Below are 55,267 nucleotides of genomic sequence, written 5' to 3' on the forward strand. Positions count from 1 at the left end.
GTCGAGTGAAACGAGGCTGCGACCTCTTGATCTTCCTGTCTATCGAAACACACCGAAAAACATCCTCGCTAACGACGCCCGAAAGCTGACTAACCTTGAAAGCATTCTCCCCGAGCAAGGACGCTCACGATGCTTCGGCGCCTGTTTTTCTGTTTTCTCCTGACCTTTCCTTGCCTGAGCGCAAACGCTATCGAGTGCCCCGACTGGCCACCCGCACGCGCCCTGGACGAAATCACGTCACTGCAGAAACAAATCGACCTCTGGGACGACAGCTATCACCGGCGCGGCCGTTCATTGGTCGCCGACGAACTCTACGATCAGTCCCGTGCTCGGCTGACCGAATGGCGCACCTGTTTCGACCTGGGCCAACCCGCAGAACCGCTACGCACCGCGGGCGGCACGATGCCTCATCCCATCGCCCACACTGGCCTGGAAAAACTCCACGATGGTCGCGCCGTCGAAGCCTGGCTAAAAGGACGGAGCGATGTCTGGATTCAGCCCAAGATCGACGGCGTGGCGGTGACGCTGATCTACCGCAAAGGCCTGCTGACTCAAGCCATCAGCCGCGGTGACGGCGTAAATGGCCAGGACTGGACAGCTTCGGCGCGCCAGATCGCCGCCATCCCCCAACAACTGCAGCAGCCACTGGACCTGCTGCTGCAAGGCGAACTCTATTGGCGCCTGACCGATCACGTACAGGCCCGCGCCGGAAGCCTCAACGCCCGCGCCACAGTGGCCGGCTTGATGGCCCGCAAAAACTTGAGCATGGAGCAAGCCGCGGGGATCGGCCTGTTTGTCTGGGACTGGCCCCAAGGCCCGGCCAGTTTGCCCGCGCGCATCGCAGCCCTGGATGAGCTGGGCTTTCCGAGCACCGCCCCTTACAGCCACTCGATCAAGGAATTTGCCGACGCTGAACGTTGGCGCGATCACTGGTATCGCTCGCCCCTGCCCTTCACCAGTGATGGCATCGTCCTACGCCAGGATCAGCGTCCAGCCGCCGAGCGCTGGCAGGCTAAACCGCCTTATTGGAGCGTCGCCTGGAAATACCCTTTTGCCCAAGCCTTGGCCGAGGTGCGCAAGGTCCACTTCAAGATAGGGCGAACCGGACGAATCACCCCGGTACTGGAGCTGACACCGGTCATGCTCGACGACCGGCAGATCAAGCGAGTCAGTGTGAGCTCACTGCAACGCTGGGAAGCACTGGATATCCGGCCCGGAGACCAGGTTGCCATCAGCTTGGCGGGCCTGACCATTCCAAGGTTAGACAGCGTCATGCTGCGCAGTACCGAACGCGCTGAATTGAGCGTTCCGCTGGCGGAGGACTTTCATCATTTGAGCTGCTGGCAGCCGACGCCAGGGTGCGAAAGCCAATTCCTCGCCCGACTGACCTGGCTCAGTGGCAAGCAGGGCCTCGCGTTGTCGCATGTCGGCCCTGGCACCTGGGAGAAACTTTTCGAAACAGGCCGTCTGAATGGCCTGCTGGATTGGTTGACCCTCGATGCTCAAGAGCTTGCTAACATTGCCGGCTTCGGCGAACGCAGCAGCGCTCGCCTTTTGAACAGTTTCAACAGCGCCCGACAACGTCCTTTTCCGCGCTGGCTCAAGGCCCTGGGTTTACCGCCGACCGGCCAGGCACAGCTTGCCGATTCATGGCCGGAACTGGCACAAAGAGATATCGAACAATGGCAGGCAGAACCCGGCATCGGCCCAGGACGCGCGGCGCAATTGAGTGCATTTTTCCGCGACCCGCAGGTCCTGGCCTTGAGAGAAACATTACGGGTTGCGGGGATTGACGGATTTTAGCCGCCGGCGATGCCCGCCCCCGGGAACCCAATGGTACCGCCGGGCTCAAACACCCCATCGCCATATCGACCCGATCGCTTTTTCACACGGAGCTTTTATGAAATTTCTTTCACCGCTCGCCCTGTTGACCCTTTGCAGCGTGCTGGCCACTCCGCTGATGGCCGCCGAAGAAGCTCCGGGCCTGACCGGCTGCGCCGCAAAGAAGCAGGGCATCATCAATCAGATCGAACTGGCCAAGTCTCACGGTAACGCCGACCAGCAGGCAGGCCTTGAAACAGCCTTGAGCGAAGTCACTGCTCATTGCACCGATGCTTCCCTGAAGAAAGAACGGGAGAACAAGGTGCTCGACGCCAAGCACGAAGTCAGCCAGCGTCAGGCTGACCTGGACAAGGCCATGAAGAAAGGCGACGCCGAGAAGATCAACAAGCGCAAAGACAAACTCGCCGAGTCCCGCAAGGAATTGCAGGAAGCACTCGATGAGCTGGATAAGTAAGGATCAGTTCAGCACTGATCGTTCCCACGCTCTGCGTGGGAATGCAGCCCGTGACGCTCCGCGTCACTGGACGCGGAGCGTCCCTAGAGGCATTCCCACGCAGAGCGTGGGAACGATCGATGAGCTCAGGAATCAATGATCCCGAAATTCTTTATGGCAAGCACTGCACGCATCTTCGACCCTCTGCACCGCTGGCCCAAGGTTACTGGCCTTGTAGGGCTGAACCTTGCTGACAACCACCAATTCACCGGTGGCGGCTTCAAGGGTGCGGGCCATGTCCTGGAACTGTTCCTGTTTCTGCCAGACATCGCTCTTGGCGCTGGTGTGATCTTCTTCGCGCAGCTGCGGAAAATGTTTCCAGGGTTCACGGGACAATGCATCAAGCTTCACGGCACCGTCAGCGAATTTCGGACCGTCAAACGGGATGCGACCACGCAACATGCCGCCCAGGTCTTCGCCGGTCTTGAGCATCTGCTTGAAGATTGCCTTACGCTGACCCAGCGGCGAGTTGGGGTCGACCCCACCACAGGCGGACAACGTCAGGCAGGCCAGCAATACAACAGAAAGTCTTTTAAGAGTCATGGTGGTTTCAGGTCACGGGAACGGCGGCCAGTATCCTCGCGTCATCGGCAAAGACCAATAGCCCTATTATCAATACGGGTTGTTTGAGCGCATGGAGCACTCAGGCAACCGACAAAGGAATTACTCCATGAACAGCCGTTTCAAGGCATGGCGTCACAACCTCGCCTGGACCCTTCCGATGGTGGCCGTGCTTGCGGGCTGCACCGGTGGCGACAACAACACACCGAAAACCCACGCCCTGGCGACTTACTCCAGCGCCACGTGGGAAGCACTTCCGACGGTGTCCGACATCGACCTGGTTGCCGGCTTCGGTTCGTGGCGCAGCGCCTGCACCCGACTCAAGGCCGACCCGGTGTGGGGCTCAACGTGTGCGGCTGCCGCCAACGTACCGCAAACCGCCAATGACATTCGTGGCTTCCTCAAGCAGAACCTCGACGTCTACGGCCTGCGCGCCGCCAATGACAATCCCAACGGCTTAATCACCGGTTATTACGAACCGGTCTACCCCGGCAGCCTGACCCAGACCGAAGTGGCCAACATCCCGGTGTATGGCGTGCCCGAGGACATGATCATCGTCTCTCTGGACAGCATTTATCCGGAACTCAAAGGCAAGCGCCTGCGCGGACGACTCGAAGGTCGCGTGCTCAAGCCTTACGACGATGCGGCCACGATTGAAACCAAAGGGGTCAAGGCACCGGTCGTTGCCTGGCTGACCGATCCGATGAACCTGCAATTCCTGCAAATCCAGGGCTCGGGTCGTATCCAGCTCGATGATGGCCGCCAATTGCGCATTGCATACGCCGACCAGAACGGCCACCCATATCGACCGATCGGCCGCTGGTTGGTAGACCAGGGCGAGCTGAAAAAAGAAGAAGTGACCATGGGCGCCATCAGCGATTGGGCCAAAGCCAATCCGACGCGCATTCCGCAACTGCTGGGCAGCAACCCCAGCTACGTATTCTTCACCCGCAATCCGGACAGCAACGAAGGACCTCGCGGCTCGTTGAACGTACCGCTGACCGCCGGCTACAGCGCGGCGGTGGATCGCAAAGTGATTCCGCTGGGCAGTCTGTTGTGGCTATCGACGACTAAACCGGACGGTACCGCACTGGTTCGCCCGGTTGCCGCTCAGGACACGGGCGGCGCAATTGCCGGCGAAGTCCGTGCAGACCTGTTCTGGGGCACGGGCGAGGCGGCCGGGCAATTGGCCGGCGACATGAAACAGCAGGGGCAGATCTGGATGCTCTGGCCTAAAGGCGCAGCGTTGCCGCAAGTGCCACAGGTGGCTGATGCGGCCAAAGCCAAACCCTGAGATCCGCTGCGACTGATAGATAGCAATCGCGAGCAGGCTCGCTCCCACATTTGGATCTCCAGTGAACACAACATACGTGTACGACCGAGATTCAATGTGGGAGCGAGCCTGCTGGCGATGAGGCCCTCACAAACACCCACGAATTTTCAGACAGAAACCACAAAGAAACTGACGATCAACCCAATCCCCACCAACCACACCAGCGACCGCAACATCGCCCAGTCCGCCAGGTAGCAAATGATGTACAGCAGCCGACTGGTGATGAACAACACCGCCAACACATTGATCGTCACCAGTTCGGCATTGCCGGCCAGGTGCGCAACGATGACTGCCGCCGCGAACGCGGGAATCACTTCCAGACTGTTCAGGTGCGCCGCATAGGCGCGGCGGCCAAAACCATTGAGTGACTCGAGAAAGTCACGGGGGTCATGGTTGTCTTTGGGCCTGAACCCGCCACTCGCCCTGGCGATGCCCGTGCAGATATAGGGCAGGATAATCGCGATCAAAATGCACCACAGAGCAACCGTCATAACGCAATCCCTTCTTCAAGTTTCAAGAGTCGAGCTCCAGTCAAATCTTCATCACCAGCATGCCGATCAATACCAGCCCACAGGCTAAGAGCCGTGGCCTGCCAAAAGGTTCTTTGAGGTAGCGCATGCCAAACAGCACCACCAGGATCACGCTGATCTCGCGCAACGCCGCCGCTTCGGCAATCGAGCCCAACTGCATGGCCCACAGCACCAGAGCGTAGCTGAACAACACGCAAAACCCGACCGCCAGGCCCAGTCGCCACTGTTCACGCCAGAACAACATGAAGGCCGGTCGTTTACGCACCAGCGCCAGCAACGGGAACGGCCAAGCACTGAGCAACGTGACCCACACCAGATAATCCAGCGGATGCGACCAGCGCCGCAACGCCTGGCCATCGATGTAGGTGTAGCAGCCGATGCACAGGCCGATCAACGCCACCACCGGCAGCATCGACCATGGCAATCGCACTCCGCCGCCGCCCTGCCAGAGCAGGCAAAGCATGCCGAACGGGATCAGCAGAATCCCGAAGATCTGCTGGTTCGTCAGCACTTCTCCAGCAAAAATCAGTGTCAGTGCCAGCACCACCAACGGCGACAATCCACGCATCAGCGGGTAGACCAACCCCAGATCGCCCACCCGATAGGCCTGGATCAGCAAATAGCGATAGAGCAATTCAAACGCCGCCGACGCCAGAATCCACGGCCAGATGTCCAGGGGTGGCAACGCCACGAACGGCAGCATCAGCGCGACAAACAGCATTGCCACACTGTCCATGCAAGCCACCACCAACAACCGTTCCGCGCTGAATTTGATCAGGGTATTCCACGCCGCGTGCAACAGCGCCGCGACCAACACCAGTGCTGTTGCAAGCACGGCACACTCCTTTTTGTTGACCGCCCCGGCTCTGTAGGAACAAGGCTTGCCCGCGATAGCGGTCTCAAGAAGGCCATCGCTGGCAAGCCGTGCTCCTACAGGAAGCGGGGGAGATAATTGATTCGCCATATGTCAGCAGCTGTTTATACTGCAAGCGACCACGCCGCACTCAGTTGCGCACAGACTAATTCCAATAATTTCTGCCACCGCCCGCTCTCGTCGAGAACGGGCGTCGGCATGCGTATGCCTGATCAGAGCGTCAAGACTACCGACAGAGACCTTGCGCATGCCACTCGCCTTGCTTGCCCTCGCTGTTGCCGCGTTCGGCATCGGCACCACTGAATTCGTCATCATGGGTTTGTTGCCCGATGTCGCCCGCGACCTCGCCGTGAGCATTCCTGATGCCGGATTGTTGATCACCGGCTACGCCCTCGGCGTGGTGTTCGGTGCGCCGATCCTCGCGGTCGGCACCGCCAACATGCCGCGCAAAGCCACGCTGCTGGGCATGACCCTGATGTTCATCCTCGGCAACATTCTCTGCGCCCTGGCGCCGAACTACGCAACGCTGATGGCCGCACGCGTGGTCACCGCGCTTTGCCACGGCGCGTTCTTCGGCATCGGTTCGGTGGTTGCCGCCGGCTTGGTGGCACCGAACAAGCGCGCCCAGGCGATTGCGATGATGTTCACCGGCCTGACCCTGGCCAACGTGCTGGGCGTGCCGTTGGGCACTGCGCTCGGGCAATACGCCGGCTGGCGCTCGACGTTCTGGGCGGTGTCGGTGATCGGTGTGATCGCGGCTATCGCACAATGGGTCTGGTTGCCGAAGGACATCGCGATGGACAAGGCCAACCTCGCCAGCGAGTTCAAAGTACTGGGCAAGGTCAACGTGTTACTGGCGCTGGGCATGAGCGTGCTGGCGTCGACCAGCCTGTTCAGCGTCTTCACTTACATCGCCCCCATCCTGCAAGACATCACCGGCGTCAGCCCCCATGGCGTGACCATCATGCTGCTGTTATTCGGGGTCGGGTTGACCGCGGGCAGCATGCTCGGCGGCCGTCTGGCTGACAGTCGATTGCTGCCGTCGCTGGTAGGCATGGCGCTGGCCGTGCTGGTCGTGCTGGCCGCGTTTACACAGACCAGCCACTCAATGATTCCAGCCGCAATCACCCTGGTGTTGTGGGGCATCTTCGCCTTTGCCCTGTGCCCGATCTTGCAACTGCTGATCATCGATCAGGCCCATGAAGCGCCGAATCTGGGCTCGACGTTGAACCAGAGCGCGTTCAACCTCGGTAACGCGGCCGGTGCGTGGATTGGCGGGTTGGTGGTTGCCAGCGGTGCGGATCTGGCGGACTTGCCCTGGACCGGCGCGCTGGTCAGTGGCTTGACGGTGCTGACGGCGCTTTTCTACATCTACCTGCAACGTCGCGGTTCTGCTGTGGTCAATGTGCCCGGCTGATTAACTGCATCGCCCATGACATTGCTTTCGCGAGCAGGCTCGCTCCCACATGAACCGCGCCCCCCTGTAGGAGTGAGCCTGCTCGCGATGAAGTTGATACCGTGCACCTGTCTTTACTTCTCTTCGCGCTTGCGTGAATCCGACGCCTGATCCGCACTCTTCTTCGGCGGGCCACTCTCGCTGCGAATTTGCGCATGGCTGATCAGCGCGAAAATGAAGCTGCCGCCGACGATGTTCCCCACCAGCGTCGGCCCGGCGAACACCAGCCAGAAATCCTTCCACGGCAACTCGCCGGCAAACACCAGATACGAAACCTCGGCGGCCCCGACCACGATGTGGGTGAAGTCCCCCAGCGCCATAAGGTAGGTGATGAGGATGATGATCCACATCTTCGCGCTCTCCATGGACGGAATCATCCAGACCATGGTGGCGATCATCCAGCCCGACACAATGCCTTTGGCGAACATCTGGCTGGCGTCGTTCTCCATGATCTTGCGTCCGATATCGAGGAAGGCCAGGTCGGTCTTGCTGTCGAAAATCGGCAGATTCAGCATTACATACGCCACCAGCAACGTGCCGCTGAGGTTACCCACCAGCACCACCGACCACAGGCGTAGCAATCGACCGAAATTGTTCAGTGTGGGCTTGGTCATGACCGGAAGCACCGCCGTCAGGGTGTTCTCGGTGAACAATTGCTGACGGGCGAGGATCACCGCGAGAAAGCCTGCGCAGTAACCGAAACTGGCGATCACCTTGAAGCCTTCGCCGTCCGGCAGACGGGAATTGAGCAGCCCCATGGCCATCAGCGACAGGCCCATGGTCAGGCCGGCGGCCAACGCCGACCACCACAAGGCGGCGACACTGCGCTCGAGTTCGAGATCGCCCTGGGTGCGGATGATTTCATGCAGAACAGCAGCGCGTGGGGGCTGGCTCTTGTCGACGTCGTGCTGTTCTTCAGGGGAGAGGTTCGGGGTCTTGCCGTCTTTTTGCGCGTCCATAAAGCTCCGGAACCAGTGGCGTGTGATGTAGGTACGACACGCAGGGCTCGGAGCTGTTCACTGTCCTAAGCAGATCGCGAGCAAGCTTTGCTCCTACGGGGCGATGTCATCCTTGAACTGGTCTTTGACGTACTTGATCTCGGTTTGGCCGTGTGGCGCGGGCAAGCCGTCTTCTCCCAGATTGACGAAGACAATCTTGTCCACCGTCAGGATGCTTTTGCGGGTGATCTTGTTACGCACTTCGCATTTCAGGGTGATGGAGGTGCGACCGAACTCGGTGGCGGTAATGCCCAGCTCGATGATGTCGCCCTGGCGCGAAGCGCTGACGAAGTTGATCTCGGAAATGTACTTGGTGACCACACGCTGATTGCCCAGCTGGACGATGGCGTAGATCGCCGCTTCTTCGTCGAGCCAGCGCAACAGACTGCCGCCGAACAGCGTGCCGTTGGGGTTGAGGTCTTCGGGTTTTACCCATTTGCGGGTGTGGAAATTCATCTTCACTCCTGAGCGTCTTGCCGAATGATGGGGGGCATCATGGCAGAGCCCGACCTAGAGCTCTATCAAGCATCGACTATGGCCTCGATTACCGTTCAGACATTGACCAACAGAAACGCTTTGGAAGTATCGCTCACACGGCTATAATCGCCACCGTTTCAAAACGGTCATCTTCGGTTGCTACCGTTTTCCCGCCACCTGTCCGAGGGGCGCTGCAGCAGGTTCGACCTGTCAGGCTCGGATGGGGCGTTGCTTGACCGTGATCGGTCAGACACTAAACGCACAACGGCGCCCATTCGCATACATTACGAATGGAGGCTCATCATGAGCGCTGTTATCACGCCTGCAGATTTTAACGATTACAAAGTTGCCGACATGTCCCTGGCTGCCTGGGGCCGTCGCGAAACCATCATCGCCGAATCCGAAATGCCAGCCCTGATGGGTCTGCGCCGCAAGTACGCCGGTGAGCAGCCGCTCAAAGGCGCGAAGATCCTCGGCTGCATCCACATGACCATTCAGACTGCCGTGCTGATCGAAACCCTGGTTGCCCTGGGTGCCGAAGTGCGCTGGTCGTCCTGCAACATTTTCTCGACTCAAGACCAGGCCGCTGCCGCTATCGCCGCTGCCGGCATCCCGGTTTTCGCCTGGAAAGGCGAGACCGAAGAAGAGTACGAGTGGTGCCTGGAGCAAACCATCCTCAAAGATGGCGCGCCTTGGGATGCCAACATGATCCTCGACGACGGCGGCGACCTGACCGAGCTGCTGCACAAGAAATACCCGGCAATCCTGGACCGCGTCCACGGCGTTACCGAAGAAACCACCACCGGCGTTCACCGCCTGCTGGACATGCTGGCCAAGGGCGAGCTGAAAATCCCGGCCATCAACGTCAACGACTCGGTGACCAAGAGCAAGAACGACAACAAGTACGGCTGCCGTCACAGCCTGAACGATGCGATCAAGCGCGGTACCGACCACCTGTTGTCCGGCAAGCAAGCGCTGGTCATCGGTTACGGTGACGTGGGCAAGGGTTCGGCCCAGTCCCTGCGTCAGGAAGGCATGATCGTTAAAGTCTCCGAAGTTGACCCGATCTGCGCCATGCAAGCCTGCATGGACGGCTACGAGCTGGTTTCGCCGTTCATCGACGGTATCAACAACGGCACCGAAGCAAGCATCGACAAAGCGCTGCTGGGCAAGATCGACCTGATCGTGACCACCACCGGTAACGTCAACGTTTGCGACGCGAACATGCTCAAAGCCCTGAAGAAGCGCGCTGTTGTCTGCAACATCGGCCACTTCGACAACGAAATCGACACTGCTTTCATGCGCAAGAACTGGGCATGGGAAGAAGTGAAGCCACAGGTTCACAAGATCCACCGTACCGGCCCTGGCGCATTCGACGCGCAGAACGACGACTACCTGATCCTGCTGGCCGAAGGCCGTCTGGTTAACCTGGGCAACGCCACCGGCCACCCAAGCCGCATCATGGACGGTTCGTTCGCCAACCAGGTTCTGGCGCAGATCTTCCTGTTCGGCCAGAAGTACGCCGACCTGTCGCCAGCCCAGAAAGCCGAGCGCCTGACCGTTGAAGTACTGCCGAAGAAACTCGACGAAGAAGTGGCCCTGGAAATGGTCCGCGGTTTCGGCGGCGTCGTGACTCAACTGACCAAGACCCAGGCCGACTACATCGGCGTGACCGTTGAAGGTCCGTTCAAGCCGCACGCATACCGCTACTGATTGGTTCTGCTGCCTGCTCTCCCTGTGGGAGCGGGCTTGCTCGCGAATGCGGTTTAACATTCAACATTGATGTCGACTGACCCACCGCTTTCGCGAGCAAGCCCGCTCCCACACTGGGATGTGCAAGCCTTCCAGGCTTACGTGTTTCCAAGGATATGACCATGTCCCAAGAACGTCGCTACAGCTTCGAGTTCTTCCCTACGAAGACCGACGCTGGGCATGAAAAACTGATCGCCACTGCCCGTCATCTGGCGACCTACAGTCCCGACTTCTTCTCCTGCACCTATGGCGCTGGCGGTTCGACCCGTGATCGCACCCTCAACACCGTGTTGCAGCTCGAAAGCGAAGTCAAAGTCCCTGCCGCACCGCATTTGTCCTGCGTTGGCGACAGCAAGGACGACTTGCGCGGCCTGCTGACCCAATACAAGGCGGCCGGCATCACCCGTATCGTTGCCCTGCGCGGCGACCTGCCTTCCGGCATGGGCATGGCCAGTGGCGAAATGCGCCACGCCAATGACCTGGTTGAATTCATTCGTGAAGAAACCGGCGATCATTTCCACATCGAAGTCGCCGCCTACCCGGAAATGCACCCGCAAGCGCGCAATTTCGAAGACGACTTGAACAACTTCGTGCGCAAGGCCAACGCTGGTGCCAACAGTGCGATCACCCAGTACTTCTTCAACGCCGACAGCTACTTCTACTTCGTCGAGCGTGTACGGGCGAAGGGCGTGAACATCCCGATCGTTCCGGGGATCATGCCGATCACCAACTACAGCAAGCTGGCGCGCTTCTCCGATGCCTGCGGTGCGGAAATCCCGCGCTGGATCCGCAAACAACTGGAAGCCTACGGCGACGACACCCAGAGCATTCAAGGCTTTGGTGAGCAAGTCATCACCGAGATGTGCGAACGCCTGCTGCAAGGCGGCGCGCCAGGGCTGCACTTCTACACGCTGAACCAGGCCGAACCGAGCCTGGCGGTGTGGAACAATCTGAAGTTGCCGCGCTAATAGTCGTTACCAGCAAGATCAAAAGGTCGCAGCCTGCGACAGCTCCTGCATCGGGCGTGTTTAACCCGTGTAGGAGCTGCCGCAGGTTGCGACCTTTTGCTTTTAACGCCCTTTTATTGTGCAGCACACACAGAGTCAGAGCTTCTGGATCCCGTTTCTGGCTCTTTCCGGTTTCTCGTCGTAATCTCAAGCCATGCCTTTGATCGCGCAGCTACTGACCGTGTTTCTTTTTACTTGCCTGAGCTTCGCCGCTCGGGGCGAGAAGCTGCGCATTGTCACCGAACCCTGGGCGCCGTACGTGTATGAGGAAAACGGCAAATCCCTGGGGCTGGACTACGAAACCACCGCCATCGTCTTCAAACGCCTGGGCATCGAAGTGGAATGGCAGTTCCTGCCATGGAAACGCTGCCTGTCGATGCTCGAAACGGGCCAGGCAGACGGCGCGCTGGACATCTTCCACAGCGATGAGCGCGACGCCACCCTGCTTTACCCCGGTGAGCCACTCTCGGAAGTGGAGTTCGTGATGTTCTACGCAAATGAACGGCCGCACCCTTTTCGCAACCTGACCGACCTGAAGGGGCTGACCATCGGCACGTCCCCAGGCTATCTGTACAGCCAGGATTTCAGCGAATCGACCCTGTTCACTCGCGAACCGGCGCCGACCCATGAAGCCAACTTCGGCAAACTGGTGCGCGGGCGGATCGACCTGCTGATCACTGATCGCCGGGTGGGTCAGCACTTGCTCGACCAATTGGGCATCCGCGACAAGATTACCGAGAACCCCACCGTCATCAGCCACCAGAGCCAGTTTCTGGCAGTACGCCGCAACGCCGGCATGGACTTGTTGGTGCAGCGCTTCGGCGCCGAGCTAAAACGCTTCAAGCGCGAGCCTGCGTACGCTGAATTGAGCGCCCGTTATGGCGCCAATCCGGCGGCCGAAGTAAAAACCCCCGGCACCACCGCCGCCCGGGAAAAAACCGTTGAGCAGCAGGAAAGCGGCGCGCAGTGATTGCTCTGTTATACTCCGGCCTTCCCGCCAGGCTCACGCCCGGACGCTCGGACTTGTTCAAGGCATCTAGACCCCGCTACAGCGCAGCTTTTCAGCCCGCGCGAGCACTCCAGACGAGCTTTCAAGCCCCAGCAGGACCGGACGGGATTGCGTTCCTCATAAACGCCATTCGCGCCAGGCAAGACTCCCATTGGGCCAAGCCCTAACTAAAACAGGATTACTCATGTCCTTTGCTTCCCTCGGTCTCTCCGAGGCTTTAGTCCGCGCCATCGAGGCAGCGGGCTATACCGAGCCTACTCCGGTGCAACAGCGGGCTATTCCCGCCGTGTTGCAAGGTCGCGACCTGATGGTCGCGGCTCAGACAGGTACTGGTAAAACCGGCGGCTTCGCCCTTCCGATTCTGGAGCGGTTGTTCCCCAACGGTCACCCGGACAAATCCCAGCGCCACGGTCCGCGCCAACCGCGCGTACTGGTCCTGACCCCCACCCGCGAACTCGCGGCTCAAGTACACGAGAGCTTCAAGGTTTATGCCCGTGACCTGAAGTTCGTCAGCGCCTGCATCTTCGGCGGCGTCGGCATGAACCCACAGGTTCAGGCCATGTCCCGCGGTGTCGACGTGCTGGTAGCCTGCCCTGGCCGCCTGCTCGACCTTGCCGGCCAAGGCAGTGTCGATTTGTCCCACGTGGAAATCCTCGTGCTGGACGAAGCCGACCGCATGCTCGACATGGGCTTCGTCCATGACGTGAAAAAGGTCCTGGCTCGCCTGCCGAGCAAACGCCAGAACCTGCTGTTCTCGGCGACCTTCTCCAAAGACATCACCGACCTCGCCGGCAAGCTGCTGCACAACCCGGAACGCATCGAAGTCACGCCGCCGAACACCACGGTCGAGCGGATCGAACAGCGGGTATTCCGTCTGCCAGCCAACCACAAGCGTTCGTTGCTGGCGCACCTGATCACCGCTGGCGCCTGGGAACAGGTGCTGGTGTTCACCCGCACCAAGCACGGCGCCAACCGCCTGGCCGAGTACCTGGACAAACACGGCCTCACCGCCGTTGCGATCCACGGTAACAAGAGCCAGAACGCCCGCACCAAAGCCCTGGCCGACTTCAAGGCCGGCGAAGTGCGCATCCTGGTCGCCACCGACATCGCCGCTCGCGGCCTGGACATCGACCAGTTGCCACACGTGGTCAACTTCGAACTGCCGAACGTCGACGAAGATTACGTGCACCGTATCGGTCGTACCGGCCGTGCCGGTCGTTCGGGCGAGGCGATCTCGCTGGTCGCTCCGGACGAAGAAAAGCTGCTCAAAAGCATCGAGCGCATGACCAAGCAGAAGATTGCCGACGGCAACCTGATGGGCTTCGATTCCAGCGCTGTAGAAGCCGAGAAGCCTGAAGTTCGCGAGCGTCCGGATGTGCGTAACCCGCGCAACCCACGTGGCCCGCGCGGCGACGGTCCGAACGGCACCGGCGGTGGCGGTGGTCGTAAAGACAAAGGCAAGGACAAGGGAGGCAAGGAAAAACCTGCAGCCACTGGCCGTGGTGATCGCCCGGCCCGTGAACACAAGCCACGCGAAGGCACTCCAGCTCGCGAGCAACAGCGTCCAGCGCCACGCGCTGCCGCTGCAGACCGTGCTCCGGACGAGTTCCTGGACGACGATATCGATAACTTCGGTAACCGCGTCGACTACGTTCCTCAGGCCAAACCGGCTCAGGGCCGCGGTCGTCGTCCGGGTGCTCCGGCACAAGGTGCGGCAGCCGGCGCAGGCGCTCCGCGCACTGGCGGCAAGCCTCAGGGTCGTCAAAGCGGCCCACGCAGCAGCGATGGCGCCACCACCGGCACGCCGCCGGCCAAGCGCAGCGGCCCACGCAACGGCGCTCCACGTGACGGCCAGGCCCGTCGCGAAGAGTCCCGCAACCGTCGCCCGGCTCGCGCCGACGACCAGCCGCGTTCGGAACCGGCCGTGCAAAACCCGCGCGGCCCGGCACCGAAGATCATCCATAAAGAGTCGAAAACCGATCGGTTCCCGACTCCTGAGCAACTGGATCAACTGCCAGGCCGTCCGCGCGGCGAAAAACCAGCGTTGCTGACTCGCAATCGCTGAGTGTCACTCACAAAAACGCCCCGACTGGTTCGGGGCGTTTTTATTTGTACCGATCATCACGATCGTTTTTGGTCAAACCGCCGCACTCACGCAACGCTTCCTTCTTTATGAAAGAGTTTGGCAACGATCATCCAGCGGCCATCGACTTTCATCACGTTCAGATAATCAACCATGACATTGTCGAACAGTCGCAGACGCACCTTGACCATTGCCATTTCCGGAGACATGACGTCAATCATCAAAATCTCATCCAGGCTCGCAAACCCGCGCTCCTGCGGCGACTGACGTCCTTGTACGATGGCACGATATTCTGCGTAAGGACGCACCGTTACCGCCCCGTCCTGAGCGCTATAGAGGACACAGCCGGGATGGAAAACCTCGTCAAACCGGTTCAAATCCTGGTTTTGCAACACACTGAAGTAGTTCTCCAACATTCTCTGAATTTCATTGATTAGCATGTACGAATCCTTGTCGAGCGGAAATGAAGTCACCAACGCTCACTGAGCGTGAGACGGATTATCCGTAGCCTCGTCAATTCATGTATAGCGGCGATTTCTGCCCGGTTCAGTGAATGGAATTCACCTATTGAAACTACCTCCGCTAGCGGCCCTCCGGGCCTTTGAAGCCTTGGCACGATTGGGCAAGGTCAACCTCGCGGCATTGGAACTGCACGTCACCCACAGCGCTGTCAGCCACCAGATACGCTCGTTGGAGGAATACCTGGACGTTAGACTGACTGAACGTAATGGCCGCGGTGTGGTGCTGACAGAAGAGGGGCGTGTGTACGCCTATCAGATCCGGCAAACCCTGGGTGAAATTGCCGGGGTAACGGAAAGATTCCTGTCCAAAACCCGACACCCGCAACTGACCCTTTCGGTGCTGCCATCCTTTGGAATGTTTTGGCTATTGCCACGCTTGCAAGGGTTTATCGACGCGCAGCCCGGATTGCGCCTCAAGCTGGCAGCCAGTATGGAGTTTTCAAGTTTCGAGGGCGGCCTGATCGATGCGGCGATCCGATTCGGCCACGGAAAATGGCCAGATGTGCACTGTGAGCCGTTGATGCAGGACTCCTTGTTGGTCGTCGCCGCGCCAGGATTCAATCTAGGATGCTTGCCTGTCGATGCCGAGTCCGTTCTGGGACATCCCTTACTCCACGCCAGTGAAAGCTGGTCGACCTGGCTTGCTGCCGCTGGCGTTGAACAGATGCGTCCACTCGCGGCACTAGAGTTCACTGACTCGACTTTGATGCTTGAAGCGGCGCGCCTGGGTTATGGAATCGCGCTAACCCGTCGCTCGATTGCTCACGCCATGATCCAGTGCGGGCAACTGGTTAAACTGACCGACGTTGAACCGCTGCACGCATCCCGTTATTTCATGCTTTGGCCGACCCACACACAACGCTCGGCGCAGTTGGCGAGCCTGCTGACTTGGCTACGCAATGAAATCGCCGACTACCAAAGCAGCCTCTCCTGAACACCAGGCAGCAAAACGCCGACCCTGAGGTCGGCGTTTTGATGACGCAAACAGCTTACTTCGCTTTCACACCTTCAAACGTTACATACAACTCAACCGCGTCGGACTGTGGGCCCAGATCTTTCTGCTTGCCGAAATCGGAACGCTTGATGCTGGTGGTGCCTTCGAAGCCGGCACGGTAGCCGCCCCATGGATCCTTGCCTTCACCCAGGAAAGTGGCCTTGACCACGATTGGCTTGGTCACGCCCATCAAGGTCAGGTCGCCGGTCACGTCCGCAGTGTCTTTGCCATCGGCGTTTTTGCCGGTGGATTTGACGCTGGTGGAAACAAACGTCGCTTTAGCAAATTTGCTCACGTTCAGGAAGTCACCGCTGGCGATGTGCTTGTCGCGCTCGGCATGGTTGGTGAACACGCTAGCGGTGTTCACATTGAACTCGATCTTGCTGGCTTCAGGCTTGGCAGCGTCGAAGCTGAACTTGCCGTCGATGTCCTTGAAGGTACCGGTGATGTAGCTGTAGCCCAGGTGGCTGATCTTGAAGTCAACGAAGGCGTGCTGGCCTTCTTTGTCGACGACGTAGTCGGCCGCCATTACGTTGGCGGACAGCAGAGCAGAACCGATTGCCAGAGCGGCGAGCGTTTTTTTCAACATGCTTTCTATTCCTTTGGAGTCGAGGTTGAACTTCAAGCTTTGCGGCCCAGCATTCGCGTCAGGGTCGCATCACGATCGATAAAGTGGTGTTTCAGTGCTGCCAACGCATGGAGACCGGAAAAAATTACCAGCGCCCACGCCAGGTACAGATGAATCTCACCAGCGGTGTCTGCCTGATCCGGTAGTCCGGAAACCAGTGCAGGAACTTCAAACAGGCCAAACACCGGGATCCCGACACCGTCTGCGGTGGAAATCAGGTAACCGGCAATCATCACGGCAAACAGACTGAGATACAGGAACGCATGGCCGAACGTGGCGCCAATACGCGTCATGCGGCTATAGCTTGCAAGTGCGGGGGGTGGCGGACTGACAAAGCGCCACAGCACTCGTAGCACCATAACGGCTAACAACACCAGGCCAATGCTCTTGTGCAGCTCGGGCGCGTCTTTACGCCAGGTGCTGTAGTAGTCGAGACCGACCATCCACAAGCCCAACGCAAACAGGCCGAAGACTGCCAGCGCCACGCCCCAGTGCATGAAAATGCTGATCCAACCGTAGCGCGAAGAAGAATTACGTAGCTGCATTGCCCAAATCCTGTGAGAACTGCGACCAAGACTATCGAGTTATCTATCGAGATAAAGCGGAAAATTTCGCTTTGAAATATCGAGAAATACGATCAAGAGCCTGAAACAGGCGGGTTAAGGAAAGATTAACGTCGAAAATTGTGAGGAAAAATGAATACACACCAGAGAACACCTGCATCAAAAGGTGTATTTGATGCCTACCTGCGATTTTTTCCAGGCAAAAAAGCACGGTCTTTGAGCCGCGCTGTTTTTTACGCCTGAACGTCACTAACCCCGGTCTCAACATTAGTCGCCAGCGTGTCGCTGGATTATCAACTGGTTCGTTTTTTCGCCTGATCTTTTTAAGCCATGCAATACATATGTATCGCCATTTCCTTATTTCAATTTGATTCAATGAGGATTCAACACTCATTTAGGAAGGAAAAAATATGGCTATTACATACACGCCCTTTCAAGCAAGTGGCTCGCCGGTGCTGCCGCCCAATCAAATGATGTCACCAGGACAGTATCTTATATCCCTGAATGGTCGTTTCCGATTGCTATTGCAGGCAGATGGCAACTTAATCATTACGGATAATGGTGCAGTAGTCTGGATCGCAGATGGAAGTCAGACTTATAGCAGGACCTTGCATCCAAAAAAAATGCGTGAGCCTCTGATGTTTGTGATCAGTAATAACGGCTTTCTTTATGATCCATCCCGGAGACGTTTATGGATTGCCGAGAGCACTCACAGCACTGACAAATCGCTGTGGTACAACACAAGTATGGTTATTCAAGATGACGGCAATCTGGTCATTTACGATCAGCGTACGGGAAATCTGTGCTGGGCTCGCTCTGGATTCGTCCCTGGTCGTATCCCAAAGGCAAAGGAAAGGTTCACCAGAGTGCTAGAAGATGGAACGGAGATTAAGACATGGAAGTTCTCACTAGGCCCTCTCTAATAGTTCCTGGCAACTTAGCGACTTATTAATTTTTGAAGGCTGGAGGTGGATTCAAGCACTCATAATAGTACGGATCAATCTGACATTTATATGCCAGTCGATGACCATAGCCTTTAGGAAAGAACTCACCACTCGCACAGCCAGAAAGTACGATTACTACTATTAATGCTACTAGCGCCTTCATATGTCCTCCATATTTCTTGAAGAGCATAGGTTTGTAGTTCACGCACGATCAATCATTTGCTTCTGATTATCTTGTGAGAAATATCTGACCCACCGCTAAATCCTGTAGGACGGCAATCGGATGAGCAAAAAAAAAGCGCGACCCTCGGGCCGCGCTTTTTTTTACGCCTGAACGTTACTGAGCCTTGGTCTCAGTAGTCGCAGCCGGTTTGCTCGCTGGCTTCTTCGCCAGCTCAGCTTTCTTTGCTGGAGTCTTGGCCGGAGCTTTTTTCGCTTCGGTCTTGGTTACCGGTTTGGCTGGAGTTTTAGCCGGAGCCTTCTTCGCAGGCTCGGCTTTCACCGGTGCCACTGGTTTCGGCGCCTCAACCGGAGCAGGTGCTGCTGCCGGTGCTGGCGTTGGAGCCGGAGCAACCGGAGCCACTGGCTCTGGCGCCTTGACCGGTGCCGTTTTGTCGTCAGAACCACCGAACAGGTTGGTGAAGAAGTTACCTTTCTTCGCCGCTACCGCACCGGCCGCAACAGCGGTCGCCGCCGGAACAACTTTTGCCGGTTCAAACGACTTGCCGGCCATAAGGTCTTCTACCTGACTGGCCGCCCGCTGACCGGTGCGCAATGCGCCTTCCAGGGTGCCTGGGTACAAGGTGTCGGTGTGTTCGCCGGCAAAGACTACACGCTGAATCGGACGCTCCCACAGGCGCCAGTACTTGCTGATCTGGCCAGGACCGAAGGCCAGGTAGGCGCCGCCCATCGATGGGTCGTTGCTGTAACGGCGGATCTCATAACCGGTGAACGCACCGCGTGCCTGTGGATAAAAGGCGTGCAGACGGATCAGCACCTGATCGGCGATCTGCTTGTCGCCGAAGGCTTGCATCACGCGCGCGTTGTCGCCGGACAGGTTGATCACCACATTGGCGCCGCCCTTCATCGCCGGTTCAACCCACAACATGCCCAGGCCGGTGTTGCTGTAGATCTCGCCGGTCATCCGCGCCTTGCTTTCCCACACTGGCGTCTTGAACTTCAGCATGATCTGGTCGCGCCAGCCGTAGTTGGTGCCTTTGATCGCGCCCATGTGCTGGGCATCCAGCGACGGAGTCATCTGGATCTTGTTCAGTGCGCGCAGTGGCACGGCCACGACGACGTAATCAGCTTGATAACCAACGCTGCCGACTTTGACGGTCACGCCGTCCTTGTCCTGGCTGATCGCCGAGACCGGGGAGCTGGTCTTGATGGTTTTCAGTTGCTTGACGAAAGCCTGTGCCAGCACCGGGCTACCGCCGGGCAGGCGTGAAGCGCGCAGGTCACGGTCGGCAACGCCACGGTAAACGCGGCTTTGCTGTGCGAAGTACAGCAGCGACAGGCGCGACGGTTCGTCATAACGGGTACGAATCTGCTGATTCACCAACTGACGTGCCGTGGCCGGCAGATTCAGACGGTCGAGCCAGTTGGACACGCTGATCTGGTCCAAAGCGAACAGTGTGCTGTTGGCCGCCGGGGTCTGCGGGTCTTCGATCGAGCGTGCCAGATCGTCCAGGGTCTTTTCGTAGCGCTTGAGCGCGTCGCTGGTGGCCGGCTGCTTGGTGGCCAGATCGGCGGCGGTGTAATACTCACCGTCAATCAGGTAGCCCGGGGTCCGCACGAACTCTGGGGCTGGCGTGGTGCTCAGCTTGAAGGTCGATACGTACTTGTTCAGAACCGGTTGGGTCTTGTCGTTGCCGATCCACTCACTGGTGGCCATGCCCGAGCGACCGCCCAGGCTCGGTTTGGCTTCCAGCAGGGTGACCTGCCAGCCCTTGTTTTGCAGTTCGTAAGCCGCCGTGAGGCCAGAGAGCCCTCCGCCGATCACGATCGCGGTTTTATCCTTGGCCAGCGCAGACACGCTGAACAGCCCCAACATCACCAGCGCACAGGCGCGCAGCCAACCAGCAGACATTCAGCGAACTCCGGAAATACACGAGGAAATAGCGGTTTTGCGAGCCAGACAGCTCAAAGAACCGCGAAGAATACGTCAGCCATCAAAAGGCCGCCAGCGACGTCTATCCACCTATACAAAGTAGCTCAATCGACACAATGGGTTGTCCCCACGTCACGCATTGCATAGGCTTGCGCGATTGTTTGCCCGCGCACCCAGCGAGCCGCCTCGAGGAGACTGAAAATGGGCCTGAATGATCAGTGGATGCAACGCGACCTCGCGGTGTTGTGGCATCCCTGCACCCAGATGAAAGACCACGAACAGCTGCCGCTGATCCCGATCAAGCGCGGTGAAGGCGTCTGGCTGGAAGACTTCGAAGGCAAACGCTACCTCGATGCCGTCAGCTCCTGGTGGGTCAACGTGTTTGGCCATGCCAACCCGCGGATCAACCAGCGCATCAAGGATCAGGTCGATCAGCTGGAGCACGTGATCCTTGCCGGTTTCAGTCATCAGCCAGTGATCGAGTTGTCCGAGCGTCTGGTGAAGATGACGCCGGAAGGCCTGACCCGGTGTTTCTACGCCGATAACGGTTCGTCCTGCATCGAAGTCGCGCTGAAAATGAGCTTTCACTATTGGCTCAACCGCGGCCAGCCGAACAAGAAGCGCTTCGTCACCCTGACCAACAGCTACCACGGCGAGACCATGGCGGCGATGTCGGTGGGCGACGTGCCACTGTTCACCGAAACCTACAAGGCGCTGCTGCTGGACACCATCAAGGTGCCGAGCCCCGATTGCTACCTGCGCCCGCAAGGCATGAGCGGGGAAGAACATTCGCGCAACATGTTCGCCGCCATGGAACAGACCCTGGCCGAGAACCACGACAGCGTCGCGGCCGTCATCGTCGAGCCGCTGATCCAGGGTGCCGGCGGCATGCGCATGTACCACCCGGTTTATCTGAAACTGCTGCGCGAAGCCTGCGACCGCTATGGCGTACACCTGATCCACGACGAAATCGCCGTCGGCTTCGGCCGCACCGGCACGATGTTCGCCTGTGAACAGGCCGGCATCCGCCCGGACTTCCTCTGCCTGTCCAAGGCCCTGACCGGCGGCTACCTGCCGTTGGCGGCCTGCGTGACCACCGAAGATGTCTACAGCGCTTTCTACGACGACTACCCGACCCTGCGCGCCTTCCTGCATTCCCACAGCTACACCGGCAATCCGCTGGCGTGCGCGGCGGCATTGGCGACGTTGGATATCTTCGAAGAAGACAACGTCATCGAGAACAACAAGGCACTGGCCCAGCGCATGGCCACCGCCACCGCGCACTTGGCCGAGCACCCGAACGTTTCGGAAGTGCGCCAGACGGGCATGGTGCTGGCCATCGAGATGGTCAAGGACAAGGCCACCAAGGAAGCTTATCCGTGGCAGGAACGTCGCGGCTTGAAAGTGTTCCAGCATGCGCTGGAGCGTGGTGCTTTACTTCGACCGTTGGGCAGCGTGGTGTACTTCCTGCCGCCGTACGTGATCACGCCTGAACAAATCGACTTTCTGGCCGAAGTGGCGAGTGAAGGCATCGACATCGCGACTCGTGACAGCGTCAGTGTTTCGGTGCCGAAGGACTTTCACCCGGGCTTCCGCGATCCGGGCTGATTGGCAACGCTCGTTCCCACGCTCTGCGTGGGAATGCAGCCCGGGACGCTCCGCGTCCCAAAAGCGGACGCAGAGCGTCCGGTGAGGCATTCCCACGCAGAGCGTGGGAACGATCAAATTAAAGAGAATCCGCATGAGACTGTCCCGCTTCTTTATCGACGCCCCCTTGAGCACTGGCGAACACGAGTTGCCCGAGGCCCAGGCCCATTACATCAGCCGCGTGTTGCGCATGGCCGAGGGTGATGCGCTGCAACTGTTCGACGGTTCGGGCCATGAGTTCCGCGCCACGCTGGTGGAGGTCGGCAAAAAGCGCGTCGTCGTGCAGATCGATGAAAGCTTCACCGGGCAGGTCGAGTCGCCTTTGCAGATCCATCTCGGCCAGGGCTTGTCCCGTGGCGAGCGGATGGATTGGGCGATTCAGAAAGCCACCGAGTTGGGCGTCACGGAAATCACCCCGATTTTTAGCGACCGCTGTGAAGTCCGGCTGAAGGATGAGCGCGCCGACAAGCGCCTGATGCACTGGCGCCAGGTTGCGATCAGCGCTTGCGAGCAGTGCGGGCGTTCACGGGTGCCAGTGATTCATCCGCCGCTGCTACTGGCGGATTGGTTGAAGCAGACTCAAGCAGAATTGAAGTTGGTGCTGCATCCGGTGGCCGAACCATTGGTGAGTCATGCGAAGCCTGCGACGCTGGCGTTTTTGATCGGCCCGGAAGGCGGGTTGTCCGATGCGGAAGTCGAGCAGGCCAAGGCTGGCGGTTTTCACGCCGCCCGCCTCGGCCCTCGTGTGTTGCGCACCGAAACCGCACCGGTGGTGGCATTGGCGGTTGCCCAACAACTTTGGGGTGACTTTTAGGGCCTCTTCGCGAGCAAGTCGAATCGTCGCACCGCCGCTCCCACAGGAGACCGCGTACTGATCGTTCCCACGCTCTGCGTGGGAATGCAGCCCGTGACGCTCCGCGTCACTGGACGCGGAGCGTCCCTTGAGGCATTCCCACGCAGAGCGTGGGAACGATCTTATTGCACCGGATCACTCACCGGTTTGGCGATGATTGCTTTCAGTTCGCTGGTCATCGGGAATTCCAGGTTCAGGCCTTTGGGCGGAATCGGCTGTTGGAACCAGCGGTTGTAGATGCCGTTGATTTCCCCTGAGCTGTACAGATCGGCAAGTGTCGAGTTCACCAATTCGAGAAACTGCGGGTCACCTTTGCGCACCATGCAGCTGTAGATTTCCCGCGACTGCTCCTCGCCCACCACCACCCAGTTATGCGGATCGCGGGCCTTGGCGCGTTCGCCGTAGAGCAGCGCGTCATCCATATAGAACGCCGCCGCCCGACCCGACTGCAGCATCTGGAACGCTTCGCCGTGGTCCTTGGCGCTGATCACGAACATATCGATCTTGTGATCGACGTTGTAGCTCTTCAGAAACCGTTCGTTGGTGGTGCCGGCGGTGGTCACGACGTTCTTGCCGCGCAGGTCGGCGAAGCTCTTGATGCCGCTGTCCTTCGCCGTGAGCAACTGCCCCTTCACGTAGATAAACCCGTAGGAAAACGCCACTTGCTGCATGCGCTCAGCGGTCACGCCGGTGGAGCCGCATTCAAGGTCGACCGTGCCGTTCTGCACCAGTGGAATGCGCGTTTGCGAGGTCACCAGGTTGTACTTCACCTGCAGATCCGGCAGCTCGAGTTTTTGCTTGATGCGCTCGACAATCTTGCTCGCCAGGTCCACCGAATAGCCCATCGGCTGCCCCGTGTGATCACCCACGTAGGAGAACGGCACCGACGCGTCGCGATAGCCCAGGGTGATGCTCTTGGCATTGGCGACCTTGTTCAGCGTGCCGGTCAGCGGCGCTTCGTTGGCCTGGACCTGACTGGCGAGCAGCAGGCCGAGGGTGCAGCCGATCAACGTGATTTTTTGCATTGTTATTCTCCGTTGTGGGTTTGAACGATTAGCGGCGGGCGGCGATCACGGTGATTTCCACCAGCACCTCTGGGCGGGCCAGTTGCGCCTGCAAAGTAGTCCGGGTCGGCGCTTTGCCCGGTGACAGCCACTGCGACCAGACCTCGTTCATGGCGGCGAAATCGCGGCCGATGTCGTTCAGGTAAATGGTCGCGTTGAGCAGATGATCCTTGTCGCTGCCAGCCTCGGCCAGTAACGCGTCGATCTTCGCCAGCACCTCGGCGGTTTGGCCGGTAACGTCAGTGCTGTCACCCGGCACCTGCCCCGAGAGAAACACCAGATCGCCAAAGGTCACCGCGCCAGAGAGGCGGCTGTTGCTGTTGATACGGTTGATGCTCATCGGTTTTTCCTTTTCAAGTCAGGCGACGCGGGGGGCGAGGCCCTGCATTTCAATCGACGGTGTGCGCCGGGCGATCAACTCGCTGAGCAACCGGGCGCTGCCACAGGCCAGGGTAAAACCCAGGGCGCCATGGCCGAGGTTGAGCCACAGGTTGCGGTACGCCGTGGCCCCGATCAACGGCACGCCGCTGGGGGTGGCCGGGCGCATGCCGGCCCATTCGATGGCGGCGTCGTAATCGCCGGCATTGGGCAAGGTTTCCTGCGCCTGGCGCTTGATCAGCGCCAGGCGTTTGGGGTCGAGCGCCGGGTCGAAGCCGACAATGTCGACCATCGCCGCCACGCGCAATTGGTCACCGAGGCGGGCGTAAACGATCTTGCGGTTGTAATCGGTGATGCTCAGCTCCGGCGCACGATGTTCGGCGCGGATGGGCAAAGTCAGGCTGTAGCCCTTGAGCGGATACAGCGGCAGGTTCATGCCCGGCAATGCCAGCGCCGGGCTGCGATGGCCGGCGGCAATCACCAGTTGCTCGACCGGCAGCACTTGCGAACCCATTTCGACGGCCTGCACCGCGCCGTCCACGTGGCGAATGCCGGTGACCTTGCGGCCGAGCAAAAACTCGCACCGCCCCGAGGCCTGGAGCCGAGCCAGCAGTTGCTGGCAGAAAGCATGGCAATCGGCGACCTCTTCGTCGGGGGTATAAATCGCGCCCACAAACGGCGCCTCAGCGAGTGCGGGCTCCAGTTGTGCGCATTCGGCCTGCGACAGCACGTGTTGCTGTTGCGGATCGGCCAGGCCATGGCGCGCATGCTCGAAACTCGCGGCTTCACGAAACGTCACCAGTTTGCCGTTGCGCCGCCAGTCGAAACCGTCGAGGCGGTCTTCTTCGCGCCAGCCTTGCAGTGTGGACTGGCTCAGCAGCGCCAGACGCAGCAGGTGCGCGCCGTTGCGCTGATTCACCGAACGACGGCAAGCCGCCAGGAAGGACGCCATCCAGCGCCATTGCGCCGGGTCCAGGCGCGGGCGCAGCTTCAACGGCGAGTCACCGCGCAGCATCCAGCCAAGCGCCTGAAGCGGTACGCCGGCATCGGCCAGCGGCGCGACGTAACGGTAGGACAACTGGCCGCCGTTAGCGAAACTGGTCTCGCTGCCCAACGAATCCCGGGCCTCGATCAGCGTCACGTCGATGCCGTCGCGCACCAGTGCGTAAGCCGTCGTCAGCCCGATGACGCCGCCACCGATGATGCAAACCCGCTGAGCCATGTCTGTCCTTAACCGTTGTTGAAACAGGCCTCAGATTAGGACCAGGTGACAGGCGTTGAACAATGCATAAAGATGCTTGACCCATAAACAAAGGTTATGGACTTGCCATGCGACTGCGACACATCGAGATTTTCCAGGCCATTCGCCAGACCGGTTCGGTCAGTGGCGCCGCGCAGTTGCTGCACGTGTCGCAGCCGGCGGTGAGCAAAGTGCTGCAACACGCCGAGCAGCAACTGGGCTTCCCGCTGTTCCTGCGGGTGCGCGGTAAATTGCAGGCCACGCCCGAAGCGCTGGAGCTTGAGCGCGAAGTCGACAAGGTCACCGAAAGCCTGCAAGGCGTGCGACGTCTGGCCCAGAGCCTGCGACGCGAGCCGGGTCACAGCGTACGGATTGGCGCGATTCCGGCGCTGGCCTTGTCGCTGCTGCCGCCGGCCATCAACGAGTGGACGCAACGCTACCCGGACATCGTCTGCGAGCTGTCCAGCGCCCACAGCCGTGAGCTGATGCAGAATTTGTTGATGCGCGAAGTGGATGTCGCACTGACCTTGCAACCGCCGGATCACCCGGGCCTGAAGGCGCAGGTGTTGGCTTGCGGGGTGTTGGTGGCGCTGGCGCCGTTGGGTTATTGGGCCGACGACGCCTTGGGCCAACCGTTGCCATTGAGCGAACTGGCCGGCGCGCCGCTGATCGGCCTGTCCAGCGCCGATCCGCTGGCAGCCAGGCTCGACAGCTACCTTGAGGCGGTCGAGCCGCCACCACGGGTTCGCATCGCCGTGCAGACCTATTCGCTGGCGCGGGCGATGGTTGAATCCGGCGCCGGGCTGGCAGTGATCGACCCGTTTACCGCGCTCGGCGCCTCCCCCGCCGCCACGGCGATTCGACCTCTGGCGCCAGCATTACCGATCACCCTATACGCGGTGACCCGCGCCGACGAACCGCCGCCCCACACACTGAGCGATTTGTTGCAGGTGTTCAGCCGAAGGGCGCAGGCGCAGCTGGATCGTTTGATCCCGTAGAGGTCTCAAAGGACATAAAACATAATCGCCACAAAGTGCAGCAAACTCCCGGCGATCACGAACAAATGCCAGATCCCGTGGGCATGGCGCAAACGACTGTCCAGCGCAAAAAAGACAATGCCCACGGTGTACAGCACGCCGCCCGACGCCAGCCAGGCGAAACCTGTACTGCCCAACGCCGCCAGTAACGGCTTGACCGCCACCAGCACGATCCAGCCCATCACCGCATAGATCACGATCGACAGAATCCGCGCTTCCGAGCGCGGTTTGATTTCTTGCAGGATGCCGATCAGCGCCAACCCCCAGACAATCCCGAATAGAGTCCAGCCCCACGGACCGCGCAATGTCACCAGACAAAAAGGCGTGTAGCTGCCGGCAATCAACAGGTAGATCGAGAAGTGATCGACCTTCTGCATGATCGCTTTCTTGCGTCCACGCACGCTGTGGTAAACGGTCGACGCGCTGTAAAGCACCAACAAGGTGAACCCGTAGATCGCCACGCTGACAATCTTCCACGGGCTACCGTCCATGCTGGCAATCACCAGCATCCACACCACCCCGACAAACGCTGCCACCGCCCCGACCAGATGCGTCCAGGCGTTCAATCTTTCCCCGTGATACATGCGTTGCTCACCTCAAGATTCATTACCGCATCGCGCAAGGCTCAGGCCTTGAGACTAAAAGCGCAATGTTTCAGAACACAATGCCACCTTGTGAGCGCTGTCCGGCAATCACCTCAGGGTGTTGGGTGGAGACGGATCGTTAGGGTCAGGTTAATGGTTGACCATGCCGACGCCATCGCGAGCAGGCTCGCTCCCACAGGGGTTTTGTAGACGACGCCGACCCAATGTGGGAGTGAGCCTGCTCGCGATGAGGCCAGATCAAGCTCCACACTTTTTTGAGATTAACGCGACTTCCGGGGCGGACGATGTGGACGGCTCACGCCGGGTTTAACGCAGAAACCGATGCCATGATCGTTCCCACGCTCTGCGTGGGAACGATCAGTTGGGGGCCAGTCAACGATCAGCTGGCCAAACCGGCCTTTACGAGCAACTCCTCCAACGCCAACAAATTCGGCACCTTCGCCACTTGCTCCCCCACCTGCACCGCCGCCTGTTCCAGCGAGCACAACGGCACATCCACATAGCTCAACTGACTATCAAGCTTGTAAGACCGCGGAATCCCCTGCACCAGCAAGGCAATGAATTTCAAATCGGGCCGCCCGCCGAGCGCATTGAGGATGACGATCCGCGCCCGCTCGCCGATGACGATTTTCTGCCCACATGCCGACTCGAAACTGATCAACGGAATCTGTCGATCCCGCCACTTCACCAACCCCAGGTACCACGGCGGTGTGTCGAGGTCGAAGGCGCTGGGTTGGTAATCGATAAGCTCCGCCACTGCGACGTTGGGCAAGATCAGGTTGCGGTCAGCCAAGGGCAGCAGCAGGCCGGTGAGGTTGCTGGTGCGGTGTTCAAGCATGGGTTTTGCTCCACAGGTGGATGCTGTCGAGCAGCACCGATTCCTGGTATGGCTTGCCGAGGTAGTCGTTGACGCCGATGGCCATGGCGCGGTCGCGGTGTTTCTGCCCGGTGCGGGAGGTGATCATGATGATCGGCAGGTGCTGCAGACGTTCGTCGGCGCGGACCTGGGTCGCGACTTCAAAACCGTCCATGCGCGGCATTTCGATGTCCAGCAGCATCAGGTCAGGCATGTGGTCTTCAAGCAGCAGCATGGCGTCGACCCCGTCCTTGGCGGTCAGCACGTTCATGCCGTGGCGTTCCAGCAGACGGCTGGTGACCTTGCGCACGGTGACCGAGTCATCGACCACCAGCACCAACAGCGGTTTATGGGGTTCGGCCTCCGCGTCCTGAGTCACTGGCTGTTGCGGCAAGCGGGCCTGCATCGCGCGGATCGGCGCCAGCAAATCGAGAATCAGCACCACCCGCCCATCGCCGAGAATCGTCGCCCCGGACAAACCCTGCACCGCCGCAAATTGCGGGCCGAGGCTTTTGACCACGATCTCGCGAGTGCCGGCCATGGCGTCGACTTGCACCGCGATGTGCCGCTCGTTGCACTGCACCAGCAACACCGGCAACGGCAGGCTCTGGCCCAGCAGTTTCGGGCGATGGCTGGTTTTCAGCAGTTCGCCGAGGTAGCACAGTTCATAGTGTTGCCCGGCGTATTGGTAGGTCGGCGGATCGAGCCGGTAGTGCCCTTCAAGTTCGTTGGGCAGCACGCGAACGATGCCGTCGATGGTGTTCAGCGGGATCGCGTACTGATCCTCCCCGCATTGCACCATCAAGGCCCGGTTGACCGACACGGTGAACGGCAGGCGAATGCGGAAGTGCACGCCCTGCCCCGGCACAGAGTCGATGCTCATGCTGCCACCGAGCTGCCGGACCTCTTCATGCACCACGTCCATGCCGACGCCGCGCCCGGAAATCTGGGTGATTTTCTCGGCGGTGGAGAACCCCGGTTGCAGGATGAATTGCAGGACATCGCGGTCGCTGATGTCGCTGTCCGGGGCCAGCAACCCGCGTTTGATCGCCTTGCTCCGCACCGCGTCCAGCGGCACGCCGGCACCGTCGTCGCGGATGTCGAAAATGATGTCGCCGCCCTCTCGCGACAGGTCGAGGGTGATACGACCCTGAGCCGGTTTACCTGCCGCGACACGCACCTCGGCCGATTCCAGGCCATGATCCACGGCGTTGCGCAGCATGTGTTCCAGCGGCGCGGCCATGCGTTCGAGGACGTTGCGGTCCATCTCGCCTTCGGCATTGCCGACAATGAATTCCACGTCCTTGCCCAATTCGCCGGAGACTTGGCGGACGATCCGCTTCAAGCGCGGCAGCATCCGCTCGAACGGCACCATGCGCGTACGCATCAGGCCTTCCTGCAATTCGGTGTTGATGCGGCCCTGTTGTTGCAGCAGGTTTTCCGCGTCCTGATTGCGTCGGTCGAGGGTTTCCTTGAGGTCGAGCAAGTCGGAGGCGGATTCGAACAGCGCGCGCGACAGTTGTTGCAACTGCGAGTGGCGGTCCATTTCCAGCGGATCGAATTCTTCGTAGCCCAGGCGTTCGGCTTCGACTTGCTGACGGCTGAGAATCCGCCCCTGAGTCTCCGTATCGAGCCGGCGCAATTGGTCGCGCATGCGCTCGATGGTGGTTTCCATCTCGCTGAGGGTCACGCGCGCATCGTTGACCTGTTGTTCGATCCGGCCACGGAAAATCGAGGTTTCGCCGGCCAGGTTGACCAGATCGTCGAGCAGTTCTGCCGAGACCTTGACCATGTCCGCGCCGGCATCCGGTTGCTGTGCCGGCGTCTCGATTTTCGGCGTTGCAGGCACCTGGACCGGCGTCGGTGTTTCGGGCACGGCCGGATGACTGAAATTCCTGATCTCATCGATCAGTTGATCGGCGGGCGGCAAAGGCTGACCGGCGCGGGTCGCGTCGAGCATCTGCGCCAGTCGGTCGTGGCTGCTTTGCAATAAGCCGAACAACGCGGCAGTGGGTTGCAACACGCCAGCGGACAGGCCTTCGTAGAGGAATTCCAGCTCATGGGCGAGGTCGCCGATCGGGGCGATTTCCACCATTCGCGCGCCACCCTTGAGGGTGTGCAAATCACGCAGCAGGGTTTCCACTTCCTGACGATTCGACGGCTCGGCCTGCCAGCGCACCAACGCCGCGCCGGAGTTTTCGATGATGTCGAAACCTTCCTCAAGGAAGATCTCCAGCAGCTCTGGATCATGCCCCGGTGAATCCTCGGCCCGTGCCGGTTCGACCGCTTCAACAGCGCTGGCGTTGCCCTGGCGAAACTCGCGAATGGCCTCGATCACCTCACCCGGATCGCCCAATGGCCGCTGGTTCTGCAACTGATCGAGCAGCTGCGCGAGCCGGTCATGACTGTGTTGCAGCAAGTGCGCCAAGGCTTCGCTGTAAGCGTAGCGGCGATCCACCAGGCCTTCGTAAAGGCTTTCCAGTTCATGGGCCAGCTCACCGACCGGCTCGACCTCGGCCATCCGCGCACCACCCTTGAGGGTGTGCAAATCTCGCTGCAACGACAACAGCGGCGCAGCGTTGTCCGGGTCGTCCAGCCAGCGCTGCAACGCCTGACCGGCGCTTTCGAGGATATCCACCGCCTCTTCGAGGAAGATCGAAACGATCTCGTCGTCCAGCTCGACCTGGGTCGCGGTCTGTTCCAGTTCGGCCGTGGCACTACCCAGTTCCCGGATGCTCAGCGTGCGGCTGCCATCGCTGCGAATCAGCCCCATCGCCGACGGATCCAGGCTCTCATCGAGCAAGCCGCGCAAGGCCCGGATGCGTTGCGGTTGCGGGCTGACTTCCTGGCCGGCAGCCAGTTCGTCGAGCATGTTGATCAGAGCTTCATGGGCACTTTGCGCTTCATGGAAAAACGCCTCGCTGACCGCCAGGCTGCTTTCTTCCACCGCGCCGTAGAGGTCGAGCAAGGCTTCGCAGAGCTCATCCACCGGATGCAGATCCGCCAGGTGCGCGCCTTCGCCGAGGGTGGTCAATTCGTCCAGCAACGCGCTGAGTTCCTGACGCTCGCCGGGATGTTGCTGCCAGCGCTGCAACAGGCTTTCGGCGTCCAGCAGGATGTCCATGCCTTGGGCGAGGAAGTTGTTGATCAGTTGCGGATCACGCTTGATGCGCAGCCCGGTATTGGGCGCACTCAGGAGCATTTCCAGTCGCTCGGCCAGCAACGCCTGGGTTCGCTCGATCAATGAGCGGGCGCCGGGAATCTCCGCCAGCGGGTCGGTTTTGAGCTGTCGCAAGCCGAGACGGAACAGCCCTTCGGCTTCGAGCAGCAGTTCGACTTCGTCCAGGTCGAGGGCGAGCAGGTGCGCCTTGTACTCCCGGGCCAGATGATCCAGCGGCTTCGCCAGCTCGGCGATTGGCAATACGCCCGCCATGGAGGCGCTGCCCTTGAGCGTGTGCAGCGCCCGCTGCAACTCGTCGCTGGCCTGCAACGGTACGTGCTCCGCGGCTTTATCGAGGAAGCGGTTGAGGCTGGCGAGATGGGTCTCGGCTTCCTTGCGGAAGATCTCCAGCAACAGCGGATCGAGGGCCGCCACATCCTGGGTATCTTCATCGCTGGCAGGCGTATCGCCCTTGGCAAGGGCGTGGGCGCGTGCGGCCAATTGGTCAACGTCGTTGCGCTGGCGCTGGGCATGGCTGGCAAACTCGGCCACCAGTTCTGGCAGCAGATTCAGCGCATCGCCCAGCAGTTGTTGCACCGCCGGCCCCGGCGCAACGCTACGTTCCAGCACACGGTTGAGCAGGTTTTCCACCGCCCAGGCCAGTTCACCCAACACCAACGCACGGACCATCCGGCCACTGCCTTTCAAGGTGTGGAATGCCCGGCGCAGTTCGCTCAGGGCAGGCTTATCGTCGGGGTTAGCCGTCCAGCGCGGCAGGTACTCCCGGAGGATTTCCAGCACTTCATCGGTTTCTTCGAGGAACACTTCCCGCAGCTCATCGTCCACCGGTTCTTCATCGGTGGGCGGCGGCAACAGGCTTCCCGGGGTTGTCAGGGCGGGCGGATTGACGGAGGACACAGGGCTGGCCAATACATCGGCCAGCGACTTGACGGTCTCAGGGTCGTCCAGTTCCTGCAGATCCTGCATGACCTGCGCTTCACTCGGGCTGAGCACATCTTCAAGCACCGGCACCTGTTGCTCGATGGGGAAAAAGCCGAGTGCGGCCAGGCTCTTTTCCGCGACGTCGAGCAACTTTTCACCCGGCGCTTCGGGGTCGTCGCTGAGGCGCTCCAGGTAGTACTCGATGCTGGTGATGACGTCGGCCAGGCTGTCCAGTTCCTGCCAGCCGGGATGATCCGGATCCTGCAGCAGGTGCTCGCGGATGAAGTGGTTGCACGTTTCGATCAGGCTCGCCGCACGGCTCAACGGAATCATCGCCAATGCACCGCGCACCTGGGTCAGCAAGGCCGGCAGTTGCTGCAAATGCTGGCGGTCCCAGTCGGCGTCGATGTAGTCGACGATCATGTCCTTGGCCTGTTGCAGGCAGATGCGCGCCTCCTTGATCACGATCTGATGGATCTGGGTCAGGTCGGTGGTCGGCAGGCGGCTGTCTTCCTGGCTTTCCGGCTCGACGGTGCCGACCATGCCGGCCAGCGTCGCTTCGACGTAGAGCAAGGCACCGGCGACGTCCATCAGGATCGCGTCGTTGGGCTCACGCTGGCCCTGGGCCAGGCTCAGCACCACCGCCAGTTGATCGATGATGACCTTGCGTGGCTGGCCGAAACCGAGCACCGCCAGGGTGTCGGCGATTTGCCGCAGGGGCGCCAGCAGGCTTTCGAGGTCCGAGGTGTGTTGGCGGTCGCTGCGTACAAACAGATCAAGGCGTTCCTTGACCCGCACCAGCTCTTCACACAAAGCGGCCAACACCGAGCGCATGGCATCGCGGTCGGGACCGGCCAGCCGTACGCGTTCTTCGTCGACCATTGCGCTGTCAGGTAGCGCGTCGTCCAGTCCGTAGCGATCTTTCATGGTCAGCATCTGCCCGGTGGGATGTTCGGCCTTGGCAATGTAGAACAGCAAACTCTTGAGCAACTCTAGCGGCGCCGGCTGATTGATGCCGGGCATGCCCTGTTCGAGCAGGCGCTTGAGTTCTTTGTCGGCCTCCTTGAACAGGCTGCGCAACGCCGGGCTGTTGGCAATCGAGCCGTCGCGCATGCCTTCGACCAGCGCCGAGGCGACTTGCCACAACGGGCTCAAGGGCGCGTTGCCGCACAGCCCTTCGAGGCGCGCAAAAACCTTGGTCAGGTAACCGAGATTGGTTTCGCCATCCTGCTCACGCAATAACCCGACCAGGGCCATCTGCAACATTTGCCGCAACTTGCGCAGCACATTGGGTAAATCCGCCGGCTCCAGCAGCGCCAGCGACGCTTCGTCCAGGGGCGGCAGGTCCGGCAATTGCGGGCTGAACAGGCTGGTTTCCGACAACAGGCTTTCGCCACGGGCGCTGCGCAGATCGTTGATCAGTGGCAGCACCACCAGCGGCAGGTCGCGGCGCGCACCTTGCACCCGATCGAGGTAAATCGGCAGCTGCCCAAGGGCTTGCAGCAACAGGTGGAGCGTCTCATCGCGATGACTGACGCGGTTCTGTTGCAAGGCGGTGACCAGATGTTCCATCTCTTCGGCGAGCAGCGCCGCGCCGTAGAACTCGACCATCTGCAAACTGCCGTGAACCTGATGGACGCACGCCAGGCATTCGCTGAGGGCGTGCGTCGCCTGCGGGTCATCAAGCAACGTTTCAATCGCCTGGTGAGCCACTTTCAGCGTTTCGGCAATCTCGCCTTTGACCCACTCGAGGGCCACATAGTCGTGCCGATCACCCATAACCACTCCAAATCACTGCTCTACTCAAAAAAAGCATTCGCTCGCAGGCGTTTCACACTTTATCCGCAACCTCAGCCTTGGGGGCCGGCAAGGTGAAACCGGACACCGAACGCCGCAGCTGGCTGGCCATTTTCGCCAGGTTGCCAATGCTCTCGGCGGTGGCGGTGGAGCCGGACGAGGTCTGCGTGGTGATCTGCTGGATCACGTTCATCGTCAGGGAAATCTGACCGGCCGAGGACGTCTGTTGCTGCGCGGCGTTGGAAATACTCTGGATCAACGCGGCGAGGGTCTTCGACACGCCTTCGATTTCTTCCAGGGCCACCCCGGCATCCTGCGCCAGACGCGCGCCACGCACCACTTCGGTGGTGGTCTGTTCCATGGAAATCACCGCTTCGTTGGTGTCGGTCTGGATCGCCCGCACCAGCGTTTCGATCTGCCGGGTGGCGGCGGAAGAGCGCTCCGCCAGCCGCTGGACTTCATCGGCGACCACCGCAAAACCGCGCCCGGCATCACCGGCCATCGAAGCCTGGATCGCCGCGTTGAGTGCAAGGATGTTGGTCTGGTCAGCAATGTCATCGATCAGGCTGACAATATCGCCGATTTCCTGAGAAGACTCGCCCAGCCGCTTGATCCGCTTGGCGGTGTCTTGAATCTGCTCGCGAATGTTGTCCATGCCGTGGATGGTGTTGTGCACCACCTCGTTGCCCTTGTTGGCGATTTCCACCGAACGCTCGGCCACCGCCGAGGACTCAGCGGCGTTGGCCGAGACCTGATCGATGGACTGGGCCATGTCATTGATCGCGGTGGACGCTTCGGCAATCTGCTGCGCCTGATGCTCCGAAGCCTGGGCCAGGTGCATGGCGGTGGCCTGGGTTTCCTGCACGGCGGCAGCGACCTGGCCAGCGGTGAGGTTTATGGTCGCCACCAGATCGCGCAGTTGGTCCACGGAGTAGTTGATCGAGTCGGCGATGGTCCCGGTGAAGTCTTCGGTCACCGAGGCGGTCACGGTCAGGTCGCCATCCGCCAGGTCTTCGATCTCGTCGAGCAGGCGCATGATCGCGTTCTGGTTACGCTCGTTCTTCTCGGCCGTTTCGCGCAGCTGACGGTTGGTTTCACGGACCATCACCAGACCAATGAGGATGATCGACATCAGCGCCAACAGGCCCAGCACGTAGCCGCCAATGGTGTCGGTGTTGCGCCCGCCGGCCAGGTTTTCGAAACCGCCGGCCAGGTGCGAGGCTTCCTCGAGCAGGGTCTGCGACAGGGTAAAGATACTGGTGGCCGATTCACGGACCTTGAACAGCTCCGGCGAGGTTTCGAGGATTTCATCCACCGAACCCGAGACGAATTCGAACAGCTCGGAAATCTCGATCAACCGCGCCCGCGCATCGCGGTCTTCGACCTGGCTGACTTTCAGCGACGGATTGCCCTGGAGCATGCCGTTGAGCACCTGGCCGAATCGCGCTGCATCGCGACCGAAGGCGTCAGCGGCCTGCTGCGAATTTTCATCACCGGAGAGCACGGTGTTCACGGCACCGAGAATCCGCTCAGCCAACAGCGACTGGCGCTGGGCCATGGCCACCTGCGCGGCCGGGGCACCGCGCTGAAGGAGCGTTTCGACGACTTTTTCGTACTCGACCTGCAACTGCGGCACGGTTTCGGCCAGGGTCGCGGCGACTTGATGCAGCGACAGCACGGTCTGTTCGCTGGAGAGGATCGCGTCGGTGTTTTTCAGCAAGCGTTCCCAGTCCAGTTGCACGGCGCGCATTTCCGGGCGCACGGCGGACGGCGCCGGCGGCAGGCCGGTGGCGGGGTCGCCTTGCTTCAGATAGCCCCAGCGTTGGGCAAAGTCATTACGCGCATCGCTCAGCAGCTTGAACGCCGCCGCCTTGCCGGCCGCCGCTTCGGTGGCGTTCTTGGCAATGCGCTGGGACAACACGCGCAGCTCACCGGCGTGGCCGATGTACTGTTTGTCGTACGTGGCCTGGGTGTTGAGGTACGCGAAGTTGGCGAACAGCAGCATGATGAAGACGATCAGCGCGATGAACAGCGCGATGATCTGTGACCGGCTGCGCGACCCTTCTGGCTTGCCTGCTTTTGCTTTTATCATCGGTCCTCGCCTGTTAACCAACGTCTGTGAACCTTGCCGAGAACCCTGTAGGAGCGAGCCTGCTCGCGATTCAGGCGCTGCGGTGCATCAGAAAAATCGCGTTATCGTTCAATCGCGAGCAGGCTCGCTCCCACAGGGGATGGTTCGGCGGTCAAATGGCCACGTTCATGAATCCTTGTGACTGCACCAACGCAAACGGGCTGAACACCTGCCAGGTCTGCTCACGCTGGAACCGGCCTTTGATGAACGGTGCAATCGGGCCGCTCAAGGTATCCGGCGGTTCAAGACTGTCCTGGGCAAAGTGCTGGAGGCCGACGACTTCATCGACCATCAACCCGGAAAACACGTCGTTATGCTCCACCACCAAGACCCGACGCTGCTTGCGCATGGCTGACAGCTCATGCCCTGGCTCATTACCAGAAAAGAAGCCGCTCAAGTCGATGATCGGCAACAGACGCCCGCGCAAGTTGGCCACGCCCTTGACCCAAGGCCTGACCCCCGGCAGCTGGGTGAACCGCGGCTCATGCAACACTTCGCTGACCTCGCCCATTGGCGCGACATACCAGTGTTCGCCCAGGCGAAAGCCGATGCCGCTCCAGCTGTCCTGTCGGGTCGGCTGGGACGGCAAGTCCGCCGCCAGCAGACGACAACGCCGGTCGATCTGCAGCAGCAGTTCGAAAGCCGTCAGCGACTCGGTCATGGCCGGACGATCAACCGGCCAGCACGTTGTTCAAGGTCTTGATCAGGGTCTCTTCGTCTACCGGTTTGGTCAGGTAGTCCTTGGCGCCTTGGCGCGTGCCCCAGACCTTGTCGGTTTCCTGATCCTTGGTGGTGATGATGATCACCGGGATGTGTCCGGTTTCCGGGTCTTTGGTCAGCTGGCGGGTTGCCTGGAAACCGTTGAGGCCAGGCATGACGATGTCCATCAGCACGGCGTCGGGTTTTTCCTGACGGGCCAGGGCCACGCCGTCGGCGCCGTTTTCGGCTTTCAACACTTCATGACCGTGCTTTTCCAGCATGCCGGTCAGTTTGTACATTTCGGTCGGCGAATCATCGACGATCAGAATACGTGCCATGGTCTTCCCCATTCTTGTCGACGCCGGGCCCGCTGGCCGAGCGTCACTGTGCGTGTCCTACTGCGGCAAAACGGCGGCGAAGCCCGGAACATGGGCCTGGATCGCGTTGAGCAGTTCTTCCTTGCTGAAAGGCTTGGTCAAAAACTGGTCGGAGCCGACGATGCGCCCCTTGGCCTTGTCGAACAGCCCGTCCTTGGACGACAGCATAATCACTGGCGTGGACTTGAACGCACTGTTGTTCTTGATTAAAGCGCAGGTCTGATAACCATCCAGACGCGGCATCATGATGTCGACAAAGATGATGCCGGGGTGATTGTCGGCAATCTTGGCCAGGGCGTCGAAACCATCGATGGCGGTGATCACTTCGCAACCCACGTTCTTCAACAGCGTTTCGGCGGTGCGGCGAATCGTCTTCGAATCGTCGATCACCATGACCTTCAAGGCGCTGGAATGCTGTTCCATAAATGCTCTGCCGTCGCCTTTGCGAATCAAATTGTCCATTTCCGATAACCGGAGGCTCGAAACCCTTGATGTTTAAGGGCCGGAACGATATGGCAGCCTTTTTAGCACAGTCTCCAAATGCAATCTATCGGGGGACCGGCGCGGTGGTTTTTCCTTGACCGGGAACACACTGAGCGCCAATCTGACGCCACTTTTTCGTGTCCGATCGGACCACCCAAATTCGAGGAAAAACCCATGAGCGTTCGCGTCGGGATTGTCATGGATCCTATTGCCGGCATTTCCTACAAAAAGGATAGCTCGCTGGCCATGCTGCTGGCCGCACAGAAGCGCGGCTGGGAACTGTTCTATATGGAACAGGGGGATTTGTACCAGGCCGAAGGCGAAGCGCGGGCGCGGATGCGTCCGTTGAAAGTCTTCGCCAACCCGGAAAAATGGTTCGAGCTCGAAGCCGAGACCGACGCGCTGCTGAGCGATCTGGACGTGATCCTGATGCGCAAGGATCCGCCGTTCGACATGGAATTCGTCTATTCCACTTACCTGCTGGAGCAAGCCGAACGCGCTGGCGTGCTGGTGGTCAACAAGCCGCAAAGCCTGCGCGACTGCAACGAAAAACTGTTCGCCACGCTGTTCCCGCAGTGCACGCCGCCGACCATCGTCAGCCGTCGCCCGGACGTACTGCGTGAATTCGCCGATCACCACGGCGACGTGATCCTCAAGCCGCTGGATGGCATGGGCGGTTCTTCGATCTTCCGTCACACCGCTGGCCACCCGAACCTGTCGGTAATCCTTGAGACACTGACCCTGCATGGCAAACAGCAGATCATGATCCAGGGTTACCTGCCGGCAATCGTCGATGGCGACAAGCGCATCCTGATGATCGACGGTGAGCCGGTGGATTATTGCCTGGCACGAATTCCGGCCGCTGGCGAAACCCGTGGCAACCTCGCTGCCGGTGGCCGTGGCGAAGCCCGACCGCTGACCGAGAAAGATCGCTGGATCGCCGCACAAGTCGGCCCGACCCTGCGCGAAAAAGGCCTGTTGTTCGTCGGTCTCGACGTGATCGGCGAGCATCTGACGGAAATCAACGTCACCAGCCCGACCTGCATTCGCGAGATCGATAACGCGTTTGGCACCGACATCGGCGGCCTGTTGATGGATGCCATCGATCAGAAGCTCAAGGCCCGTTGATATAGAACAGCCAAGAAACGACCAACATTGCGTTATCATCCGCGGCCTGTGAAAAACGCGATGTTGGTTTTTTTGTCATGACGCTTCCGTCCGATCTACCTGCTGAACTCGCCCATCGTGGCGTGCGCCCGGCTGATCGCCTCGGTTTTACTCTGTTTCTCGCGGCGCTGATTCACCTGGCCTTGCTGTTGGGCGTCGGCTTTACGATGGTCGAACCCCAGCAAATCAGCAAAACCCTGGAAATCACCCTCGCCACCTTCAAAAGCGAAAAGAAGCCTGAAAAAGCCGATTTCCTCGCTCAAGAGAATCAGCAAGGCAGCGGCACCCTGGATAAAAAGGCCATTCCCAAGACCACCGAGGTCGCGCCTTTCCAGGACAACAAGGTGCAGAAAGTCACGCCACCGCCGGCGGCCAAGCCCGAAGTGCGCGAAGCCGCACCGAAAGCAGCCGTGACGACCGTCGCGCCCAAGCCGAAAAAGGCCCCGGCCAAAACCGAAGAACCCAAGCCTGTCACCAAACCCGCAGTCGCCGCGCCGACGTTCGACAGTGAACAGCTGTCCAGCGACATCGCCAGCCTGGAAGCGGAACTGGCCAGCGAACAACAGCTGTATGCCAAGCGCCCGCGGATCCACCGCCTGAGTGCCGCGTCGACCATGCGCGACAAGGGCGCCTGGTATAAGGACGAGTGGCGCAAGAAGGTCGAGCGCATCGGCAACCTGAATTACCCCGACGAAGCGCGACGCAAGCAGATCTACGGCAATTTGCGCCTGATGGTTTCGATCAACCGCGACGGCTCGCTGTTTGAAGTGCTGGTGCTGGAATCCTCCGGGCAACCGCTGCTGGACCAGGCGGCGCAGCGCATCGTGCGGCTGGCCGCGCCGTTTTCACCGTTTACCGGGGATTTGGCGGATATCGATCGCCTGGAAATCATCCGCACCTGGAAGTTTGCCCGCGGGGACAGACTCTCCAGCAACTGACCCCCCACACCCCCCTGTGGAAGCAGGCCTTTGTGGCGAGGGGGCTTGCCCCCGTTGGGTCGCGAAGCGACCCCAAGCTTGCAACCCCGTTATGACCGGCACACCGCATACAATGGTTTTACGACTGCTGCGCAGCCGAACGGGGCGGTGCGACGTTTCGCTAAACCCCCTCGCCACAAAGGCTCGCTCCCACATTTGGTCTGTGCCAACTGCCAAATTGCGCCATCCTCAGCTTGTCAGTTTGCGCCTCCAACGCCACACTAGCGCTCATGAAGAACGTCAGCCCCAGCTACCTCAAGCATCACTTCCTGATCGCCATGCCTCACATGGTCGACCCGAACTTTGCGCACACCTTGACCTACATCGTCGAGCACACGGCCAATGGTGCCATGGGCCTGGTGGTCAATCGTCCGCAAGACCTCAACCTGGCCGATATCCTCGAGCAACTGCGCCCCGAGATCGAACCGCCGGTGCTCTGCCAGCATGTGCCGATCTTCATCGGCGGCCCGGTGCAGACCGACCGCGGTTTTGTCCTGCACCCCTCGGGGCAGAGTTATCAGGCCACCGTCGAGCTCGATGAGAAACTGGCCCTGTCCACCTCCCAGGACGTCCTGTTCGCCATCGCCGACGGCGTCGGTCCGGCAAAAAGCCTGATCGCCCTCGGATACGCCGGCTGGGAAGCCGGGCAGCTGGAAGCCGAACTGGCCCAGAACGCCTGGCTGACCTGCCCGTTCGATGCCGAAATCTTGTTCAACACCAGCAGCGAACTGCGCCTGGAAGCAGCGGCCAAGCACCTGGGCGTCAATCTCAGCCTGCTAACCAGCCAGGCGGGACACGCCTGATGGCCCTGCGCCTGATTTTGGGTTTCGACTACGGCACCAAACAGATCGGCGTTGCGGTCGGCCAGGTGATTACCGGCCAGGCCCGCGAGCTGTGCACCTTGAAGGCACAAAACGGTATTCCCGACTGGAATCAGGTCGAAGCCCTGATCAAAGAGTGGAAACCCGATGCCGTGGTGGTGGGCCTGCCCTTGAACATGGACGGCACGCCGAGTGACATGTGCCTGCGCGCTGAGAAATTCGCCCGCCGCCTCAACGGCCGCTACAACCTGCCCTTCTATACCCACGATGAACGCCTGACCACCTTCGAAGCCAAGGGTGAACGGCGTGATCGTGGCGGACAAAAGGGCAGCTACCGCGACAACCCGGTGGACGCCATCGCCGCCGCCCTGCTGCTGCAAGGCTGGCTCGACGAAAACACCGCATTGTTCGAATCCTGAAGAGCCGCAACACGCGTCTCTACTTAGCGACAACCCGAGCCACCTCTCCAGCAGAACCCGGCTCGGGCCCAAGAAGGAGCAACCATGAGCCTGCCCAATCCCGCCGAACTGATCAGCCAGATGGCGACCCGTCTCAAGGCGCACCTGGAACACCGTGGCATCAGCGAGCCGCGCTACATCGGTATTCGTACCGGTGGCGTCTGGGTCGCCCAGGCGTTGCTCGATGAACTGGGCAGCGACTCGCCCCTCGGCACCCTGGACGTCTCCTTCTACCGCGACGACTTCAGCCAGAACGGCCTGCACCCACAAGTACGCCCGTCTGCCCTGCCGTTCGAGATCGAAGGCCAGCACCTGGTGCTGATCGATGACGTGCTGATGAGCGGCCGGACCATCCGTGCCGCCCTCAATGAGCTGTTCGACTACGGCCGCCCGGCCAGCGTGACATTGGTCTGCCTGCTGGACCTGGACGCCGGCGAGCTGCCGATCCGCCCTAACGTGGTCGGCGCGACTTTGTCGCTGGCCGCCCACGAACGGGTGAAGCTGTCCGGCCCGGAACTCAAGCTCGAACTGCAAGACCTCGCCCTTTAATTCGCCCTATTGAGAGTCCCCCTCGCGATGACGCCTCTAGAAACCAAGCGCCCGCTGCAGCTCAATGATCAGGGCCAGCTGCGCCACTTCCTCTCGCTCGACGGTTTGCGCCGCGAGCTGCTGACGGAAATCCTCGACACCGCCGACTCGTTCCTCGAAGTCGGCGCCCGGGCGGTGAAGAAAGTCCCGTTGCTGCGCGGCAAGACCGTGTGCAACGTGTTCTTCGAGAACTCCACCCGCACCCGCACCACCTTCGAACTGGCCGCCCAGCGGCTGTCGGCGGACGTGATCACCCTGAACGTGTCCACGTCGTCGGCGAGCAAGGGCGAAACCCTGCTCGACACCCTGCGCAACCTGGAAGCCATGGCCGCCGACATGTTCGTCGTGCGTCACGGTGATTCCGGCGCGGCGCACTTCATCGCCGAACATGTCTGCCCGCAAGTGGCGATCATCAACGGCGGTGACGGCCGTCACGCCCACCCGACCCAAGGCATGCTCGACATGCTCACCATCCGTCGGCACAAGGGCGGTTTCGAAAACCTTTCCGTAGCCATCGTCGGCGACATCCTGCACTCGCGGGTGGCGCGCTCGAACATGCTCGCGCTGAAAACCCTTGGCTGCCCGGACATCCGCGTGATCGCGCCGAAAACCCTGCTGCCAATCGGCGTCGAGCAGTATGGCGTGAAGGTCTACACCGACATGACCGAAGGCCTGAAAGACGTCGACGTGGTGATCATGCTGCGCCTGCAACGTGAACGCATGACTGGCGGCTTGCTGCCGAGCGAAGGCGAGTTCTACCGCCTGTTCGGCCTGACCACCGCGCGCCTGGCCGGGGCCAAACCGGATTGCATCGTCATGCACCCGGGGCCGATCAACCGTGGCGTGGAGATTGAGTCGGCGGTGGCCGACGGCCCGCACTCGGTCATCCTCAACCAGGTCACCTACGGCATCGCAATTCGTATGGCTGTGTTGTCCATGGCCATGAGCGGGCAGACTGCCCAGCGCCAATTCGAGCAGGAGAACGCCCAGTGAAGCTCAGCATTCTCGGCGCCCGCGTCATCGATCCGGCCAGCGGCCTGGATCAAGTTACTGATATCCATATTGAAGCCTGCAAGATCATTGCCCTTGGCACCGCACCCGCCGGTTTTGTCGCCGTCGACACCCTCGACGCCAAAGGCCTAGTCGCCGCCCCTGGGCTGGTTGACCTGAACGTCGCCCTGCGCGAGCCGGGCTACAGCCGTAAAGGTTCAATCGTCAGCGAAACCCGCGCTGCCGCGGCCGGTGGTGTCACCAGCCTGTGCTGCCCGCCGAAAACCAAACCGGTGCTGGACACCTCGGCCGTGGCCGAACTGATCCTCGACCGCGCCCGCGAGGCCGGCAACACCAAAGTCTTCCCGATTGGCGCCCTGAGCAAAGGCCTGGACGGTGAACAGCTGGCCGAGTTGATCGCCTTGCGCGATGCCGGTTGCGTGGCCTTCGGCAATGGCCTGGACAGCTTCCGCAACACCCGCACGCTGTGCCGGGCGCTGGAATACGCCGCTACATTCGACCTGACGGTGATTTTCAACTCTCAGGACCATGACCTGGCCGAAGGCGGCCTGGCTCACGAAGGCCCGACCGCCAGCTTCCTCGGTTTGCCGGGCATCCCGGAAACCGCCGAAACCGTGGCGCTGGCCCGGGACCTGCTGTTGGTCGAGCAAAGTGGCGTGCGCGCGCACTTCAGCCAGCTCACCAGCGCCCGTGGCGTGGCCCTGATCGCTCAGGCCCAGGCGCGCGGCCTGCCGGTGACGGCCGATGTCGCCCTGTACCAGCTGATTCTGACCGACGAAGCGCTGATCGATTTCAACAGCCTCTATCACGTCCAGCCGCCGCTGCGCACCCGCGCCGACCGCGATGGCCTGCGTGAAGCGGTGAAATCGGGAGTAGTGTCGGCGATTTCCAGCCATCACCAACCCCACGAGCGAGATGCCAAACTGGCGCCGTTCGGGGCCACCGAGCCGGGTATCAGCAGCGTTGAACTGCTGCTGCCGTTGGCGATGACGCTGGTGGAAGACGGTTTGCTGGACCTGCCGACGCTGCTGGCGCGCTTGAGCACCGGACCTGCCGAGGCATTGCGCCTGCCGGCGGGCAAACTGGCGGTAGGTGGACCGGCGGACATCGTGCTGTTCGACCCGGCGGCTTCGACCGTGGCCGGCGAGACCTGGCTGTCCAAAGGCGAAAACTGCCCGTTCATTGGCCATAGCCTGCCGGGCGTGGTGCGTTACACCCTGGTGGATGGACGCATCAGCCACCAGGCGTAAGACCCTGTGGCAAGGGAGCTTGCTCCCGCTGGGGCTGCGCAGCAGACCTGTTTTGGGGTCGCTTCGCGACCCAGCGGGACGGTGCGGCGTTCCGACAAGCTCCCTCGCCACAACTACTGGAAAGCACCTCGGTTCTGCGCATTGCGAATCGACACCTGGTCATTCAGCGTCCAGAAGTCATACAGCACCCCCAGAAAGAACAACCCGCCCGTCACCAGGTACAGCAATCCGCTGATCCACTTCCCCTGATACATGCGGTGTACGCCAAAAACCCCAAGAAACGTCAGCAGAATCCACGCAACGTTGTACTCAATGGGCCCGGCGGTAAAACGCAGGTCCGCTTCACGATCCATGGCCGGGATCAGAAACAGGTCGATCAACCAACCGATACCCAACAAACCGAAGGTGAAGAACCAGATCGTCCCCGTCACCGGCTTGCCGTAATAGAAGCGGTGAGCGCCGGTAAAACCGAAAATCCACAGCAGGTAACCAATCACCTTGCTGTGCGTGTCTTGTTGCGAGACAGGCTGTTGATAGGTGTTCATGAAGGACCTCGATTCACACGATAGATAAATATTCTTTAAATCTTTGTGACTTTTTTACAGGTGGCCGACGTATGGCAAATGCTACCTTGTGTCCCGTCAAAGCCTTGTAGCACAAGCGTTGTGTCCGACAATCGCGTCTATTTTCAGCTTATTTGGTTCCGTTGACCCCAAGGTTGAATCGACCAACGGCCTCGAAAGGGCCAAAAAAGCTGTTATAAAGTTGCGCGCTAACTTATATGAGCCTTGCCTAATGCGTCCATTTTTCAAGACATGGCTAACCATTTGCCTTTTGATGCCACTGGCCGCCCACGCCACCAATCGTGAGCAACGTCTTCCTAACGTTAATGGTTACACCCCTAAATCCCATGTTTCTGCTCCTTCGAGCAAAAACAAACAGACCGTAAAACGCGCTCCTCAACTGAGCAGCAAAAGCGGCCTTGTTCCGCCAATGGCGAGCAAGGAAAGCAGCGACGTGCTGAGCCGCGCCGTTAACGTCCTCGGTACACCCTACCGTTGGGGCGGCAGCAGCCCAAGTAAAGGGTTCGACTGCAGTGGCCTGGTGAAATACGCGTTCAACGACGCCACGTTTGATCTGCCGCGCACGTCCAATGCGATGGCCAGCGGTCATGGCGACAAAGTCGATCGCAAGGATCTGAAGCCTGGCGACCTGATTTTCTTCAACATCAAGAGTCGTCGGGTCAATCACGTTGCCATCTACCTGGGCAACGACCGCTTCATCCACGCGCCGCGTCGTGGCAAGTCGGTGAGCATCGACACCCTGAAGAAACCGTACTGGGAAAAACACTACGTGGTTGCCAAGCGGGTTATGCCGAAAGAGAAGAACACCCTGCAGGTTGTTCAACGCTAATCCGGCACTGATCGTTCCCACGCTCTGCGTGGGAATGCAGCCCGGGACGCTCCGCGTCCCTGCCGAAGCGGACGCAGAGCGTCCATTGAGGCATTCCCACGCAGAGCGTGGGAACGATCTACTCCCCCTCAAAAACCATCCGGCGTGCGCGCTTTCTCCCGCGCATGCTCGCGGCTGATAAAGCCCTTGCTTACCAGCTCCTTCAAGCACATATCCAGCGTCTGCATCCCCAGGTTGCCCCCGGTCTGAATCGACGAGTACATCTGCGCCACCTTGTCTTCGCGGATCAGGTTACGGATCGCTGACGTGCCGAGCATGATTTCGTGGGCCGCGATCCGCCCGCCGCCGATCTTCTTGATCAACGTCTGCGACACCACCGCCAGTAACGACTCGGACAGCATCGAGCGAACCATCGACTTCTCGTCTCCTGGAAACACGTCCACCACCCGGTCGATGGTTTTCGCCGCCGATGTCGTGTGCAGCGTGCCAAATACCAGGTGGCCGGTTTCGGCGGCGGTCAACGCCAGGCGAATGGTCTCGAGATCGCGCATTTCCCCCACCAGGATCACGTCCGGATCCTCCCGCAGGGCCGAGCGCAGCGCCGTGGCGAAACTGCGCGTATCACGATGGACTTCGCGCTGGTTGATCAAGCATTTGCGCGACTCGTGGACGAACTCGATCGGGTCTTCGATGGTGAGGATGTGCTGATGACGATGGCTGTTCAGATGATCGATCATCGCCGCCAAAGTGGTGGATTTGCCGGAACCGGTCGGCCCGGTCACCAGCACCAGCCCCCGCGGCGCTTCGGTAATCTTGCGAAACACCTCCCCCATACCGAGGTCTTCCATGCTCAGGACCTTGGACGGAATGGTCCGGAACACCGCGCCAGCACCGCGATTGTGGTTGAACGCGTTAACCCGAAAACGCGCCACGCCGGGCACGTCGAAGGAGAAGTCGGTCTCCAGGTGCTTCTCGAAGTCCACGCGCTGCGTGTCGTTCATGATGTCGTAGATCAGCGCCTGCACCTGTTTGTGGTCCAGGGCCGGCAGGTTGATGCGCCGCACATCGCCGTCGACCCGAATCATCGGGGGCAGGCCGGCAGACAGATGCAAGTCGGATGCGCCCTGTTTCGCGCTGAAAGCCAGCAGCTCAGTGATATCCATAGCGTTCCTCAATTCCAGTAGAATGCCGCGAACCTTCAGCCGCCGGCGCCTCTTGATGTCCACGATAGCAGACAACATCGCTCAGGTTAGTTCACGCATCCACGCTGCCGCCCTTGCCGCAAAGCGCGACGCAGACAGCGTCCAGCTATTGGCCGTGAGCAAGACCAAGCCGGCCGAGGCCCTGCGCGAAGCGTATGCCGCCGGCCTCCGCGACTTTGGCGAGAACTACTTGCAGGAAGCCTTGAGCAAACAGCTCGAATTGGCCGACCTGCCCTTGATCTGGCACTTCATCGGCCCCATTCAATCGAACAAGACTCGCGCTATCGCCGAGCACTTCGCCTGGGTGCATTCCGTGGATCGTTTGAAAATCGCACAACGCCTGTCCGAACAACGTCCTGCAGAGTTACCCCCACTGAACATCTGCATCCAGGTCAACGTCAGCGGTGAAGCCAGCAAGTCCGGCTGCACCCCGGCCGACCTGCCGGCCTTGGCCGATGCCATCAGCAAACTGCCGCGCCTCAAGCTGCGCGGGCTGATGGCAATCCCCGAGCCGACCGAAGATCGCGCCGCCCAGGATGCCGCTTTTGCTGCCGTGCAAAGCCTGCAAGCCAGCCTGAACCTGCCGCTCGACACACTTTCCATGGGCATGAGCCACGACCTTGAGTCGGCCATCGCCATGGGCGCCACCTGGGTCCGTATCGGTACGGCCCTGTTTGGCGCCCGCGACTATGGTCAGCCTTGAAATATGGCTGACTCCTCTCTTTATAAGGACCTGACATGAGCAAGACTCGTATTGCCTTTATCGGTGCCGGCAACATGGCCGCCAGTCTGATCGGCGGCCTGCGCGCCAAAGGTCTGGACGCCGCGCAGATCCGCGCCAGCGATCCGGGCGCCGAAACCCGCGCTCGCGTGAACGCTGAACACGGCATCGAGGTATTCGCCGACAACGCCGACGCCATCCAGGGCGCCGATGTCGTCGTACTGGCGGTCAAACCTCAAGCGATGAAAGCCGTCTGCGAAGCGCTTCGCCCAAGCCTCAAGCCCAATCAACTGGTGGTCTCGATTGCCGCCGGCATCACCTGCGCCAGCATGAACAACTGGCTCGGCGCCCAACCGATCGTGCGTTGCATGCCCAACACCCCGGCGCTACTGCGCCAGGGCGTGAGCGGTTTGTTCGCCACGGCTGAAGTGAGCACCGAACAACGCCAACAGGCGCAAGAACTGCTGTCCGCCGTTGGCATCGCCCTGTGGCTGGATGAAGAGCAGCAACTGGACGCGGTCACCGCCGTTTCCGGCTCGGGTCCGGCGTACTTCTTCCTGCTGATCGAAGCCATGACCGCCGCCGGCGTGAAGCTCGGCCTGCCGGCAGACATCGCTGCACAACTGACCCTGCAAACCGCTTTGGGCGCTGCTCACATGGCCGTGGCCAGTGACGTCGACGCTGCGGAACTGCGGCGCCGCGTGACGTCGCCTGCGGGCACCACGGAAGCGGCGATCAAGTCGTTCCAGACCGGTGGCTTCGAAGCCCTGGTAGAAAAAGCACTCGGCGCCGCTGCGCACCGCTCGGCCGAGATGGCCGAGCAACTGGGTCGTTAATCAGCTCTTACAAAGGAATCAATGATGCTCGGACTCAACGACGCTGCCATTTTCATAATCAAAACCTTGGGCAGCCTGTACCTGCTGATCGTGCTTTTGCGTTTCATCCTGCAATTGGTTCGGGCGAATTTCTACAACCCGCTCTGCCAGTTCATCGTGAAAGCCACTCAACCGCTGCTCAAGCCTCTGCGCCGGATCATCCCGAGCATGTTCGGGTTGGACATGTCGTCACTGGTGCTGGCGCTGATCGTGCAGATGCTGCTGATCGCCGTCATCCTGTTGCTCAAGGGCTTCGCGGTCGACTGGCTACTGTTGGTGCCTTGGGCGCTGATCGCGATCTTCTCGCTGTTTTTGAACATTCTGTTCTACGCGATGATCATCAGTGTGATCCTCTCCTGGGTTGCCCCAAGGAGCCACAATCCGGGCGCAGAGCTGGTCGCTCAGATTACTGAACCGGTACTCGCCCCGTTCCGCCGGATCATTCCGAGCCTGGGCGGCCTCGACATCTCGCCGATCTTCGCGTTTATCGTGATCCAGCTGCTGCAAAGCTGGCTGATCCCACGCCTTGCGTACTACGCCCTCATGCCGCAGGGGCTGCTCGGCCTGATCTGATGAGCTACTTTCGCTGGGACGGTGACGACCTGATTCTGGAGTGTCACCTGCAACCGGCGGCCCGCCGCGATGACTTCTGCGGGCTGCACGGGGATCGATTGAAGATTCGCCTGACGGCGCCGCCGGTTGAAGGCAAGGCCAACGCGTATTTGATGGCGTTTCTGGCCAAGGCGTTTGGGGTGTCCAAGAGCCAGGTGAGTCTGATCAGCGGCGAGTTGAACCGGCAAAAGCGAGTGCGGATTTGCTCGCCGAAGAAGCTGCCGGATTTGCCGGATCTGGCGCGCCCGGCAGGCTGACCGCATCATGATCGTTCCCACGCTCCGCGTGGGAATGCAGCCCGGGACGCTCCGCGTCCCAGCCGAAGCGGACGCAGAGCGTCCAGCGAGGCATTCCCACGCAGAGCGTGGGAACGATCGTTAGTGGTGGGGAAGTTAGCTTGCTGCTAGGGTCAGCGGTCTTTAGACTTACGCCTCATTTCAACGAGAGCAGGGTCGATGCCAGCTGCCTTTCCCCCCGATTCTGTTGGTCTGGTGACGCCGCAAGTGGCGCACTTCAGCGAACCCCTGGCTTTGGCCTGCGGCCGTTCGCTCCCAGCTTATGACCTGATCTACGAAACCTACGGCACGCTGAATGCCGCGGCGAGCAACGCCGTGCTGATCTGCCACGCGCTGTCCGGTCATCATCACGCTGCCGGCTTCCACAGCCCCGACGACCGCAAACCCGGTTGGTGGGACAGCTGCATCGGCCCCGGCAAGCCGATTGATACCAACAAATTCTTCGTGGTCAGCCTGAACAACCTCGGCGGTTGCAACGGCTCTACCGGCCCGAGCAGCGTCAATCCGGAAACCGGCAAGCCGTTTGGCGCCGACTTCCCGGTCCTGACCGTGGAAGACTGGGTTCACAGCCAGGCGCGCTTGGCAGACCTGCTCGGCATTGGCCAATGGGCCGCCGTGATTGGCGGCAGTCTCGGTGGCATGCAGGCGATGCAATGGAGCATCACCTACCCGGATCGCATTCGCCACTGCCTGGCTATCGCCTCGGCCCCCAAGTTGTCGGCGCAGAACATCGCGTTCAACGAAGTGGCGCGCCAGGCGATCCTCACTGACCCCGAGTTCCACGGCGGTTCGTTCCAGGAAGCGGGCGTAATTCCCAAGCGTGGCTTGATGCTGGCGCGGATGGTCGGGCACATCACGTACCTCTCCGATGACTCGATGGGTGAGAAATTCGGTCGTGGCCTCAAGAGCGAGAAGCTCAACTACGACTTCCACAGCGTCGAATTCCAGGTCGAAAGCTACCTGCGCTATCAAGGCGAAGAGTTCTCCGGGCGCTTCGACGCCAACACGTACCTGCTGATGACCAAGGCGCTGGACTACTTCGATCCAGCGGCGAACTTCGACGATGACCTGGCGAAAACCTTCGCAAACGCCCAGGCCAAGTTCTGCGTGATGTCTTTCACCACCGACTGGCGCTTCTCCCCTGCCCGCTCGCGGGAGCTGGTGGACGCGCTGATGGCGGCCAAGAAAGACGTCTGCTACCTCGAGATCGACGCTCCGCAAGGCCACGACGCCTTCCTGATTCCGATCCCGCGCTACTTGCAGGCGTTCAGCAACTACATGAACCGAATTACGTTGTGAGAAAGCCATGAGAGCTGATCTGGAAATCATCCAGGAATGGATCCCCGCCGGCAGCCGCGTGCTCGACCTCGGTTGCGGTGATGGCGAATTGCTGACCTGGCTGCGCGATAACAAGCAAGTCACCGGCTATGGCCTGGAAAACGACCCGGACAACATCGCCGAGTGCGTGGCCAAGGGCATCAACGTGATTGAACAGGACCTGGACAAAGGCCTGGGCAACTTTGCCAGCAACAGCTTCGACGTCGTGGTCATGACCCAGGCGCTGCAAGCCGTGCACTACCCGGACAGAATCCTCGACGAAATGCTGCGCGTCGGTCGCCAGTGCATCATCACCTTCCCCAACTTCGGTCACTGGCGCTGCCGCTGGTACCTGGCGAGCAAGGGCCGGATGCCGGTGTCCGATTTCCTGCCGTATACCTGGTACAACACGCCGAACATCCACTTTTGCACCTTCGCAGACTTTGAAGCGTTATGTCGCGAACGTGAAGCCAGGGTCATTGATCGGCTTGCCGTGGATCAACAGCACCGCCACGGGTGGGCCAGTAAGCTATGGCCTAATCTATTAGGTGAAATCGGTATTTACCGCGTCAGCAGCCCCGGGCTGCAAGACCACAAGGTCGCGGTCTGAACAGCGTCACTTCGAGGAGAATGATCATGGGTCGTCTAGCGCTGTTTGTACTTACTGCCTGCCTGAGCGTCACGGCCATGGCCGCTGACACTATAAAAGGTGACCGACAGGAAAAATTTGGCGATGTGACGGTGCATTACAACACCTTCAACTCCACTTTCCTGACACCCGACATTGCCAAGGCCGCGCAGCTCACCCGTAGCAAGAACCAAGGTGTGATCAACGTTTCGGTGCTCAAGGACGGCAAACCGCAGATGGCTCAAGTCAGCGGAACGGTCAAAGACCTCACCAGCCAAAGTGTGAACCTGAAGTTCCGCGAAATCACTGAACAAGGCGCTATCTATTACATCGCCCAGTTCCCGGTGGATCAGCAGGAAACCCGCACCTTCAAGATCGATGTCAAAACCGGCGACAAAACCAACACCATCAATTTCAACCAAGAGCTTTTCCCTGGCCAATGATCAATTTCACGCAACTCGTACTGGCCAGCCACAACGCCGGCAAACTCAAGGAACTCCAGGCCATGCTCGGCGAATCGGTGCACTTGCGCTCGATCGGCGAGTTCAGCAGTGTCGAGCCTGAAGAAACCGGCCTGTCTTTCGTCGAGAACGCCATCCTCAAGGCCCGCAATGCAGCGCGCATCTCCGGCCTGCCAGCACTGGCAGACGATTCGGGGTTGGCAGTGGATTTCCTTGGCGGTGCGCCGGGTATCTACTCGGCTCGTTATGCTGATGGCCAAGGCGATGCGGCGAACAACGCCAAACTGCTCGACGTGTTGAAAGACGTGCCGCAAGCCGAACGCGGCGCCCAGTTCGTCTGCGTGCTGGCGCTGGTGCGTCATGCCGACGATCCGTTGCCGATTATCTGCGAAGGCTTGTGGCACGGGCGAATCCTGCCAGCGGCCAGCGGCGAACACGGTTTTGGTTACGATCCGCTGTTCTGGGTGCCGGAGCGTGAATGTTCCAGCGCCGAACTGAGCCCGAGCGACAAGAACCTCATCAGCCACCGCGCCCGTGCAATGGATCTGCTGCGCCAGCGTCTGGGCCTGAAATGATCCACGACTCATCCGCGTCGCCGCTGATCTTCGGCGGCGCCGCCCAGTCGCCTCGGGCCGCGCTCCCCGTGCTGCCGCCCCTGGCGTTGTACATCCACATTCCGTGGTGTGTGCGCAAATGCCCTTATTGCGACTTCAACTCCCACACCGCCAGCCCGGTGCTGCCGGAAGAAGAGTATGTGGACGCGCTGCTGGCCGACCTCGACCAGGACCTGCATGCGGTCTATGGCCGTGAGCTGAGTTCAATCTTCTTTGGGGGCGGCACGCCGAGCCTGTTCAGCGCTGAAGCCCTGGGCCGTTTGCTCAAAGGCGTGGAGCAGCGCATCCCCTTCGCCAGCGACATCGAAATCACCCTGGAAGCCAACCCCGGGACGTTCGAGCAAGAGAAGTTCGTCGCCTACCGCGCGCTGGGCATCAATCGCCTGTCGATCGGCATCCAGAGCTTTCAGGAAGAAAAACTCAAAGCGCTGGGGCGGATTCACAACGGTGACGAAGCGGTACGTGCCGCCGGCATGGCCCGTCAGGCCGGGTTCGACAACTTTAATATGGACCTGATGCACGGTTTGCCCGATCAGTCCCTGGACGACGCCCTGAGCGACCTGCGCCAGGCCATCGCCTTGAAGCCGACCCACTTGTCCTGGTATCAGCTGACCCTGGAGCCCAACACGGTGTTCTGGAACCAGCCGCCAACGCTGCCGGAAGACGACACGCTGTGGGACATTCAGGAAGCCGGCCAGGCGCTGTTGGCCGAGCACGGTTACGCGCAATACGAAGTCTCGGCGTATGCCCAGCCCGGCCGTCCGGCGCGGCATAACCTCAATTACTGGAGTTTCGGCGACTTTATCGGCATCGGTGCCGGGGCTCACGGCAAGCTCAGCCACCCGGACGGGCGCATTGTCCGCACCTGGAAGACCCGCTTGCCGAAGGACTACCTCAACCCGGCCAAAAGCTTCAAGGCCGGGGAGAAAGCCCTGACCAATGAAGAAATGCCGTTCGAGTTCCTGATGAACGCCTTGCGCCTGACCGAGGGCGTGGAATCGCGACTGTACCCGGAACGCACCGGGATGAGCCTGGAAAGCCTCGCCGAAGGCCGCAAGGTCGCCGAACAAAGTGGCTTGTTGCAGGTCGAACCGTCACGTCTGGCGGCCACCGAGCGCGGACAACTCTTCCTCAATGACTTGCTGCAGACATTTCTGAGCTGATTTCAGCCTTAAGGGAAAACGAATGGATTTGATACTCGACCTGCTCGCCACCGCGTCCCGCTGGAGCCGTAGCAACCTGTCTGAAATCGCTCTGGCCCTGGTGGGCTGTCTGCTGGTGTTGTTTGGCGCCGATATCAAAAGCTGGGTCGACGCACGCCTGGGCAGCATCGCCGGCGCCTTGCGCGTCCCGCTGATGGCCCTGCTGTGCATGATCGGCAGCGGCGTCGCACTGATCTACGCCACGCCATGGATCATCAAAGGCCTGAGCCAGTTCAACAACTACAGCCTGGCACCGGTGTTGTTGGTGGTGCTGGTGCTCATCGGTGTCGTCGCCGACCGCCGCTGATTCCCAGGCACACCCAAAACAACTGTAGAAGTGAGCCTGCTCGCGATAGCGGCCTGACAGTCACCTAAGAGGCTGAATGTCAGACCGCTATCGCGAGCAGGCTCACTCCTACATTTTTACGGCGTGATACTTAAGACTGTTTTTCGAACTTCAGGTCCCACACGCCATGCCCAAGACGTTCGCCGCGGCGTTCGAACTTGGTGATCGGGCGCTCGGTCGGGCGCGGGACGCATTTGCCGTCTTCGGCCAGGTTGCGATAACCCGGCGCAACGTTCATCACTTCCAGCATGTACTCGGCGTACGGTTCCCAGTCGGTGGCCATGTGCAGCACACCGCCGACTTTCAACTTGCTGCGCACCAGCTCAGCGAAAGACGCCTGAACGATACGGCGCTTGTGGTGACGGCTCTTGTGCCACGGGTCCGGGAAAAACAGCATCAGGCGATCGAGGCTGTTGTCGGCGATGCAACGGTTGAGCACTTCGATTGCATCGCAATCGTAGACGCGCAGGTTGGTCAGGCCCTGAGTGAGCACGCCATTGAGCAGCGCACCAACACCCGGACGGTGCACTTCCACGCCGATGAAATCCTGTTCCGGCGAGGCCGCGGCCATTTCCAGCAGCGAATGGCCCATGCCGAAACCGATTTCCAGGGAGCGCGGTGCCGCGCGACCGAACACTTGGTCGAAGTCCATCGGCGCGTCGGCCAGCGGCAGCACGAACAGCGGCGTACCCTGTTCCAGACCGCGTTGCTGGCCTTCGGTCATGCGCCCGGCGCGCATCACGAAACTCTTGATGCGGCGGTGTTGGCGCTCGTCGCCTTCTTCCGTCTGGATTGGCGTGTCGTTTGATTCAGTCATCAATGGCTCTTACTTGATCAGACCATCCAGCGGCGAGGAGGCGCTGGCATAGAGTTTTTTCGGCATGCGGCCGGCGAGGTAGGCCAAGCGACCTGCCACGATGGCGTGTTTCATGGCTTCAGCCATCATGATCGGCTGCTGGGCGTGGGCGATGGCCGAGTTCATCAGCACCGCTTCGCAACCCAGCTCCATGGCAATGGTGGCGTCGGAAGCAGTACCGACACCGGCATCCACCAGCACAGGAATCTTGGCTTCTTCGAGGATGATCTGCAGGTTGTACGGGTTGCAGATCCCCAGGCCTGTACCGATCAGACCGGCCAGCGGCATCACTGCGATAACGCCGATTTCCGCCAATTGACGGGCGATGATCGGGTCATCGCTGGTGTAGACCATCACGTCGAAACCTTCCTTGACCAGCACTTCGGCGGCCTTGAGGGTTTCGATCACGTTGGGGAACAGGGTTTTCTGATCCGCCAGCACTTCCAGCTTCACCAGGTTGTGGCCGCCGAGCAGCTCACGGGCCAGGCGGCAGGTGCGCACAGCCTCGGTAGCGTCGAAGCAACCGGCAGTGTTAGGCAGGAAGGTGTAGCGATCCGGCGACAGGACTTCGAGCAGGTTCGGTTCGCCCGGGTTCTGGCCGAGGTTGGTGCGGCGCACGGCGAAGGTGACGATCTCGGCACCCGAGGCTTCGATGGCCAGGCGGGTTTCTTCCATGTCGCGGTACTTGCCGGTGCCTACCAGCAAACGCGACTGGTAAGTACGACCGGCCAGGACGAAGGGCTTGTCGCTACGAACGATGCTCATGGGAAATCCTCTGTAGGGGTGAGGTTCTTGCAGAATAATTCTGTGGCCTCTTGGGCCAGACGACTAGCCGCCGCCGATGGCGTGCACGACTTCTACGGAGTCACCATCATTTAGGGTGGTTTCTGCGTGCTGGCTGCGCGGGACGATATCCAGATTGAGTTCAACCGCCACCCGGCGTCCGGTCAGTTCCAGACGGGTCAGCAGGGCCGCAACGGTTTCACCGTCGGGCAGTTCAAGGGA

At 60.4% G+C, this 55,267-nt stretch carries 55 protein-coding genes and 1 riboswitch (1 of these 56 cut by a window edge); of the genes, 31 read left to right on the top strand and 24 right to left on the bottom strand.

What is annotated here, in order from left to right; all coding sequences use genetic code 11:
* Positions 1–129: 129 nt before the first annotated feature.
* The gene (gene ligB, locus ACQ4OB_RS23675; protein WP_430956557.1) at positions 130–1,803 is read left to right on the top strand and encodes an NAD-dependent DNA ligase LigB; all 1,674 of its coding nucleotides are present in this window, start codon (positions 130–132) and stop codon (positions 1,801–1,803) included.
* Between the two features lie 97 nt (positions 1,804–1,900).
* Positions 1,901–2,296, top strand: coding sequence for a DUF1090 domain-containing protein (locus ACQ4OB_RS23680; protein WP_074871580.1), 396 nt, complete (start codon positions 1,901–1,903; stop codon positions 2,294–2,296).
* Between the two features lie 132 nt (positions 2,297–2,428).
* Here ACQ4OB_RS23680 and ACQ4OB_RS23685 read toward each other — a convergent pair whose 3' ends face one another.
* On the bottom strand, positions 2,429–2,878 hold the full coding sequence (locus ACQ4OB_RS23685; RefSeq protein WP_102616714.1) for a c-type cytochrome: 450 nt from the start codon (positions 2,876–2,878) through the stop codon (positions 2,429–2,431).
* Between the two features lie 127 nt (positions 2,879–3,005).
* Between ACQ4OB_RS23685 and mltA the strand changes: the two genes are divergently transcribed.
* Positions 3,006–4,190 carry a murein transglycosylase A gene (gene mltA / locus ACQ4OB_RS23690; protein WP_074871583.1) on the top strand — a complete coding sequence of 395 codons (1,185 nt, stop codon included), beginning with the start codon at positions 3,006–3,008 and terminating at the stop codon, positions 4,188–4,190.
* 146 nt (positions 4,191–4,336) lie between these two features.
* Here mltA and ACQ4OB_RS23695 read toward each other — a convergent pair whose 3' ends face one another.
* Both ACQ4OB_RS23695 and ACQ4OB_RS23700 read right to left on the bottom strand, forming a co-directional pair.
* Entirely contained in the window at positions 4,337–4,720 is a 384-nt protein-coding gene (locus tag ACQ4OB_RS23695; protein ID WP_074871585.1) for an MAPEG family protein, read from the bottom strand.
* A 40-nt stretch (positions 4,721–4,760) separates the two neighbouring features.
* Positions 4,761–5,594: an EamA family transporter gene (locus ACQ4OB_RS23700; RefSeq protein ID WP_074871586.1), complete on the bottom strand. Its 834-nt coding sequence runs from the start codon at positions 5,592–5,594 to the stop codon at positions 4,761–4,763.
* Between the two features lie 286 nt (positions 5,595–5,880).
* On the opposite strand from ACQ4OB_RS23700, the gene ACQ4OB_RS23705 reads away from it, so the two are divergent.
* A complete protein-coding gene (locus tag ACQ4OB_RS23705; RefSeq protein WP_074871588.1) occupies positions 5,881–7,050 on the top strand; it encodes an MFS transporter in 1,170 nt (389 codons plus the stop codon).
* Positions 7,051–7,163: 113 nt separating this feature from the next.
* On the opposite strand, the gene ACQ4OB_RS23710 is transcribed toward ACQ4OB_RS23705, so the two are convergent.
* Together ACQ4OB_RS23710 and ACQ4OB_RS23715 are read right to left on the bottom strand one after the other, a co-directional pair.
* Positions 7,164–8,048: a formate/nitrite transporter family protein gene (locus tag ACQ4OB_RS23710; protein ID WP_074871589.1), complete on the bottom strand. Its 885-nt coding sequence runs from the start codon at positions 8,046–8,048 to the stop codon at positions 7,164–7,166.
* Between the two features lie 93 nt (positions 8,049–8,141).
* A complete protein-coding gene (locus ACQ4OB_RS23715) occupies positions 8,142–8,543 on the bottom strand; it encodes an acyl-CoA thioesterase (protein ID WP_074871591.1) in 402 nt (133 codons plus the stop codon).
* Positions 8,544–8,741: 198 nt separating this feature from the next.
* A riboswitch (S-adenosyl-L-homocysteine riboswitch) is annotated at positions 8,742–8,844 on the top strand.
* A gap of 23 nt (positions 8,845–8,867) precedes the next feature.
* Here ACQ4OB_RS23715 and ahcY point away from each other — a divergent pair.
* The 4 genes from ahcY to ACQ4OB_RS23735 all read left to right on the top strand — a co-directional run bounded on the left by ahcY (position 8,868) and on the right by ACQ4OB_RS23735 (position 14,397).
* The gene (gene ahcY, locus ACQ4OB_RS23720; RefSeq protein WP_046045260.1) at positions 8,868–10,277 is read left to right on the top strand and encodes an adenosylhomocysteinase; all 1,410 of its coding nucleotides are present in this window, start codon (positions 8,868–8,870) and stop codon (positions 10,275–10,277) included.
* 161 nt (positions 10,278–10,438) lie between these two features.
* Complete coding sequence (metF, locus tag ACQ4OB_RS23725) at positions 10,439–11,284, top strand: methylenetetrahydrofolate reductase [NAD(P)H] (RefSeq protein WP_074871592.1); 846 nt, start codon at positions 10,439–10,441, stop codon at positions 11,282–11,284.
* Between the two features lie 193 nt (positions 11,285–11,477).
* A complete protein-coding gene (locus ACQ4OB_RS23730; RefSeq protein WP_074871594.1) occupies positions 11,478–12,293 on the top strand; it encodes a substrate-binding periplasmic protein in 816 nt (271 codons plus the stop codon).
* A 223-nt stretch (positions 12,294–12,516) separates the two neighbouring features.
* A complete protein-coding gene (locus ACQ4OB_RS23735) occupies positions 12,517–14,397 on the top strand; it encodes a DEAD/DEAH box helicase (RefSeq protein WP_074871595.1) in 1,881 nt (626 codons plus the stop codon).
* 86 nt (positions 14,398–14,483) lie between these two features.
* Here ACQ4OB_RS23735 and ACQ4OB_RS23740 read toward each other — a convergent pair whose 3' ends face one another.
* Entirely contained in the window at positions 14,484–14,855 is a 372-nt protein-coding gene (locus ACQ4OB_RS23740; RefSeq protein WP_074871597.1) for a nuclear transport factor 2 family protein, read from the bottom strand.
* 127 nt (positions 14,856–14,982) lie between these two features.
* On the opposite strand from ACQ4OB_RS23740, the gene ACQ4OB_RS23745 reads away from it, so the two are divergent.
* A complete protein-coding gene (locus ACQ4OB_RS23745) occupies positions 14,983–15,870 on the top strand; it encodes a LysR substrate-binding domain-containing protein (RefSeq protein WP_074871598.1) in 888 nt (295 codons plus the stop codon).
* Positions 15,871–15,925: 55 nt separating this feature from the next.
* Here the strand turns inward: ACQ4OB_RS23745 and ACQ4OB_RS23750 are convergent, their stop codons facing one another.
* On the bottom strand, positions 15,926–16,519 hold the full coding sequence (locus ACQ4OB_RS23750; RefSeq protein WP_430956559.1) for a YceI family protein: 594 nt from the start codon (positions 16,517–16,519) through the stop codon (positions 15,926–15,928).
* Between the two features lie 32 nt (positions 16,520–16,551).
* Positions 16,552–17,103: a cytochrome b gene (locus ACQ4OB_RS23755; protein ID WP_430956560.1), complete on the bottom strand. Its 552-nt coding sequence runs from the start codon at positions 17,101–17,103 to the stop codon at positions 16,552–16,554.
* 428 nt (positions 17,104–17,531) lie between these two features.
* On the opposite strand from ACQ4OB_RS23755, the gene ACQ4OB_RS23760 reads away from it, so the two are divergent.
* Positions 17,532–18,044 carry a hypothetical protein gene (locus ACQ4OB_RS23760; protein WP_430956561.1) on the top strand — a complete coding sequence of 171 codons (513 nt, stop codon included), beginning with the start codon at positions 17,532–17,534 and terminating at the stop codon, positions 18,042–18,044.
* Positions 18,045–18,402: 358 nt separating this feature from the next.
* Here the strand turns inward: ACQ4OB_RS23760 and ACQ4OB_RS23765 are convergent, their stop codons facing one another.
* A complete protein-coding gene (locus ACQ4OB_RS23765; RefSeq protein ID WP_430956562.1) occupies positions 18,403–20,157 on the bottom strand; it encodes an FAD-dependent oxidoreductase in 1,755 nt (584 codons plus the stop codon).
* Positions 20,158–20,379: 222 nt separating this feature from the next.
* Between ACQ4OB_RS23765 and ACQ4OB_RS23770 the strand changes: the two genes are divergently transcribed.
* The gene (locus tag ACQ4OB_RS23770; RefSeq protein WP_430956563.1) at positions 20,380–21,786 is read left to right on the top strand and encodes an adenosylmethionine--8-amino-7-oxononanoate transaminase; all 1,407 of its coding nucleotides are present in this window, start codon (positions 20,380–20,382) and stop codon (positions 21,784–21,786) included.
* A gap of 133 nt (positions 21,787–21,919) precedes the next feature.
* Positions 21,920–22,639, top strand: a complete 720-nt coding sequence (locus ACQ4OB_RS23775) for a 16S rRNA (uracil(1498)-N(3))-methyltransferase (protein ID WP_074871609.1) — start codon at positions 21,920–21,922, stop codon at positions 22,637–22,639.
* Positions 22,640–22,800: 161 nt separating this feature from the next.
* Here the strand turns inward: ACQ4OB_RS23775 and ACQ4OB_RS23780 are convergent, their stop codons facing one another.
* Genes ACQ4OB_RS23780 through ACQ4OB_RS23790 form a run of 3 tightly spaced genes read right to left on the bottom strand, consistent with a single transcriptional unit; the run spans position 22,801 to position 25,342 of the window.
* On the bottom strand, positions 22,801–23,703 hold the full coding sequence (locus ACQ4OB_RS23780; protein WP_430956564.1) for a transporter substrate-binding domain-containing protein: 903 nt from the start codon (positions 23,701–23,703) through the stop codon (positions 22,801–22,803).
* Between the two features lie 28 nt (positions 23,704–23,731).
* A complete protein-coding gene (locus tag ACQ4OB_RS23785) occupies positions 23,732–24,082 on the bottom strand; it encodes a RidA family protein (protein WP_074871612.1) in 351 nt (116 codons plus the stop codon).
* Positions 24,083–24,100: 18 nt separating this feature from the next.
* Positions 24,101–25,342 (bottom strand): D-amino acid dehydrogenase, encoded by a 1,242-nt coding sequence (locus ACQ4OB_RS23790; protein WP_102616666.1) that lies wholly within the window; start codon positions 25,340–25,342, stop codon positions 24,101–24,103.
* Between the two features lie 107 nt (positions 25,343–25,449).
* Here ACQ4OB_RS23790 and ACQ4OB_RS23795 point away from each other — a divergent pair, with 107 nt between their 5' ends.
* A complete protein-coding gene (locus ACQ4OB_RS23795; RefSeq protein ID WP_430956565.1) occupies positions 25,450–26,358 on the top strand; it encodes a LysR family transcriptional regulator in 909 nt (302 codons plus the stop codon).
* A gap of 5 nt (positions 26,359–26,363) precedes the next feature.
* Here the strand turns inward: ACQ4OB_RS23795 and trhA are convergent, their stop codons facing one another.
* From trhA to pilG, 7 genes are all read right to left on the bottom strand, one after another.
* A complete protein-coding gene (trhA, locus tag ACQ4OB_RS23800) occupies positions 26,364–26,981 on the bottom strand; it encodes a PAQR family membrane homeostasis protein TrhA (RefSeq protein ID WP_074871618.1) in 618 nt (205 codons plus the stop codon).
* A 400-nt stretch (positions 26,982–27,381) separates the two neighbouring features.
* Positions 27,382–27,840: a chemotaxis protein CheW gene (locus tag ACQ4OB_RS23805; protein WP_074871622.1), complete on the bottom strand. Its 459-nt coding sequence runs from the start codon at positions 27,838–27,840 to the stop codon at positions 27,382–27,384.
* On the bottom strand, positions 27,833–33,739 hold the full coding sequence (locus tag ACQ4OB_RS23810) for an Hpt domain-containing protein (protein ID WP_430956566.1): 5,907 nt from the start codon (positions 33,737–33,739) through the stop codon (positions 27,833–27,835). The genes ACQ4OB_RS23805 and ACQ4OB_RS23810 overlap by 8 nt, the downstream gene beginning before the upstream one ends.
* A 52-nt stretch (positions 33,740–33,791) precedes the next feature.
* The gene (locus ACQ4OB_RS23815) at positions 33,792–35,849 is read right to left on the bottom strand and encodes a methyl-accepting chemotaxis protein (RefSeq protein ID WP_430956567.1); all 2,058 of its coding nucleotides are present in this window, start codon (positions 35,847–35,849) and stop codon (positions 33,792–33,794) included.
* A 151-nt stretch (positions 35,850–36,000) separates the two neighbouring features.
* Positions 36,001–36,549, bottom strand: a complete 549-nt coding sequence (locus ACQ4OB_RS23820; protein ID WP_074871631.1) for a chemotaxis protein CheW — start codon at positions 36,547–36,549, stop codon at positions 36,001–36,003.
* A 10-nt stretch (positions 36,550–36,559) separates the two neighbouring features.
* Positions 36,560–36,925 carry a twitching motility response regulator PilH gene (pilH, locus tag ACQ4OB_RS23825; RefSeq protein ID WP_008068134.1) on the bottom strand — a complete coding sequence of 122 codons (366 nt, stop codon included), beginning with the start codon at positions 36,923–36,925 and terminating at the stop codon, positions 36,560–36,562.
* 57 nt (positions 36,926–36,982) lie between these two features.
* Positions 36,983–37,387, bottom strand: a complete 405-nt coding sequence (gene pilG, locus ACQ4OB_RS23830; RefSeq protein WP_008152601.1) for a twitching motility response regulator PilG — start codon at positions 37,385–37,387, stop codon at positions 36,983–36,985.
* A 234-nt stretch (positions 37,388–37,621) separates the two neighbouring features.
* On the opposite strand from pilG, the gene gshB reads away from it, so the two are divergent.
* From gshB to ACQ4OB_RS23865, 7 genes are all read left to right on the top strand, one after another.
* Positions 37,622–38,575: a glutathione synthase gene (gene gshB, locus ACQ4OB_RS23835; protein WP_074871634.1), complete on the top strand. Its 954-nt coding sequence runs from the start codon at positions 37,622–37,624 to the stop codon at positions 38,573–38,575.
* Between the two features lie 77 nt (positions 38,576–38,652).
* The gene (locus ACQ4OB_RS23840; protein WP_074871636.1) at positions 38,653–39,552 is read left to right on the top strand and encodes an energy transducer TonB; all 900 of its coding nucleotides are present in this window, start codon (positions 38,653–38,655) and stop codon (positions 39,550–39,552) included.
* A gap of 269 nt (positions 39,553–39,821) precedes the next feature.
* Positions 39,822–40,394, top strand: coding sequence for a YqgE/AlgH family protein (locus ACQ4OB_RS23845; RefSeq protein ID WP_074871638.1), 573 nt, complete (start codon positions 39,822–39,824; stop codon positions 40,392–40,394).
* A complete protein-coding gene (gene ruvX / locus ACQ4OB_RS23850) occupies positions 40,394–40,831 on the top strand; it encodes a Holliday junction resolvase RuvX (RefSeq protein WP_005792259.1) in 438 nt (145 codons plus the stop codon). The genes ACQ4OB_RS23845 and ruvX overlap by 1 nt, the downstream gene beginning before the upstream one ends.
* A gap of 84 nt (positions 40,832–40,915) precedes the next feature.
* On the top strand, positions 40,916–41,419 hold the full coding sequence (pyrR, locus tag ACQ4OB_RS23855) for a bifunctional pyr operon transcriptional regulator/uracil phosphoribosyltransferase PyrR (protein WP_008152613.1): 504 nt from the start codon (positions 40,916–40,918) through the stop codon (positions 41,417–41,419).
* Positions 41,420–41,446: 27 nt separating this feature from the next.
* The gene (locus tag ACQ4OB_RS23860; RefSeq protein WP_074871640.1) at positions 41,447–42,451 is read left to right on the top strand and encodes an aspartate carbamoyltransferase catalytic subunit; all 1,005 of its coding nucleotides are present in this window, start codon (positions 41,447–41,449) and stop codon (positions 42,449–42,451) included.
* A complete protein-coding gene (locus ACQ4OB_RS23865; RefSeq protein WP_430956568.1) occupies positions 42,448–43,719 on the top strand; it encodes a dihydroorotase in 1,272 nt (423 codons plus the stop codon). The genes ACQ4OB_RS23860 and ACQ4OB_RS23865 overlap by 4 nt, the downstream gene beginning before the upstream one ends.
* Positions 43,720–43,832: 113 nt before the next feature.
* Here the strand turns inward: ACQ4OB_RS23865 and ACQ4OB_RS23870 are convergent, their stop codons facing one another.
* Positions 43,833–44,264, bottom strand: a complete 432-nt coding sequence (locus ACQ4OB_RS23870) for an NINE protein (protein ID WP_076029430.1) — start codon at positions 44,262–44,264, stop codon at positions 43,833–43,835.
* A 250-nt stretch (positions 44,265–44,514) separates the two neighbouring features.
* Here ACQ4OB_RS23870 and ACQ4OB_RS23875 point away from each other — a divergent pair, with 250 nt between their 5' ends.
* The gene (locus tag ACQ4OB_RS23875) at positions 44,515–45,132 is read left to right on the top strand and encodes a C40 family peptidase (RefSeq protein ID WP_074871646.1); all 618 of its coding nucleotides are present in this window, start codon (positions 44,515–44,517) and stop codon (positions 45,130–45,132) included.
* A 128-nt stretch (positions 45,133–45,260) separates the two neighbouring features.
* Here ACQ4OB_RS23875 and ACQ4OB_RS23880 read toward each other — a convergent pair whose 3' ends face one another.
* A complete protein-coding gene (locus ACQ4OB_RS23880) occupies positions 45,261–46,295 on the bottom strand; it encodes a type IV pilus twitching motility protein PilT (protein WP_074871648.1) in 1,035 nt (344 codons plus the stop codon).
* A gap of 55 nt (positions 46,296–46,350) precedes the next feature.
* Here ACQ4OB_RS23880 and ACQ4OB_RS23885 point away from each other — a divergent pair, with 55 nt between their 5' ends.
* The 10 genes from ACQ4OB_RS23885 to ACQ4OB_RS23930 all read left to right on the top strand — a co-directional run bounded on the left by ACQ4OB_RS23885 (position 46,351) and on the right by ACQ4OB_RS23930 (position 53,367).
* Positions 46,351–47,037 (top strand): YggS family pyridoxal phosphate-dependent enzyme, encoded by a 687-nt coding sequence (locus ACQ4OB_RS23885; protein WP_074871650.1) that lies wholly within the window; start codon positions 46,351–46,353, stop codon positions 47,035–47,037.
* 35 nt (positions 47,038–47,072) lie between these two features.
* A complete protein-coding gene (gene proC / locus ACQ4OB_RS23890) occupies positions 47,073–47,891 on the top strand; it encodes a pyrroline-5-carboxylate reductase (RefSeq protein ID WP_430956569.1) in 819 nt (272 codons plus the stop codon).
* Positions 47,892–47,915: 24 nt separating this feature from the next.
* Positions 47,916–48,503, top strand: a complete 588-nt coding sequence (locus tag ACQ4OB_RS23895) for a YggT family protein (RefSeq protein WP_074871653.1) — start codon at positions 47,916–47,918, stop codon at positions 48,501–48,503.
* On the top strand, positions 48,503–48,799 hold the full coding sequence (locus ACQ4OB_RS23900) for a DUF167 domain-containing protein (RefSeq protein WP_430956570.1): 297 nt from the start codon (positions 48,503–48,505) through the stop codon (positions 48,797–48,799). Before ACQ4OB_RS23895 ends, ACQ4OB_RS23900 begins: the two co-directional genes overlap by 1 nt.
* A 198-nt stretch (positions 48,800–48,997) precedes the next feature.
* Positions 48,998–50,137, top strand: coding sequence for a homoserine O-succinyltransferase MetX (gene metX / locus ACQ4OB_RS23905; protein WP_074871658.1), 1,140 nt, complete (start codon positions 48,998–49,000; stop codon positions 50,135–50,137).
* A 7-nt stretch (positions 50,138–50,144) separates the two neighbouring features.
* Complete coding sequence (metW, locus tag ACQ4OB_RS23910) at positions 50,145–50,765, top strand: methionine biosynthesis protein MetW (RefSeq protein WP_074871659.1); 621 nt, start codon at positions 50,145–50,147, stop codon at positions 50,763–50,765.
* Positions 50,766–50,791: 26 nt separating this feature from the next.
* Positions 50,792–51,226, top strand: coding sequence for a DUF4426 domain-containing protein (locus tag ACQ4OB_RS23915; RefSeq protein ID WP_074871661.1), 435 nt, complete (start codon positions 50,792–50,794; stop codon positions 51,224–51,226).
* The gene (gene rdgB, locus ACQ4OB_RS23920) at positions 51,223–51,819 is read left to right on the top strand and encodes an RdgB/HAM1 family non-canonical purine NTP pyrophosphatase (protein ID WP_074871662.1); all 597 of its coding nucleotides are present in this window, start codon (positions 51,223–51,225) and stop codon (positions 51,817–51,819) included. Before ACQ4OB_RS23915 ends, rdgB begins: the two co-directional genes overlap by 4 nt.
* The gene (hemW, locus tag ACQ4OB_RS23925) at positions 51,816–53,021 is read left to right on the top strand and encodes a radical SAM family heme chaperone HemW (RefSeq protein ID WP_430956571.1); all 1,206 of its coding nucleotides are present in this window, start codon (positions 51,816–51,818) and stop codon (positions 53,019–53,021) included. The genes rdgB and hemW overlap by 4 nt, the downstream gene beginning before the upstream one ends.
* A 22-nt stretch (positions 53,022–53,043) precedes the next feature.
* Positions 53,044–53,367, top strand: coding sequence for a DUF3392 domain-containing protein (locus ACQ4OB_RS23930; protein ID WP_074871666.1), 324 nt, complete (start codon positions 53,044–53,046; stop codon positions 53,365–53,367).
* A 130-nt stretch (positions 53,368–53,497) separates the two neighbouring features.
* On the opposite strand, the gene trmB is transcribed toward ACQ4OB_RS23930, so the two are convergent.
* The 3 genes from trmB to thiS all read right to left on the bottom strand — a co-directional run.
* Positions 53,498–54,223 carry a tRNA (guanosine(46)-N7)-methyltransferase TrmB gene (gene trmB / locus ACQ4OB_RS23935; protein ID WP_430956572.1) on the bottom strand — a complete coding sequence of 242 codons (726 nt, stop codon included), beginning with the start codon at positions 54,221–54,223 and terminating at the stop codon, positions 53,498–53,500.
* Positions 54,224–54,232: 9 nt separating this feature from the next.
* A complete protein-coding gene (locus ACQ4OB_RS23940) occupies positions 54,233–55,027 on the bottom strand; it encodes a thiazole synthase (protein WP_008068101.1) in 795 nt (264 codons plus the stop codon).
* Positions 55,028–55,090: 63 nt separating this feature from the next.
* Positions 55,091–55,267: the 3' portion of a sulfur carrier protein ThiS gene (thiS, locus tag ACQ4OB_RS23945; RefSeq protein WP_007897898.1), read on the bottom strand. 24 nt of this gene lie beyond the right edge of the window; 177 of the gene's 201 nt are visible here — the last part of the coding sequence; the start codon falls outside the window, past its right edge; its stop codon occupies positions 55,091–55,093.

Source organism: Pseudomonas sp. ES4, from assembly GCF_050586665.1.
GTDB lineage: Bacteria > Pseudomonadota > Gammaproteobacteria > Pseudomonadales > Pseudomonadaceae > Aquipseudomonas > Aquipseudomonas frederiksbergensis.

Excerpts from the sequence above, each read along its gene's own strand:
- ACQ4OB_RS23705 (WP_074871588.1), top strand. The coding sequence starts at position 5,881 with ATGCCACTCGCCTTGCTTGCCCTCGCTGTTGCCGCGTTCGGCATCGGC.
- ACQ4OB_RS23710 (WP_074871589.1), bottom strand. The coding sequence starts at position 8,048 with ATGGACGCGCAAAAAGACGGCAAGACCCCGAACCTCTCCCCTGAAGAA.
- ACQ4OB_RS23760 (WP_430956561.1), top strand. The coding sequence starts at position 17,532 with ATGGCTATTACATACACGCCCTTTCAAGCAAGTGGCTCGCCGGTGCTG.
- ACQ4OB_RS23940 (WP_008068101.1), bottom strand. The coding sequence starts at position 55,027 with ATGAGCATCGTTCGTAGCGACAAGCCCTTCGTCCTGGCCGGTCGTACT.
- pilH (WP_008068134.1), bottom strand. The coding sequence starts at position 36,925 with ATGGCACGTATTCTGATCGTCGATGATTCGCCGACCGAAATGTACAAA.
- metF (WP_074871592.1), top strand. The coding sequence starts at position 10,439 with ATGTCCCAAGAACGTCGCTACAGCTTCGAGTTCTTCCCTACGAAGACC.
- ACQ4OB_RS23885 (WP_074871650.1), top strand. The coding sequence starts at position 46,351 with ATGTCCACGATAGCAGACAACATCGCTCAGGTTAGTTCACGCATCCAC.
- ACQ4OB_RS23685 (WP_102616714.1), bottom strand. The coding sequence starts at position 2,878 with ATGACTCTTAAAAGACTTTCTGTTGTATTGCTGGCCTGCCTGACGTTG.
- pilG (WP_008152601.1), bottom strand. The coding sequence starts at position 37,387 with ATGGAACAGCATTCCAGCGCCTTGAAGGTCATGGTGATCGACGATTCG.
- metW (WP_074871659.1), top strand. The coding sequence starts at position 50,145 with ATGAGAGCTGATCTGGAAATCATCCAGGAATGGATCCCCGCCGGCAGC.
- ACQ4OB_RS23740 (WP_074871597.1), bottom strand. The coding sequence starts at position 14,855 with ATGCTAATCAATGAAATTCAGAGAATGTTGGAGAACTACTTCAGTGTG.
- mltA (WP_074871583.1), top strand. The coding sequence starts at position 3,006 with ATGAACAGCCGTTTCAAGGCATGGCGTCACAACCTCGCCTGGACCCTT.
- gshB (WP_074871634.1), top strand. The coding sequence starts at position 37,622 with ATGAGCGTTCGCGTCGGGATTGTCATGGATCCTATTGCCGGCATTTCC.
- ACQ4OB_RS23730 (WP_074871594.1), top strand. The coding sequence starts at position 11,478 with ATGCCTTTGATCGCGCAGCTACTGACCGTGTTTCTTTTTACTTGCCTG.
- ahcY (WP_046045260.1), top strand. The coding sequence starts at position 8,868 with ATGAGCGCTGTTATCACGCCTGCAGATTTTAACGATTACAAAGTTGCC.
- ACQ4OB_RS23875 (WP_074871646.1), top strand. The coding sequence starts at position 44,515 with ATGCGTCCATTTTTCAAGACATGGCTAACCATTTGCCTTTTGATGCCA.
- ACQ4OB_RS23860 (WP_074871640.1), top strand. The coding sequence starts at position 41,447 with ATGACGCCTCTAGAAACCAAGCGCCCGCTGCAGCTCAATGATCAGGGC.
- ACQ4OB_RS23805 (WP_074871622.1), bottom strand. The coding sequence starts at position 27,840 with ATGCTTGAACACCGCACCAGCAACCTCACCGGCCTGCTGCTGCCCTTG.
- ACQ4OB_RS23870 (WP_076029430.1), bottom strand. The coding sequence starts at position 44,264 with ATGAACACCTATCAACAGCCTGTCTCGCAACAAGACACGCACAGCAAG.
- ACQ4OB_RS23810 (WP_430956566.1), bottom strand. The coding sequence starts at position 33,739 with ATGGGTGATCGGCACGACTATGTGGCCCTCGAGTGGGTCAAAGGCGAG.
- rdgB (WP_074871662.1), top strand. The coding sequence starts at position 51,223 with ATGATCAATTTCACGCAACTCGTACTGGCCAGCCACAACGCCGGCAAA.
- trmB (WP_430956572.1), bottom strand. The coding sequence starts at position 54,223 with ATGACTGAATCAAACGACACGCCAATCCAGACGGAAGAAGGCGACGAG.
- ACQ4OB_RS23840 (WP_074871636.1), top strand. The coding sequence starts at position 38,653 with ATGACGCTTCCGTCCGATCTACCTGCTGAACTCGCCCATCGTGGCGTG.
- ACQ4OB_RS23880 (WP_074871648.1), bottom strand. The coding sequence starts at position 46,295 with ATGGATATCACTGAGCTGCTGGCTTTCAGCGCGAAACAGGGCGCATCC.
- ACQ4OB_RS23755 (WP_430956560.1), bottom strand. The coding sequence starts at position 17,103 with ATGCAGCTACGTAATTCTTCTTCGCGCTACGGTTGGATCAGCATTTTC.
- ACQ4OB_RS23895 (WP_074871653.1), top strand. The coding sequence starts at position 47,916 with ATGCTCGGACTCAACGACGCTGCCATTTTCATAATCAAAACCTTGGGC.
- metX (WP_074871658.1), top strand. The coding sequence starts at position 48,998 with ATGCCAGCTGCCTTTCCCCCCGATTCTGTTGGTCTGGTGACGCCGCAA.
- ACQ4OB_RS23930 (WP_074871666.1), top strand. The coding sequence starts at position 53,044 with ATGGATTTGATACTCGACCTGCTCGCCACCGCGTCCCGCTGGAGCCGT.
- ACQ4OB_RS23795 (WP_430956565.1), top strand. The coding sequence starts at position 25,450 with ATGCGACTGCGACACATCGAGATTTTCCAGGCCATTCGCCAGACCGGT.
- ACQ4OB_RS23715 (WP_074871591.1), bottom strand. The coding sequence starts at position 8,543 with ATGAATTTCCACACCCGCAAATGGGTAAAACCCGAAGACCTCAACCCC.
- ruvX (WP_005792259.1), top strand. The coding sequence starts at position 40,394 with ATGGCCCTGCGCCTGATTTTGGGTTTCGACTACGGCACCAAACAGATC.
- ligB (WP_430956557.1), top strand. The coding sequence starts at position 130 with ATGCTTCGGCGCCTGTTTTTCTGTTTTCTCCTGACCTTTCCTTGCCTG.
- ACQ4OB_RS23695 (WP_074871585.1), bottom strand. The coding sequence starts at position 4,720 with ATGACGGTTGCTCTGTGGTGCATTTTGATCGCGATTATCCTGCCCTAT.
- ACQ4OB_RS23820 (WP_074871631.1), bottom strand. The coding sequence starts at position 36,549 with ATGACCGAGTCGCTGACGGCTTTCGAACTGCTGCTGCAGATCGACCGG.
- ACQ4OB_RS23815 (WP_430956567.1), bottom strand. The coding sequence starts at position 35,849 with ATGATAAAAGCAAAAGCAGGCAAGCCAGAAGGGTCGCGCAGCCGGTCA.
- ACQ4OB_RS23845 (WP_074871638.1), top strand. The coding sequence starts at position 39,822 with ATGAAGAACGTCAGCCCCAGCTACCTCAAGCATCACTTCCTGATCGCC.
- ACQ4OB_RS23735 (WP_074871595.1), top strand. The coding sequence starts at position 12,517 with ATGTCCTTTGCTTCCCTCGGTCTCTCCGAGGCTTTAGTCCGCGCCATC.
- ACQ4OB_RS23765 (WP_430956562.1), bottom strand. The coding sequence starts at position 20,157 with ATGTCTGCTGGTTGGCTGCGCGCCTGTGCGCTGGTGATGTTGGGGCTG.
- ACQ4OB_RS23915 (WP_074871661.1), top strand. The coding sequence starts at position 50,792 with ATGGGTCGTCTAGCGCTGTTTGTACTTACTGCCTGCCTGAGCGTCACG.
- pyrR (WP_008152613.1), top strand. The coding sequence starts at position 40,916 with ATGAGCCTGCCCAATCCCGCCGAACTGATCAGCCAGATGGCGACCCGT.
- ACQ4OB_RS23775 (WP_074871609.1), top strand. The coding sequence starts at position 21,920 with ATGAGACTGTCCCGCTTCTTTATCGACGCCCCCTTGAGCACTGGCGAA.
- proC (WP_430956569.1), top strand. The coding sequence starts at position 47,073 with ATGAGCAAGACTCGTATTGCCTTTATCGGTGCCGGCAACATGGCCGCC.
- ACQ4OB_RS23770 (WP_430956563.1), top strand. The coding sequence starts at position 20,380 with ATGGGCCTGAATGATCAGTGGATGCAACGCGACCTCGCGGTGTTGTGG.
- ACQ4OB_RS23785 (WP_074871612.1), bottom strand. The coding sequence starts at position 24,082 with ATGAGCATCAACCGTATCAACAGCAACAGCCGCCTCTCTGGCGCGGTG.
- ACQ4OB_RS23900 (WP_430956570.1), top strand. The coding sequence starts at position 48,503 with ATGAGCTACTTTCGCTGGGACGGTGACGACCTGATTCTGGAGTGTCAC.
- ACQ4OB_RS23780 (WP_430956564.1), bottom strand. The coding sequence starts at position 23,703 with ATGCAAAAAATCACGTTGATCGGCTGCACCCTCGGCCTGCTGCTCGCC.
- hemW (WP_430956571.1), top strand. The coding sequence starts at position 51,816 with ATGATCCACGACTCATCCGCGTCGCCGCTGATCTTCGGCGGCGCCGCC.
- ACQ4OB_RS23790 (WP_102616666.1), bottom strand. The coding sequence starts at position 25,342 with ATGGCTCAGCGGGTTTGCATCATCGGTGGCGGCGTCATCGGGCTGACG.
- ACQ4OB_RS23750 (WP_430956559.1), bottom strand. The coding sequence starts at position 16,519 with ATGTTGAAAAAAACGCTCGCCGCTCTGGCAATCGGTTCTGCTCTGCTG.
- ACQ4OB_RS23680 (WP_074871580.1), top strand. The coding sequence starts at position 1,901 with ATGAAATTTCTTTCACCGCTCGCCCTGTTGACCCTTTGCAGCGTGCTG.
- trhA (WP_074871618.1), bottom strand. The coding sequence starts at position 26,981 with ATGTATCACGGGGAAAGATTGAACGCCTGGACGCATCTGGTCGGGGCG.